Annotated in this window: 51 protein-coding genes (1 of these 51 running past the window's edge); 29 read left to right on the forward strand and 22 right to left on the reverse strand. The window is 41.7% G+C overall.

The genetic code is table 11. The annotated features are described in order from the left end of the window. Positions 1-20: 20 nt before the first annotated feature. Entirely contained in the window at positions 21-1,082 is a 1,062-nt protein-coding gene (locus B2746_RS02390; protein ID WP_290790637.1) for an A/G-specific adenine glycosylase, read from the reverse strand. Positions 1,083-1,249: 167 nt separating this feature from the next. Here B2746_RS02390 and B2746_RS02395 point away from each other — a divergent pair, with 167 nt between their 5' ends. The 3 genes from B2746_RS02395 (at position 1,250) to B2746_RS02405 (ending at position 4,301) form a co-directional block, all read left to right on the forward strand. Continuing rightward, the gene (locus tag B2746_RS02395; RefSeq protein WP_039136824.1) at positions 1,250-1,570 is read left to right on the forward strand and encodes an HU family DNA-binding protein; all 321 of its coding nucleotides are present in this window, start codon (positions 1,250-1,252) and stop codon (positions 1,568-1,570) included. 23 nt (positions 1,571-1,593) lie between these two features. Further along, positions 1,594-2,442, forward strand: coding sequence for a tetratricopeptide repeat protein (locus B2746_RS02400; protein WP_290790639.1), 849 nt, complete (start codon positions 1,594-1,596; stop codon positions 2,440-2,442). Between the two features lie 311 nt (positions 2,443-2,753). Next, positions 2,754-4,301 (forward strand): Rne/Rng family ribonuclease, encoded by a 1,548-nt coding sequence (locus tag B2746_RS02405; RefSeq protein WP_290790641.1) that lies wholly within the window; start codon positions 2,754-2,756, stop codon positions 4,299-4,301. A gap of 81 nt (positions 4,302-4,382) precedes the next feature. Here the strand turns inward: B2746_RS02405 and B2746_RS02410 are convergent, their stop codons facing one another. From B2746_RS02410 to B2746_RS02420, 3 genes are all read right to left on the reverse strand, one after another. Further along, positions 4,383-5,738 carry a RagB/SusD family nutrient uptake outer membrane protein gene (locus B2746_RS02410; RefSeq protein WP_290790643.1) on the reverse strand — a complete coding sequence of 452 codons (1,356 nt, stop codon included), beginning with the start codon at positions 5,736-5,738 and terminating at the stop codon, positions 4,383-4,385. An 18-nt stretch (positions 5,739-5,756) separates the two neighbouring features. Next, complete coding sequence (locus tag B2746_RS02415; protein ID WP_290790645.1) at positions 5,757-8,810, reverse strand: SusC/RagA family TonB-linked outer membrane protein; 3,054 nt, start codon at positions 8,808-8,810, stop codon at positions 5,757-5,759. Between the two features lie 372 nt (positions 8,811-9,182). Further along, positions 9,183-9,866, reverse strand: a complete 684-nt coding sequence (locus B2746_RS02420; protein WP_290790647.1) for a zinc metallopeptidase — start codon at positions 9,864-9,866, stop codon at positions 9,183-9,185. A 503-nt stretch (positions 9,867-10,369) separates the two neighbouring features. Here B2746_RS02420 and radA point away from each other — a divergent pair. The 8 genes from radA to B2746_RS02460 all read left to right on the forward strand — a co-directional run bounded on the left by radA (position 10,370) and on the right by B2746_RS02460 (position 19,730). Then, complete coding sequence (radA, locus tag B2746_RS02425) at positions 10,370-11,743, forward strand: DNA repair protein RadA (protein WP_290790648.1); 1,374 nt, start codon at positions 10,370-10,372, stop codon at positions 11,741-11,743. A 58-nt stretch (positions 11,744-11,801) separates the two neighbouring features. Next, a complete protein-coding gene (locus B2746_RS02430) occupies positions 11,802-12,500 on the forward strand; it encodes a ComF family protein (RefSeq protein ID WP_290790650.1) in 699 nt (232 codons plus the stop codon). Between the two features lie 39 nt (positions 12,501-12,539). Continuing rightward, positions 12,540-13,934 (forward strand): choice-of-anchor Q domain-containing protein, encoded by a 1,395-nt coding sequence (locus tag B2746_RS02435; protein ID WP_290790652.1) that lies wholly within the window; start codon positions 12,540-12,542, stop codon positions 13,932-13,934. 39 nt (positions 13,935-13,973) lie between these two features. Next, positions 13,974-14,486, forward strand: a complete 513-nt coding sequence (locus B2746_RS02440; protein WP_290790654.1) for a glutathione peroxidase — start codon at positions 13,974-13,976, stop codon at positions 14,484-14,486. Between the two features lie 12 nt (positions 14,487-14,498). Further along, positions 14,499-15,716, forward strand: a complete 1,218-nt coding sequence (locus B2746_RS02445; protein ID WP_290790656.1) for an ATP-binding protein — start codon at positions 14,499-14,501, stop codon at positions 15,714-15,716. A gap of 136 nt (positions 15,717-15,852) precedes the next feature. After that, a complete protein-coding gene (locus tag B2746_RS02450; protein ID WP_290790658.1) occupies positions 15,853-17,205 on the forward strand; it encodes a PSP1 domain-containing protein in 1,353 nt (450 codons plus the stop codon). Positions 17,206-17,308: 103 nt separating this feature from the next. Continuing rightward, complete coding sequence (locus B2746_RS02455; RefSeq protein WP_290790660.1) at positions 17,309-19,219, forward strand: redoxin family protein; 1,911 nt, start codon at positions 17,309-17,311, stop codon at positions 19,217-19,219. A 124-nt stretch (positions 19,220-19,343) separates the two neighbouring features. Then, a complete protein-coding gene (locus B2746_RS02460) occupies positions 19,344-19,730 on the forward strand; it encodes a hypothetical protein (RefSeq protein ID WP_290790662.1) in 387 nt (128 codons plus the stop codon). A gap of 41 nt (positions 19,731-19,771) precedes the next feature. Here the strand turns inward: B2746_RS02460 and B2746_RS02465 are convergent, their stop codons facing one another. Continuing rightward, the gene (locus tag B2746_RS02465; protein ID WP_290790663.1) at positions 19,772-21,229 is read right to left on the reverse strand and encodes an amidohydrolase; all 1,458 of its coding nucleotides are present in this window, start codon (positions 21,227-21,229) and stop codon (positions 19,772-19,774) included. A 39-nt stretch (positions 21,230-21,268) separates the two neighbouring features. On the opposite strand from B2746_RS02465, the gene B2746_RS02470 reads away from it, so the two are divergent. Next, a complete protein-coding gene (locus B2746_RS02470; protein WP_290790665.1) occupies positions 21,269-22,111 on the forward strand; it encodes an alpha/beta fold hydrolase in 843 nt (280 codons plus the stop codon). Between the two features lie 49 nt (positions 22,112-22,160). Here B2746_RS02470 and B2746_RS02475 read toward each other — a convergent pair whose 3' ends face one another. The 5 genes from B2746_RS02475 to B2746_RS02495 all read right to left on the reverse strand — a co-directional run bounded on the left by B2746_RS02475 (position 22,161) and on the right by B2746_RS02495 (position 29,859). Next, positions 22,161-22,955: a TIGR00266 family protein gene (locus B2746_RS02475; RefSeq protein WP_290790667.1), complete on the reverse strand. Its 795-nt coding sequence runs from the start codon at positions 22,953-22,955 to the stop codon at positions 22,161-22,163. Positions 22,956-22,974: 19 nt separating this feature from the next. Beyond that, positions 22,975-26,598 carry an efflux RND transporter permease subunit gene (locus B2746_RS02480; RefSeq protein WP_290790669.1) on the reverse strand — a complete coding sequence of 1,208 codons (3,624 nt, stop codon included), beginning with the start codon at positions 26,596-26,598 and terminating at the stop codon, positions 22,975-22,977. A gap of 42 nt (positions 26,599-26,640) precedes the next feature. Next, on the reverse strand, positions 26,641-27,786 hold the full coding sequence (locus tag B2746_RS02485; RefSeq protein ID WP_290790671.1) for an efflux RND transporter periplasmic adaptor subunit: 1,146 nt from the start codon (positions 27,784-27,786) through the stop codon (positions 26,641-26,643). Positions 27,787-27,814: 28 nt separating this feature from the next. After that, entirely contained in the window at positions 27,815-29,122 is a 1,308-nt protein-coding gene (locus B2746_RS02490) for a TolC family protein (RefSeq protein WP_290790673.1), read from the reverse strand. 65 nt (positions 29,123-29,187) lie between these two features. Continuing rightward, on the reverse strand, positions 29,188-29,859 hold the full coding sequence (locus tag B2746_RS02495) for a TetR/AcrR family transcriptional regulator (protein WP_290790675.1): 672 nt from the start codon (positions 29,857-29,859) through the stop codon (positions 29,188-29,190). 141 nt (positions 29,860-30,000) lie between these two features. Between B2746_RS02495 and B2746_RS02500 the strand changes: the two genes are divergently transcribed. From B2746_RS02500 to B2746_RS02535, 8 genes are all read left to right on the forward strand, one after another. After that, positions 30,001-30,642 carry a DUF502 domain-containing protein gene (locus B2746_RS02500; RefSeq protein WP_290790677.1) on the forward strand — a complete coding sequence of 214 codons (642 nt, stop codon included), beginning with the start codon at positions 30,001-30,003 and terminating at the stop codon, positions 30,640-30,642. A gap of 13 nt (positions 30,643-30,655) precedes the next feature. Next, positions 30,656-31,621: a zinc dependent phospholipase C family protein gene (locus B2746_RS02505; RefSeq protein ID WP_290790679.1), complete on the forward strand. Its 966-nt coding sequence runs from the start codon at positions 30,656-30,658 to the stop codon at positions 31,619-31,621. Positions 31,622-31,680: 59 nt separating this feature from the next. After that, positions 31,681-32,748, forward strand: coding sequence for a 3-phosphoserine/phosphohydroxythreonine transaminase (gene serC, locus B2746_RS02510; protein WP_290790681.1), 1,068 nt, complete (start codon positions 31,681-31,683; stop codon positions 32,746-32,748). Positions 32,749-32,766: 18 nt separating this feature from the next. After that, positions 32,767-33,996 carry a DUF1015 domain-containing protein gene (locus B2746_RS02515; RefSeq protein WP_290790683.1) on the forward strand — a complete coding sequence of 410 codons (1,230 nt, stop codon included), beginning with the start codon at positions 32,767-32,769 and terminating at the stop codon, positions 33,994-33,996. Further along, positions 33,996-35,027 (forward strand): tetratricopeptide repeat protein, encoded by a 1,032-nt coding sequence (locus B2746_RS02520; RefSeq protein ID WP_290790685.1) that lies wholly within the window; start codon positions 33,996-33,998, stop codon positions 35,025-35,027. The genes B2746_RS02515 and B2746_RS02520 overlap by 1 nt, the downstream gene beginning before the upstream one ends. Positions 35,028-35,149: 122 nt before the next feature. Continuing rightward, positions 35,150-35,791, forward strand: a complete 642-nt coding sequence (locus B2746_RS02525; RefSeq protein WP_290790687.1) for a YceI family protein — start codon at positions 35,150-35,152, stop codon at positions 35,789-35,791. 119 nt (positions 35,792-35,910) lie between these two features. Beyond that, the gene (locus B2746_RS02530) at positions 35,911-37,704 is read left to right on the forward strand and encodes an AMP-dependent synthetase/ligase (RefSeq protein ID WP_290790689.1); all 1,794 of its coding nucleotides are present in this window, start codon (positions 35,911-35,913) and stop codon (positions 37,702-37,704) included. Positions 37,705-37,798: 94 nt separating this feature from the next. After that, entirely contained in the window at positions 37,799-38,008 is a 210-nt protein-coding gene (locus tag B2746_RS02535; protein WP_290790691.1) for a hypothetical protein, read from the forward strand. A gap of 44 nt (positions 38,009-38,052) precedes the next feature. Here B2746_RS02535 and B2746_RS02540 read toward each other — a convergent pair whose 3' ends face one another. Continuing rightward, positions 38,053-38,880, reverse strand: coding sequence for a CvfB family protein (locus tag B2746_RS02540; protein WP_290790693.1), 828 nt, complete (start codon positions 38,878-38,880; stop codon positions 38,053-38,055). A gap of 105 nt (positions 38,881-38,985) precedes the next feature. On the opposite strand from B2746_RS02540, the gene purU reads away from it, so the two are divergent. Then, a complete protein-coding gene (purU, locus tag B2746_RS02545) occupies positions 38,986-39,825 on the forward strand; it encodes a formyltetrahydrofolate deformylase (RefSeq protein ID WP_290790695.1) in 840 nt (279 codons plus the stop codon). After that, on the forward strand, positions 39,825-40,322 hold the full coding sequence (locus tag B2746_RS02550) for a GNAT family N-acetyltransferase (RefSeq protein ID WP_290790697.1): 498 nt from the start codon (positions 39,825-39,827) through the stop codon (positions 40,320-40,322). The genes purU and B2746_RS02550 overlap by 1 nt, the downstream gene beginning before the upstream one ends. Here the strand turns inward: B2746_RS02550 and B2746_RS02555 are convergent. Continuing rightward, positions 40,295-40,738, reverse strand: coding sequence for a DoxX family protein (locus B2746_RS02555; protein ID WP_290790699.1), 444 nt, complete (start codon positions 40,736-40,738; stop codon positions 40,295-40,297). The two genes, B2746_RS02550 and B2746_RS02555, sit on opposite strands and share 28 nt — an antisense overlap. 99 nt (positions 40,739-40,837) lie before the next feature. Here B2746_RS02555 and B2746_RS02560 point away from each other — a divergent pair, with 99 nt between their 5' ends. Then, positions 40,838-41,473 carry a hypothetical protein gene (locus B2746_RS02560; protein ID WP_290790701.1) on the forward strand — a complete coding sequence of 212 codons (636 nt, stop codon included), beginning with the start codon at positions 40,838-40,840 and terminating at the stop codon, positions 41,471-41,473. Here the strand turns inward: B2746_RS02560 and B2746_RS02565 are convergent. From B2746_RS02565 to B2746_RS02575, 3 genes are read right to left on the reverse strand one after another with little or no spacing between them, the layout of a single operon-like run. After that, entirely contained in the window at positions 41,468-42,073 is a 606-nt protein-coding gene (locus tag B2746_RS02565; protein ID WP_290790703.1) for a Crp/Fnr family transcriptional regulator, read from the reverse strand. The two genes, B2746_RS02560 and B2746_RS02565, sit on opposite strands and share 6 nt — an antisense overlap. 22 nt (positions 42,074-42,095) lie before the next feature. Beyond that, the gene (locus B2746_RS02570) at positions 42,096-43,172 is read right to left on the reverse strand and encodes a Tat pathway signal protein (RefSeq protein WP_290790705.1); all 1,077 of its coding nucleotides are present in this window, start codon (positions 43,170-43,172) and stop codon (positions 42,096-42,098) included. A gap of 10 nt (positions 43,173-43,182) precedes the next feature. Next, positions 43,183-44,073, reverse strand: a complete 891-nt coding sequence (locus tag B2746_RS02575) for a carbohydrate-binding family 9-like protein (RefSeq protein WP_290790707.1) — start codon at positions 44,071-44,073, stop codon at positions 43,183-43,185. 28 nt (positions 44,074-44,101) lie between these two features. On the opposite strand from B2746_RS02575, the gene B2746_RS02580 reads away from it, so the two are divergent. After that, positions 44,102-44,572 (forward strand): PAS domain-containing protein, encoded by a 471-nt coding sequence (locus B2746_RS02580; protein WP_290790709.1) that lies wholly within the window; start codon positions 44,102-44,104, stop codon positions 44,570-44,572. Here B2746_RS02580 and B2746_RS02585 read toward each other — a convergent pair whose 3' ends face one another. Next, complete coding sequence (locus tag B2746_RS02585; protein ID WP_290790711.1) at positions 44,573-44,746, reverse strand: hypothetical protein; 174 nt, start codon at positions 44,744-44,746, stop codon at positions 44,573-44,575. It abuts the gene before it with no gap. A gap of 82 nt (positions 44,747-44,828) precedes the next feature. Between B2746_RS02585 and B2746_RS02590 the strand changes: the two genes are divergently transcribed. Both B2746_RS02590 and B2746_RS02595 read left to right on the forward strand, forming a co-directional pair. Continuing rightward, positions 44,829-45,752: a sugar phosphate isomerase/epimerase family protein gene (locus tag B2746_RS02590; RefSeq protein ID WP_290790713.1), complete on the forward strand. Its 924-nt coding sequence runs from the start codon at positions 44,829-44,831 to the stop codon at positions 45,750-45,752. Positions 45,753-45,772: 20 nt separating this feature from the next. Continuing rightward, the gene (locus B2746_RS02595) at positions 45,773-47,470 is read left to right on the forward strand and encodes a GMC oxidoreductase (protein WP_290790715.1); all 1,698 of its coding nucleotides are present in this window, start codon (positions 45,773-45,775) and stop codon (positions 47,468-47,470) included. Here B2746_RS02595 and B2746_RS02600 read toward each other — a convergent pair. The 3 genes from B2746_RS02600 to B2746_RS02610 all read right to left on the reverse strand — a co-directional run bounded on the left by B2746_RS02600 (position 47,467) and on the right by B2746_RS02610 (position 50,774). Next, positions 47,467-48,600, reverse strand: coding sequence for a glycoside hydrolase family 26 protein (locus B2746_RS02600; RefSeq protein ID WP_290790717.1), 1,134 nt, complete (start codon positions 48,598-48,600; stop codon positions 47,467-47,469). The two genes, B2746_RS02595 and B2746_RS02600, sit on opposite strands and share 4 nt — an antisense overlap. 20 nt (positions 48,601-48,620) lie before the next feature. Next, entirely contained in the window at positions 48,621-49,607 is a 987-nt protein-coding gene (locus tag B2746_RS02605) for a sterol desaturase family protein (protein WP_290790719.1), read from the reverse strand. Positions 49,608-50,009: 402 nt separating this feature from the next. Next, complete coding sequence (locus B2746_RS02610) at positions 50,010-50,774, reverse strand: glycerophosphodiester phosphodiesterase (RefSeq protein WP_290790721.1); 765 nt, start codon at positions 50,772-50,774, stop codon at positions 50,010-50,012. Between the two features lie 63 nt (positions 50,775-50,837). Between B2746_RS02610 and B2746_RS02615 the strand changes: the two genes are divergently transcribed. Then, positions 50,838-51,557, forward strand: coding sequence for a leucine-rich repeat domain-containing protein (locus B2746_RS02615; RefSeq protein WP_414655270.1), 720 nt, complete (start codon positions 50,838-50,840; stop codon positions 51,555-51,557). Here B2746_RS02615 and B2746_RS02620 read toward each other — a convergent pair. From B2746_RS02620 to B2746_RS02630, 3 genes are read right to left on the reverse strand one after another with little or no spacing between them, the layout of a single operon-like run. Continuing rightward, positions 51,544-53,688 carry a cation:proton antiporter gene (locus B2746_RS02620; RefSeq protein ID WP_290790723.1) on the reverse strand — a complete coding sequence of 715 codons (2,145 nt, stop codon included), beginning with the start codon at positions 53,686-53,688 and terminating at the stop codon, positions 51,544-51,546. The genes B2746_RS02615 and B2746_RS02620 overlap by 14 nt on opposite strands. Positions 53,689-53,704: 16 nt before the next feature. After that, positions 53,705-54,394: a response regulator gene (locus B2746_RS02625; RefSeq protein WP_290790725.1), complete on the reverse strand. Its 690-nt coding sequence runs from the start codon at positions 54,392-54,394 to the stop codon at positions 53,705-53,707. Further along, the gene (locus B2746_RS02630; protein ID WP_290790727.1) at positions 54,387-55,469 is read right to left on the reverse strand and encodes a sensor histidine kinase; all 1,083 of its coding nucleotides are present in this window, start codon (positions 55,467-55,469) and stop codon (positions 54,387-54,389) included. The genes B2746_RS02625 and B2746_RS02630 overlap by 8 nt, the downstream gene beginning before the upstream one ends. 111 nt (positions 55,470-55,580) lie before the next feature. On the opposite strand from B2746_RS02630, the gene B2746_RS02635 reads away from it, so the two are divergent. Together B2746_RS02635 and B2746_RS02640 are read left to right on the forward strand one after the other, a co-directional pair. Continuing rightward, complete coding sequence (locus B2746_RS02635) at positions 55,581-57,545, forward strand: KUP/HAK/KT family potassium transporter (RefSeq protein ID WP_290790729.1); 1,965 nt, start codon at positions 55,581-55,583, stop codon at positions 57,543-57,545. Continuing rightward, a protein-coding gene (locus B2746_RS02640) for a sigma-54 dependent transcriptional regulator (protein WP_349680598.1) crosses the window boundary here: on the forward strand, positions 57,545-57,671 show its 5' portion. Its footprint extends 1,187 nt past the window's final position; the window shows 127 of its 1,314 coding nt (coding positions 1-127); the start codon lies at positions 57,545-57,547; the stop codon falls past the right edge of the window. The genes B2746_RS02635 and B2746_RS02640 overlap by 1 nt, the downstream gene beginning before the upstream one ends.

Consider the following 57,671-nt stretch of genomic DNA (forward strand, 5'->3'; position numbering starts at 1 on the left):
GTGGCACCCGACCGGTGGAGTTAAGGGAGTTTGGGTGAGAAGGCGGTTATGAAGCGGGGGAAGGCGAGTTGGGAAAGTTGTTCTTTGGAAAGAAGCTGATAACCGGATGCAAGTGTGAGAGGCGCTGTTAGTTCGGCCGTGATGAATCGCCCTATAATGGTCTGGTGCGAAAGCTGTTGTTTTACTTCGGCAGAAACGCTTATTTGTCTGACTTTAACGTTACCCAATTCTTTCTTCAATAGTATCAGAAAGGTTCTGGCCTCATCGTTCTGTGGTTCAGTAGTTTCAACCAGGACCCATTCATGCAGATCCTGCCAGATATCATTGCCCTGTCGCTGGCGCACATAATACGCTCCTTTCCAGGTAAGCCTGAAATAGTAGAAATAGCGTGTACGCCGTTTAATGGATTTCTCTTTTACCGGAAGATCTGCCACCATACCAAGTTTAAATGCCTCACAATCCGCTTTTTGAATGCAGGAATCACAAAGCGGAAGCTGCGGCTTGCAAATCACTGCACCAAAATCCATAATAGCCTGATTGTATGTGCCCGGAGCAGTATCAGGCAGCAGGGCATCAGCAAGTAATGCATACAATTTTTTCCCGGAAAGACTGTCGATTGGGGTATTAATCCCAAAATAGCGGGATAATACTCTGAACACATTGCCATCCAATACGGCCTTCGGTTCCTGAAAGGCAAAAGAAGCGATGGCTGCAGCGGTATATGGACCAACTCCCTTAAGCTGTAACAGATCGCTGTAATTGTCCGGAAAATGACCATTATTCTCAAAAGCAACCCATCGGGCAGTAGCCAGGAGGTTCCTGCATCGGCTATAATAGCCTAATCCTTCCCAGAACTTGAAAACTTCGCTGTCTTCAGCCAGAGCGAGATCTCGAACCCCGGGAAAGCGCTGGATAAATCGCTCATAATAGGCGAGTCCTTGCTCCACGCGGGTTTGCTGCAAAATAATTTCGCTCAGCCAAATCCTATAGGGGTCTGATTCACCTTTCCAGGGCATCTGGCGGGTATTGCTTTGCTGGTTCCAGTCCAGCAGGTTTTTGGTAAACTCGGGCAGGTTCTTCACAATGTTGGAAAAATATTTCAATTTAATTCAAAATCAATAAATTGCATAAGAGTTGCACGGATTAGAAGTTTATTTTATATTAACAAAACAAAACCGCATTGTTGTGGAATCCGGGTTAACTGGCCAGCATTCCGCCACTTGACAAAAGATTCAAAACAGGTGTAATTATGAGAAAGGCCGACCTCATCAATCAAATTGCAGAAAAAACCGGCATCCCCAAGGTGGATGTGCTGGTAACCCTGGAAGCAATGTTCAAAGAGGTGAAGGATGTGTTGTCGCAGGGAGAGAACATTTACATTCGGGGGTTTGGCAGCTTTATTACCAAAAAAAGAGCTGCTAAAATCGGGCGTAACATCAAGAAAAATGTTGCGGTAGAAATTCCCGAGCATTTTATTCCCGCCTTCAAACCTGCCAAGGAATTTGTGCAGGAGGTTAAAAAACTTAAAACTGTTAAGGAAGGACAGCCAAACCCCGACGAAGAAATGTAATTTTGCTGCCTTAATCACACGAATTGAAAAAGCAGCAATTTATTGTAGTTGGTGGAGGGGTGGTGCTATTGGCAGCGCTTCTTCTGTTTGGCAATATGACTCCGCCGGTGAAAACCAAGGCCGGAGCTATTGCCTCTATTCCATCGGAAGCATTTGATATCCAAACTGTTATTAAAGGTGCTACGGCTAATCTAACAGAAAGTCAGCAAACTTATGTAAATGGCCTGTCTGAAGCGGTGGTCAGAGGGGATGTTAAAGAACAGAAAATTAGGAATTTCCGTCAGCTTGCCAGCTTCTGGAGTGATTCAGCCAGGGCCTTTATTCCCTTTGCATATTATACAGCTGAAGCAGCTAAGTTGGAAAATTCTGAAAAAAGTCTCACCTTTGCAGCCCGAATCTTGCTGGATAACCTCCGTGGGGTAGATCAACCGGGCTTAAAATCCTGGCTGGCCAGCGAGTCGAAAGAGTTATTTGAAAAGGCAATTGTGTTGAATCCAACGAGTGATTCGTTGCAGGTTGGACTGGGAAGTACCTATATTTTTGGAGCTTCAGCAGAGAATCCGCAGGCGGTGATGCAGGGAATTCAGAAAATTCTGGAAGTGAGCAGGAAAGATTCAACCAATTTGTATGCGCAGAAAATGTTGGGAATTGGCGGTATCGTATCCGGCCAGTACGACAAGGCGGTAGAACGTCTGGAAAAAGTTGTACAGGCTGAACCACATGATCTGGAAGTATTGCTGATGCTGGCGGAAGGTTATGAGCGGAAGGGTGATAAAGCAAAAGCGACAGAATGGTATCAGCATGCGGCTGAACATATTCAGAATCCTGCTTTAAAAGCAGAACTGGAGAAACGCATACAGCAATTGAAATAGTTTGAATTGTTAACATTGTAAATAGTACTGAAGATGCCTTGTGGTAAAAAAAGAAAGCGTCATAAGATTGCGACGCACAAACGGAAAAAAAGATTGAGAAAGAATCGTCATAAGAAGAAGAAATAATTTCCTTCTTTCAATGCCTCTATGTAAAGCCGGAATAAACTAATTTGTTCCGGCTTTATTCCCTTTCAGCTGTTCGTTTTACGTGGTTGTAGGTGATTATTGCAAATTCTTTACAACCATCGTTACTATCAACCTCAGCTGAGTTCCTTTTGGTGAGATTGGACTGACGTTAAAAGATTACTCGCTTGAACAAGGAATTAATTATCAACTCAGCACCACAGGGTGTTGAGATAGCTCTCCTGGAAGACAAAAAACTGGTAGAACTGCACAATGAAAAAGCAGATGCCAGTTTTGCTGTCGGGGATTTATATTTAGGAAAGGTACGTAAACTCATACCTGGTTTGAATGCTGCATTTGTAGATGTAGGATTCGAAAAGGATGCTTTTTTGCATTATACCGATCTAAGTCCCTATGCCAAATCCCTCCTCAAATTTACCCAGCAGTCAATTGGTGATACCAATGGCAGTTTCGATTTCGGCAAGTTCGAAGTGGAAGCTGAAATTGTAAAGACCGGTAAGATCAATGAAGTATTGGGTGGTAAACCTAATGTATTGGTTCAGATTCTGAAAGAACCGATTGCTGCCAAGGGCCCGAGGCTCAGTTGCGAAATTTCCCTGCCTGGAAGATTTGTCGTTATCACTCCATTCAATGATGTGGTAGCCGTTTCACGGAAAATCCATTCAGCGGATGAGCGTAAACGCCTTCAGAAAATCATTGAAGCGATTAAACCTAAAAACTTTGGGGTTATCGTTCGTACAGCGGCAGAAGGCAAGAATACGGCTGAACTACATGAGGATTTACTGGCGTTGGTAGAAACATGGAAAGCTATCCAGCATAACCTGAAGAGTGCCGTTGCACCAGCAAAAATCCTGAGTGAGCAAACCAAAACAACCAGTATGTTGCGGGATTTGCTCAACGAGGATTTCAACCGGATCGTAGTAAATGATCGGAACCTATACAACGATACCAAAACCTATATTCAGCGGATTGCCCCGGATAAGGCGGATATTGTTTCTTTTTACCATAATGGTTCTCCGATTTTTGATCAGTATGGAGTAACCAAACAGGTTAAAGCTGCTTTTGGAAAAACGGTAAACCTTCCCAGTGGCGCCTACCTGATTATTGAACATACAGAAGCACTTCATGTCATTGACGTGAATAGTGGATATAAAAGTGTGAGCAATAACCAGGAACAGAATGCCCTGGAAACTAATATGGAAGCCGCAGAAGAAATTGCCCGTCAATTAAGGCTGCGCGACCTGGGTGGAATCATCGTAGTCGACTTCATCGATATGAAGTTGCCGGAGAACAAGAAGAAACTGATGGATGCCATGGAAAGCATGATGAAGCCAGACAGGGCCAAACATGCGGTACTTCCGATTTCCAAATTTGGATTGATGCAGATTACCCGGCAGAGAATGAAGCCGGAGCTGAACATCAATACAATGGAAGTTTGTCCAAGTTGCAATGGAACCGGCAAAATTTCATCCTCACTGGTACTGGAAGACGAAATAGAAAAGAACCTGAATTACCTGATTACCCACAAACACAGCAACCTTACGCTGGCGGTTCATCCGATAATGTATGCCTATTTGACCAAGGGGTGGATTTTCAGCAAGTTCTGGAAATGGAAGCGCCATTTCAAACAAAATATTAAATTACAGTCCAATACCAATTATCACCTCACGGAGTTTCACTTTTATGATGACCATGAGGAAGAAATAAAATTGTAAACTGCCAATCTCCCTACTACATAATTTAAAAGGGTCACCCATTACTAAGTGACCCTTTTACCATTTCAATTTAAGGTATGCTTAATACCCTGCATTCTGTACTAGAATTCCTTTAGCGGCATCCACCTCCCTTTGTGGAATCGGCAATACCATTTTAGGATCATTGAATGTAAAACCGTCAGCTGAACGCTTCAGACGTTTTAAATCATGTAAACCATGACCTTCATGCGCCAATTCCAGTTTTCTTTCCGCCAGGATAATATCAAGAGTAAGAGTACCTAGAGTGGTTAATCCTGCACGTGCCCGAATGGGAGTAATATCCTGAACTGGAGTTGCACCAACACTTGTACCCAATCTGAAATTAGTCTCTGCTCTTGTCAGATAAAGCTCAGACAGACGGATTATTGGCAGGTTCCGATACTGGAATTTCCATTTCCCGCTTCTGATTGTTTCCGCATCATCTTCATAGAACAAACTGACACGGTTATCATCTTCGTCGTACAGATTCAGGTGTTTTGAAAGAATGGCAACATCACCATCCCTTCCGCCGAATTCAGGAATTGACCAGAAAAGATGCATATCGTTTGCGCCATCATTCGCACTTACCTGGATAGCGAAAATATCTTCAGAAGAATTTGAAGAATTGTTAAACAGCGTGGCATAGTTTCCAGCCAATTGAAATCCCATTTCTTCTGCAAGATTAATTGCAGTATTCGCCTGGTCACGTGCACCCTGATAATTTTCCATCTGCAGGTATACTCTTGATAGTTGTGCAGCTGCGGCGGCAGCGTTGGCATATTCGTCGTTATAGCCAACAGGAGTGAGGAGCGACTGGCTTTCAGTAAGATCAGCAATCACCTGGGTATAAACTTCCTCTATAGTATTCCTCGGGCGGGCTGCACTTACGTTATCAGTTCTGGTTGGATCAAGGACCAGAGGAACTCCGGGAGTTGAACCCGCATTTCCCGCAGCGTATGGCTGGGCAAAGAACTTGACCAGTTCAAAGAACATGGAGCCCCGTATAAACAAAGCCTCGCCTTTTACCCGGTCACGATCATCTTCATTAACAACATCCAAGGCACTTAAGATATTATTCGCGGCGTTAATTGCCTGGTAAGCATCCAGCCAGCTGTCCCGAACATACGCATTGGTGGTCAGGATATCTTTTCTCCAGATTTCCCGTGGCTGATTGAAAGTACCTTCCCAGCGCAGCTCGCCATCAGAAGCCATTAATTCAGAATAAAGGAAAAGATCTCCGCCATATACGGAACTGCTACTAACCATATCATACGCACCATTCAACAGGTTTTTTACTCCCTGGTCCGTACTCAGTACCACGTCCTCTTCGATGCTTTGAGTGGGCAGTAAATCCAGTTTTTTTCCGCAGGATCCTGCCATAAGAATGGCTGCAGAAATTATAATTATATTTTTTTTCATGTTTCTCTGTGTTTTCAGTTAAAAGCCAACGTTCAGGCCAAATGTTAGAGATTTGATTTGAGGCGCAGCATAAAAATCTGAACCCTGGTTCCTGTTTCCTGCACGGTAATCTGTGTTTACTTCCGGATCCCATCCGGAGTAGTTGGTGAAGGTGAACAGGTTCACACCAGTAATATAGAATCTGGCTGAACGCATTTTCAATTTACCGGTAACTTTTGCCGGAATATTGTAAGCAAGGGTTACGTTTTTAACACGAACATAGGATGCGTCTTCAACATAACGACTGGATGCTCCGATACCATTACCATATCCCAGGCGCAATTGTGGTATATTGGTGATATCACCAGGCTTCTGCCAACGTTTAAGCTGGTCGCTGGTTTGGTTATCAAACCAGTCGAAACTTGCCGACATAAATCCACCAGCACCATTCATTACCTGGTTTCCAAAAACACCCTGCAACAATACACTCAGTTCAAAGCCCTTGAATGATACTGTATTGTTCAAACCTGCAATGATATCCGGATTGGGGTTTCCAACCACAAAGCTATGCGCATCGTTAATATCATTGGTAGTTGATTTGCCATCCTCCAGATAATATAATGCATCACCATTCTGAGGATCTGCTCCTGCGAATTTGGGGCCATAGAACACACCTATTGATTCTCCTACTATTAGAGAGTTCATGTAACGCCCATCGTTACCGGGAATTATAGTCTGATCACCATCCAGCTTAGTCACTTTGTTTTTATTGAATGACATATTCAAACTGGTATTCCATGTAAAATTCTTACGTGCAACATTGGTTGAATTCAAAACGAACTCAAACCCTTTGTTCTGCATAGAACCAACGTTTACAGTCTGACTGGTGAAACCTGTGGTACCCTGAACAGGTACTAAATATATCAAATCACGCGTGCTGCGAACGTAGTAATCAACTTCACCAGAAATACGGTTATTAAATAATCCGAAATCAAATCCGATATCGGTTTGATCAGACTTTTCCCATTTCAAGTTCTCATTAGACAATTGTTGGGAAATAAGTGCGGCAGAATTATTGTATTTAGCACCGCCATACAAGCTAAGATGTGAGAAGTTACCAAACCCATCTGCATTTCCGGTAAGTCCCCAGGAAGCACGAAGCTTAAGGAAACTTAATACATCAGAATTGGAAAGAAATGATTCTTCCGATAAGATCCATCCTGCAGAAACTGCCGGAAAGAAACCATACCTGTTCTCAGTACCAAAACGGGATGATCCGTCCACACGGCCGCTCAGTGAAACCAGGTACCTGTCGTTCAGTTTATAGTTTACACGTGCGAAGTACGAAAGAATGGAAGAAGCATCAAAAGAGGAAGTTCCTCCCGTAATCCGACCCGCACTAGCCAAACGGCTTAAGTCACTTGAAGGAAAATCTTCACCATAAACCTGGGAGAAGTCGGCTTTATACTTCTGATAAGACATACCAAGAGTTGCATCCAAATCATGTTTGTCTTTGATCAGTTTGCGATAGTTAAAGTAATTATTGGTATTATAGTTCAACATTCTGTACCAGTCCACCTGACCATAACCGTTAGTACCTTCTCCCACGATGGTTCTGCTTCCATTGTAGCGGTCTTCATTCTGCGTCTGGACATCTAATCCGAATTCAGACCGGAAGATTAATCCGTTCATTAGTTTATAAGCAAGATAAGCACTACCCAGGTTACGATAGGTCGTAGCAATGAGGCGGGAGTCTTCCAGTTCTATGAGTGGGTTATAATAAGTTGTAACCGGCCGATCGTAAAGATTACCATCCAAATCTCTTACGGGAGTTACAGGAGAAAGTGCGACCATCTGCATGGGTGTATAAAACTCGTTGTCATCTGCCACCCTTTTGGCTACTGTCCTGGACAAGCCAAAGTTCACTCCAACTTTCAATCTTTCAGTAGCATCGTGCTCCAGGTTTAAACGGCTTGAAATCCGCTGAAAATTATTACCTACCAAGATACCATCCTGATCGCTCAATCCACCACTCAGGAAGAAGCGTGTTTTGTCGGTACCACCAGAAAAATTTACATCAACCAGGCGGGTTCTTGCATCATTCTGGTAAGCCTGTTTTTCCCAATCAGTGTTTGTTTCAAGCTCTCTCCAGTTGGAATGACCGGAATAACGGGTTAGTCTTCCTTCTGCAAATTGCAGCCAGGAACCTGAATACTGGGACGGATCCAGCGGATCAATGCCTTCAATATTATCACTATTGATAGCAGCTTCCCTTAACAGGTCAATGTATTGGCGGGCATTCAGGAAACTACGATGGCCAGTTGGTTTATTACTACCGTACTGTACGTTAACATTTACAGTTGATTTACCGGATTTGCCCCGTTTGGTGGTAATGAGCACAACACCATTTGCTGCACGGGATCCATAGATGGCTGCAGCAGAAGCGTCTTTAAGAATATCAAAGGATTCTACATCGTTGAAATTCAGGTCAGCCAGTGCATTTCCTGCAATCGAAGAAGAGTTGATGGGAACACCATCTACAACATACAACGGTTCATTTGAAGCGCTGATAGAACCGGCACCACGGATTCTAACTTTAACTCCTTCACCAACCTTACCACTCTGGGATTCTACGAATACACCAGAAGCGCGGCCCTGCAGAGCCTGGTTAAAGTTTACAACAGGTGTGTTAGCAACTTCATCACCTTTAATACGGGCGATTGAACCTGTAAGGTCTTTTTTAATTTTCGTTCCATACCCCACAACTACAACTTCCGAAAGAGAGGCATCAGAAGTTGATAACTGAACAACTACATTGTCTGTAATCGCTACTTCCCTGTTTCCATATCCAACAGAAGAAATAACCAGCGTAGTTCCATTAGCCGGAACTCTCAAACTAAACTGTCCATTTTCATTTGTTAATGCATTAATGGAAGTTCCTTTAACAGTTACTGTGGCCCCGATTAATGGAGAACCATCTTTCTGATCTGTAATTTTTCCGGTGATTTGTCGGTCCTGCGCCTGCACTGTAAGCGCAGTAAAGAGGAGCAGGATACCCCAGATCCAACCGGATAGGTTTTTTGTTGCAGCCATATTCACGTGTGTTAGTTTTGCCAAATATATTGGCGGTTAAGAGAATGTTAAACTAAAATAACGGAGTTTTTTAAAGTTTTTATTGGAATTTTAAAAGAACAACCCTGCAAAATTCAGATTTTTTGTTAATAAAAAATCAAATTCTCCATATCTAGACAGTTTCGATTACCATTCCGCTGTTTGATTTTCTTTTTTCATCTTATATATCTTTAATATGCAATTTATTAACATATTAATTACTTAACACAATATTGCATTGTTTAAACTAAAAAATTTGTATTTTTTTCGTATATTTTTTATTACTATTCAATCTCCGCATAAAAAAAGCTGATCCAGTTGCCCGAATCAGCTTTTAATTTTAGCGTGATGAGATTAGTCTCTCCTACTCATATATATTAGAATATACTGTATCAAAGTAACCAACGAAGCAATGGCTGCAACAACATAAGTCATAGCCGCCCATTTCAAGGCATCTTTAGCCTGTGGTTGCTCTTCAGCAGTTGTAATATTGGTCCGTTCCAGCCAGGCCAGCGCCCGATTACTGGCATCAAACTCAACCGGCAGCGTAATGAGCGAAAACAGGGTAGTTACCCCAAAAAGAATAATTCCTCCCAGTAACAGGCTTGGAAAGGTATTAATCAGAAGTATTCCTGCCAGCAATACCCACTGAACCAGCGTTGAACTGACCTGAACAGCCGGAACCAGCTTCGATCGCAGGGTCAGCCAGGGATATGCCGTTGCATGTTGCACCGCATGTCCACATTCATGCGCTGCCACTGCAGCCGCAGCCACATTCCGCCCTTCAAATATATCCGGACTCAATGCAATTGTTTTTGTTACCGGGTTATAATGGTCAGAAAGAAAGCCTTGCGACATGGTTACCTGCACATCATATATGCCATTTTCCTTTAACATACGAACGGCAACCTCCTGCCCGGACAATCCAGACCTTAACTGCGTCTGAGAATACTTCTTTATTTTGCTCTTCAACATATAAGAAACCAACATACTGATTACCACAAAAAAAATTGAAACAAACATGATTGACGGTGTCATAAAATTCCCATTTAGTCGGTTTATTAGTCTATCAAATCAATGTCCAATTTACCCAAATAAAGTGAAATCGGTTGTTTTTTAACGATTGAGCAGACGTTTTGTCATCCCCATAAAAACACCCGTTTTTAACCTGACAATTTTACCTGTTCATTTTTTCTGAAGGTTTTATGGTAAATATACAAAACAATGAATATCAATTAATTAACTATGCCATTAAGCGCAAAAATGCTTGTATTTCGGGGGGCTAAAAGTTATTCACAGGGCCAAAAATTTATTTTGAAATGTGCCCCTTATTCGTAATTTAGTGCAAGAATTTAATGGGTTAGTAAGTAAAGGGTCAGCAGAAATGCTGGCCTTTTTACTTTTAAGAAACGCACAATTTTATCAACTCCTGTTAAATCAGATTTGCAAAATATTCTACACCACATTTCAACTTCACTTTATCATAGTTTGCATCCATATCCTTCTTTCACTTTTCACCATTCACCATTCACTTCTTTATCATGGCTAAATCCAAATCAGCTTTTTTTTGTCAACAATGTGGATATGAAAGTACCAAGTGGTTAGGAAAATGTCCGGCTTGCCAACAATGGAACACATTCGTTGAAGAAATAAAACAAAAAGAAACCGTAACATCTTCAGCAGCCTGGCAAGTTGGTTCAACTGCAATCAAAGCAACTGCAACCCGTTTGCAGGACGTACCAATCACAAAAGAAGTTAGAATGACAACCCCTGATCCGGAATTAAACCGTGTATTAGGTGGAGGCATTGTAAGTGGCAGTATTGTTTTGGTTGCCGGAGAACCCGGAATTGGAAAGTCAACTTTGTTTCTTCAAATTGGCTTGCAATTAAACACAGTGAAAGTTTTATATGTCAGCGGAGAAGAAAGCGAACAACAGATCCGAATGCGCGCTGCGCGACTTCCTTTCACGAATGATAACTTTTATTTGCTAACAGCAACCAATACCCAACAGATCTTTCAGGAAATTAAACAACTGCAACCGGAACTCGTAATTATTGATTCCATTCAAACACTCTATACACCAAGTATTGAATCTTCGCCAGGCAGCGTATCCCAGATAAGAGAAACCGCAGCTGAATGGCAACGCTTCGCTAAAGAATCCAATACGCCGGTTTTCTTAATCGGTCATATAACAAAAGATGGCGCCATAGCCGGACCCAAGATCCTCGAACATATGGTGGATACCGTGCTGCAGTTTGAAGGTGACCGTCATTATGCTTACCGGATTTTAAGAACACTTAAAAACCGATTCGGCAGTACATCCGAACTTGGTATCTATGAAATGAGCTCAAGCGGAATGAAAGGTGTACTCAATCCAAGTGATATCCTACTCTCCCATTCAGGTGAACAACTGAGTGGGATCGCCATTGCTGCTGCCATAGAAGGTATGCGTCCCTTTTTGATTGAAGTACAGGCACTCGTTACACCATCAGTTTATGGTACACCCCAACGTACCGTAAGTGGTTTTGATTTAAGACGTCTTCAATTATTACTGGCCGTGCTCGAAAAACGGGGAGGCTTTCAATTCGGAAGCAAAGATGTATTTCTGAATATTGCAGGTGGATTAAAAGTAGAAGACCCTGCTATCGACCTGGCTGTACTATGTGCCTTATTAAGCTCTTTCACCGATATCCCAATTCCTTCCCATACCTGTTTTGCAGGAGAAGTTGGATTAAGTGGTGAAATCAGATCAGTCAATCGGGTTGAACAACGAATTTCGGAAGCCGAAAAACTGGGATTGGAAAAAATTCTTGTCTCCCGTTTCGGCCAGAAAGGAACCAGTTTCCCTACCGCAAATATTGAAATTCTTCCTCTTGCAAGAGTGGAAGACGTTTATCAACTGTTGTTTTCCTGATGAAAGAAACCGTTAATTCGCGCTTGACAAGGACGATCAACGGATCTAATTTTGGCTTATGCCTGATTCAATTATTGAGATCCTTTCATCTCTCCTGTTTCCGCATACATGTGCAGCATGCGGCACCAATCAGCTGCTTGCTGAAAATGGAATCTGTACAGCCTGCCTATGGACAATTCCATCTACCGGATTTTTAGAGGTTCCTGAAAATGAAGTCGATGCCATTTTCCGTGGCAGATTACAGGTTGAACATGCAGCTGCAGCCACTTATTTTACCCGTCAGAGTATTGTGCAATCTATCCTGCATCAATTGAAATATTCGTATAGAAAAGAACTGGGGCTTCAATTGGGTCAGTGGATGGGGCATCAACTAAGTACCTGCAACTGGATAAAGGAAATTGATAGCATACTTCCAATGCCACTTCATCCGGAAAGAAAAGCAAAGAGAGGTTATAATCAGGCAGAATTATTATGCGATGGGATTCATCAACAGACAGGCATCGCAATAGAAAGCAACCTTCTTGAACGCACTACAGCTACCCTTTCTCAAACGACTCAACACCGGGCAGAACGCTGGCACAATATGAAAGATGTATTTCAGATTAAACAGCCATCGCTATTGGAAAACAAACATACTTTACTGGTAGATGATGTCGTAACTACCGGCGCAACACTGGAAGCAGTGGGGGAAAAAATTCTGGCAATTCCGGGTACCAAACTCAGTATTTTTTGTTTTGCCTATACCCTGCCTCATTAATATTTCAGGTTTCCTGCATACTGCATTATTTTTGGGACTATGTGGCGTTCCTTATTTGTCCTTATTTCCTGCCTGCTGCTTTTCTCCTGTAAAAAGGACAATTTGCTGACGAGTAAGGATGCACCTATATATATAGGTATTGATACTATTCATTTCGATACCATTTTCACAACTGCGGGCTCTGTTACAAAATCTTTCCGGATTATAAATGAAAACGACCAACGGATCCGTATCTCTTCCATCCGGCTGGCAGGAGCTGATGCAGGAGTTTTCAGGATCAATGTAAATGGCGAACCCGGACCATTGGTACAATCAGTAGATATTGCTGCGGGTGACAGTGCCCATGTTTTTGTAAACCTTCGAATTCCTGAAAATACCGAAGCCCTTCCCTTTTTGGTTCGCGATAGTATTTCCATTCAATGGAATGGGCAGGAAAAATGGATTCAACTGGCTGCTTATGGACAAAATGCTCATTATATCCGGAATGGCTCAATCAGCAACAACACCACCTGGAATAATTCATTGCCTTATGTTATTCTTGGACCGATGGTAGTTGAAGAAAATACGCTACTTCAAATTACTAAAGGAACACGAGTTTATGTACATGCTGACGCTCCCATTATTGTAAATGGCAGTCTCCATATTACTGGTGATACCGCAGCGGCTGATCGGGTGGAATTTTCCGGAGATCGGTTAGATGTCCCTTATTCAGAATTTCCGGCATCCTGGCCCGGGATCTTTTTTACTGCAGTAAGCACATCTAACCATATTCAATATGCGAATTTTAAAAATGCCTACCAGGCAATTGTGGTGGAAGGAAGAGAAACAAGTGGTAATTATAAATTGGAACTCGAACAGGTTCATATAACGAATGCATTTGATGCAGGTTTGCTGGCAATTAACAGTTCTGTTCATGCCAATAACCTGCTGATCAGTAATTGCGGAAAAAATATGCAGATAGCAGGTGGCGGAAAATATGCTTTCAATCATAGTACCCTCGTTGCTGTCTCCAACAACCTGATTCCACATAAAGATCCGGTTGTTCTGATGAGTAATGCAGTTATGGTAAATGGGATTCCCGTGCAGGCATCCCTGCAGGCAGTTTTCCGTAATTGTATTATCTGGGGCGAGGGAGGCACCGTCGAAAATGAAGTACTCGCATTGAAAGAAGGCTCATTTCCGTATGAAATACGTTTTGAATCCGGGATCTGGAAAATGAATGAACCCTATCAACATATGGAGGCCATAAACATGTTAACCAATGAAACCCCCTTGTTTGAACAGGCAGAACCAGGTTCAATAATTTTTAATTTCCGGCTGAAAGAAGGCTCACCTGCTTTGGATAAAGGAATCAATCTGGACTTAGCTATTGATCTGGATGGGAAAAAAAGACCCAAAGGACTACCTGATTTTGGTGCCTATGAAAAACAATAAAACCGGATCTTTGTTAGACTTACAGATAAATAAATTACTATGCTTAAAACATTGCTTCTCTCCATGATAGTTTTTGCAGTAACGGGTATTCATGATTTTAAACTGAAAACCCTGGATGGTAAACCCATGGATATGGCCCAGTTTAAAGGAAAAAAACTCCTGATTGTAAATACTGCATCCAAATGTGGTTATACAAAACAATATGCCGACCTGCAGGAATTGCATGAGAAATATGGATCCAAAATTACCGTAGTGGGCTTTCCGGCCAATAATTTCGGGGGACAGGAACCCGGTTCCAATGATGAAATTGCCAGCTTCTGTAAAAAGAATTTTGGAGTTAGTTTCCCCATGGCAGAAAAAGTGAGTGTTAAAGGTGGCGATATCCACCCGCTTTTCAAATACCTAACGGAAGAAGCCGGAAAAATGGGCATAAAAGACCCGATCAAATGGAATTTCACCAAATTTCTGGTGGATGAAAATGGTAAACTTCTTGAGGTTTTCCCAAGTGGTGTTAAACCAACCGATGAAGCAATTACCAAGTACCTGAATTAGTATATTCGCCGAATGGTATTCGACGAAATAGTAGGACAGGAAGAAACGAAGGAACAATTGCGCGAGATGGTTCAATCCAACCGATTGAGCCATGCGCTACTGGTACTGGGTAAGGATGGTTCAGGGGGATTGCCCCTTGCCCTTGCTTTTGCTCAATATATAGTATGTGAAAAAGTTCAGGCGGCCCTGAACCCAGTTCCGGCTGGTCCGTCTTTGTTTGGTGAAGAAGAGCCGGCAGTAGCGGGCTCCGTACCTCTTTCCTCCTGTGGTGCATGTGCAGCCTGTTCAAAAGCTTCGGCATTTGTACATCCCGATATTCATTTTTCCTATCCGGTTATTCCTAAAAAAAGTGGGGATAAACCGGTTAGTACCGATTATAGCACCCAATGGCGGGAATTCCTTAAGGATCAGCCCTATGGAAGTTTATACGATTGGCTGCAGTTTATACAGGCAGAAAATAAACAAGGAAATATCACTTCAGAAGAATGTAATGAGATAATCAGGAAACTTAGCCTGAAAACTTTTGAAAGCAAGTACAAGGTGCTGGTGATGTGGATGCCGGAAATGCTGGGCAAAGAGGGTAACAAATTGCTTAAACTGATCGAAGAGCCGCCCCCCAATACGCTGTTTTTGCTGGTAGCTGAAAATGAGGCACTTATCTTACCTACCATATTATCCCGATGCCAGCTGGTTCGGATTCCACCACTTACTGACCAGGAAGTGGCGATGGCATTAATTGCGAAAAAAGGGGTAGAAGAAAAACAAGCCCGCCAGATTGCTGCCATTACTGAAGGAAATTTTCGGGAAGCATTGGCAGAACTGAATCATGCGGGAGAAGACTGGCAATTACTGGTAAGAGAATGGTTAAACGCCATCCTGAAGAACGGTCCGGTTTCTCTTGTTAAGTGGATTGAGGAAATCAGTAAACAGGGTCGGGAAAAACAGAAACAGTTTCTGCGTTTCTTTAATCACCTGTTGCAACAGAGTATTCGGATCAATGTACTGGGCGAAAACAGCGAATGGGCCTCCAATTTACCTACGGTTGAGAAAGATTTTATACTGCGTATTAATAAAATGGCAAATTTATCGCAGCAGGAAGCAATAGTAGAAGAGCTCGATAAAGCCGCCTATTATATTGAAAGAAATGCTAATGCGAAAATGCTCTTTCATGCACTTAGTTTGCAATTATTCCATATTTTACGCGATAAGGTGAAGGTACAGCCGTGGTAGTTTTCGCCTATATTTGTAAAAGATAATTAATTCACATTCATTTTATTACATATATATGGGATGCAGTAGTTGTGGAACGGGGAAACCCAATGGTTGCAAAAGTAACGGAGGATGTTCTTCCGGCGGATGCAACAGAATGAATGCGTACGATTGGTTACAGAACCTTCCTTTTGCAGATCCGGAAGCGGCCTGCAAAGTGGTGGAGGTTTCGTTTAATAATGGAAGCCGAAAGGATTTTTTCAGGAACAATACGCTTACTGTTTTCGAAAAAGGAGAACAGGTTACTGTGGAAGGGGTAAGTGGTGTTGATGTTGGAGAAATAAACCTGCATGGCGAAATCGTACGGATTCAAATGAAAAAAAGGGGCGCAAACGAGTTTGACCCCGAAATGAAAAAAGTATTGCGCAGGGCCAATGAACGCGATCTTGAATTGTTGAAAGTCAACAAGGCAAGAGAGGCTGAAGCACTGATCCGCGCGCGTGCAATTGCCCGGCAATTAAAGCTGGAAATGAAAGTAAGTGAGGTGGAAATTCAGGCAGATGGCCGGAAAGCGACCTTCTTTTATATAGCAGATGATCGGGTTGATTTCCGGGAACTAATCAAGATATATGCCGGTGAGTTTAAGGTAAAGGTTGAAATGCGGCAGATCGGGGCCCGGCAGGAAGCCGCAAAAGTAGGCGGAATTGGCAGTTGCGGTCGGGAGCTATGCTGCAGTACCTGGTTAACTGATTTCAAAAGTGTGAACACAACGGCAGCCCGTTACCAGAACCTCAGTATTAATCAGACAAAACTTAGTGGCCAGTGTGGTCGATTAAAATGTTGTCTGAATTATGAACTGGATACCTATCTGGATGCCTTACAGGGTTTTCCGGACCGCGCCGATACCATTCGGGTTGCCAGAGGAACAGCCACACTTATCAAAAAAGATATTTTCAAGAACCTGATGTGGTATGTATTGCCTGACAGCAATAAACAGTATCCGCTGACCATTGAGCGGGTGCGTAAAATCATGTCGCAGAATGCACAGGGTATTGTTCCGGACGAACTGGAAGCCGTAGATGTTACCAGCACCAAACCCAAAGAAGTGGAACCGGAATTTGTGGATGTAGTTGGACAAATCAGTCTGCGTAGTCTGGAGAAAAATGATCGACGCCGGAAACAGCAACAACAGCAGCAGAAGCAAAAAGGGGGTGGACAGCCACCAAGAGGACCGCAGCAGGGTCAGCAGGGTCAGGGTCAGCAAGGGCAAAATCGCCCGGCTCAGCCACAGCCCCAGCAACGCCAACAGGGGCCAAGGCCTCCGCGTCCACAGGGAGATCGTCCTCCTCGTCCGCAAGGTGATCGACCTCAGGGTGATCGACCTCAGGGTGATCGGCCATCTCGTCCGCAAAGACCTCAGGGTGGCGGTCCGAGGAACCAGGGCGGAGGAAACACGGGCGGCAATAATCCAAAAGGTCCAAAACCGGGTCCAACACCAGGTGAAGCTTAATTTAAAAACAAATTAAATACTGTTAAAATCCGTTTAGCGCATGTTATGGCTTAACGGATTTTTCTTTTTTACCTTATTTTTAATTACACACAACCTTATTGATATGAGAAAAATATGCATGGCTATTTTTTTTCTGTCCTATAGTATTTCACTTATAGCTCAGCAAGCCAGTTATTCGAGGTTGCAGGTACAACCTGAAGCACCACAGGCAGAGCAATCTGTTGAGTTGATTTATCAACCGGAATTAACTGAATGGAAAAAAGCCGGCAACATTCCGGCGTCAGTTTATATTGCTATTGGTAATCGAATTGAAGCAAAAGACCTTTCTTTCAAAAAAAATAAAACAAACTGGTCAGCAAATTTTACAATTCCGGATAGTGCTGCCCTTTTTGTGGTTAAAATCGGAAGCGGTAAACAGGTTGATAATAATGATAAGAAAGGTTATAGTTTTTTTGTAATGGATAAATCAGGAGAACCGATAAAATACTCCTACCGATTAATGAGTCAGTTGTATCGGGGACAAGGATGGGCGATGGGCATTTCCGAAGATGAGAAAAAAGCTGATTTCTATTTCAATAAATATTATGAAAACGGCCTGCCTTCCGATGCAGGGTATGAAGAAACACTCACCTATTATCAGATCAAAAAGGATACAACGGGTTTGATAAATTATTTTGCTGATTTACCTAACAAAAAAGGAATAACAGACCAGGATTTTGCCAGTGCTACATTTTATGCAAATCAGTACCAGCATAAACCCGTTGGAAGTCTATTATCAGCTTATCATAAATTAAAGTTTCCGGATGGTGTCTGGAAACCACGCGAACTGTACCCCCGTTTCAACAGTGCAAAAACTGCAGCTGAAAAACAGGCTGTACTGGATAGCTTCAAAGCAACAATTAAAGGAGCGCCGCAGGAATGGCAGTCCCGGGTTATCAATAACATTTATTCAAATATTGCAAATCTTCATGCGATGGAAGGAAACCTTTCCATGGCTGAAAAAATTTCTGAAGAAAATAAAAAAGGAACAGATCTGGCAAGCAGTTTTAATAGCATTGCCTGGCAGTCTGCAGAAAAAGGAAAACATCTGGCCGAAGCTGCAGGAATTTCTAAAAAATCATTGGATATTCTTGAAAAAGAAAAAAAAGAGCTTGCTCAAAAACCATTGGAATTGTCCACTGCTGATTATCTGAAACAAATTGAACAAATGGAAGGTATGTTCGCAGATACCTATGCATATATATTATATCAGTTGGGGAAGTATAAGGAAGGATTTCCTTATATGCAAAGGTCATTAGATATAGTTGGCACAGGGTCTTCTGACTACAATGAACACTATTCACAGTTACTGGAAAAAGTTAAGGGGCCAAAGAAAACGATTGAGTTCCTTGAAAAAACAGTAGTGGAAAGTGCTTATTCCGGTGCAATGAAAGAACAATTGGAAAAGCTGTATAAAGCGACTGGAAAAAAACAGGATTTCAATTCTTATTTTGAGGGTCTGACAAAACAAATGAAAGAGCGTAGGTTAAAAGAATTGAAGGAGAAAATGTTAAATGAGGCAGCTCCGGAATTTGCTTTAAAAGATTTGAATGGCAATGAAGTAAGTCTGGCTACTTTGAAAGGGAAAGTGGTAGTCATTGATTTCTGGGCAACATGGTGCGGACCCTGCATTGCATCTTTCCCTGCCATGTATGCAGCACAACAGAATTATAAGGATCAAACCGATGTTGTTTTTCTTTTTGTAAATACCTGGGAGCAGGCTGCGGACAAAAAGAAAAATGTGGAGGAATTTTTTATAGGTAAACCATATTCCTTTCCAATACAGGCCCTGGATACCCAGGATAAAATGGTTGGCAGTTTTAAAGTAGATGGCATTCCAACAAAATTTGTACTTGATAAAAACGGAAAAATCAGATTCAAATCAGTTGGATATAGTGGTAATGAATCTAAGGCAGTGGATGAAATTTCAGCAATGGTTAGTCTGGCTTCTGAAGCTTCCAATAGCACAAACTGAGGTTTAACATTTTATTTCGGGGAATATCATTCCCACAACTCTAAAGCGGGGGCATTATTTTATAAGGTTTTAGTGATAAAACGCTGCATTGTCTAAACGGAATGGTTGTTGGCTTAGGAGAGGCATGCGTAAACTATACTTACACACCTTTTTAGGGGCTTTAATGCTGGGTTTTACAGCCTGTTCACCCAGACTTACCGGAACATGGAATGTACAACGATTCGAAGTTATTAAACAGGGTGAATCCGGACTTTCCATAAATAATGTAGGAACTATGGTGTTTCGACGAAACGGACGAGGTGAAAAGAATATTCAATATTCTATCCTTGGAATTTCGAAGTTTGATAATCTCCCCTTCAACTGGGAACAACATGGAAATGCTGTCACCATTTCCGGCAACAACACAGACTTTGCAAAAACTTGGATTATTGTGCGGGATAAACGCCGCTACCAGGAATGGAAATCTACCGATGGCGGAAACACCATCCAGGTCATCGAACTCTCCCGCTAATCTACTCATCACCCGACCGGTGGCACCGGTCGGGTGAGATTTTAGTCGCGATAGTTGAGGGCGGGGGAGCGATCTCCTAACAATGGCGTATAGGTGAAACCGGTACCGCGTGCGGAATCAAATTCGATCCTGGCTTTCTGTAATGCAGTCGGATCATGTAATAAATCAATCAGGGTCAGTGCTATTGTTTTGGAAGCGACCATCATTCCCTTGATTCCAATTTCAGTTCCCCCACAGGCCACAGCCTGCCAGCTGTGTGCTGGTGTTCCGGGAATCCAGGTCGCCGCACGCAAACCAACAGTTGGAACAGTATAGCTCACATCACCAACATCAGTAGAACCAGTTGTTTTGCCCGAGTTGATTTTAATTGGTTTTACAGACCTGGCAGACTCAAGTGGGTCTGTTGCATATCCAAATGAAGATTGAATTTTTTGGGCAAATTCCTCTTCCTCCCGGGAATAGTTCACCCCTCCTATCCGCAACAGATTCGCCTGCATAATTTCCGCCAGATGCTTATTCAGCAATAAATCATAGGTACCTCCAATAATTTCAAAATCGCTCCGGGTTTCTGTACCAATGGCAGCACCTTCAGCTGCTTTGCGAATGCGCTCAAATAATTGCATTACAAGTTCCCGGTTTGGATGCCGTACATAGTAATAAACCTCTGCAAAATCAGGCACCACATTTGGAGCTTTTCCTCCCTGTGTTATTACATAATGGATTTTTGCATCAGCAGGGATATGTTCCCGCATCATATTAACCATATGGTTCATAGCCTCCACCGCATCAAGCGAAGAACGTCCTTTTTCAGGTGCAGCAGCAGCATGTGCTGCCGTTCCATAGAACCTGAATTTGGCTGATTTGTTGGCAAGCGCACCATCCGCCCAGGTGGTATTTTCATCTGACGGATGCCAATGCAGCACTGCATCCACTCCATTGAATACTCCTGCCCTAACCATATACACTTTACCTGACCCACCTTCTTCAGCCGGAGTTCCAAATACTTTAATGGTTCCTTTCCAATTATGTTGAAGCATTAATTCTTTTACCTGAATTGCCGCCGCAACAGAGGCAGTACCAAATAAATGATGGCCACATCCATGTCCTGATATGCGACCCTCTATTGGCTTTTTTTCGGGGAGGGCATATTGTGATAATCCGGGTAACGCATCAAACTCCGCCAGAATCCCGAGTACAGGTCCGCCAGAACCATAGCTGGCTACAAATGCGGTTGGAATACCAGCGATACCGGATTCAATTTCGAACCCATTTTCTTTTAATGTTTGCTGCAAGAGCGAGGAACTTTTTTCTTCTTTATAACCCAGCTCTGCATAATCCCAGATCGCAAATGCAATATCTTTATATTGATTATAACGAGTCTGTATACCCGAATCCGCAGTTGATTTCCATTGTTCCATTAGAGAGGACCGGTTCTTTTTCTGACCAAGAGCTAAAACTGGTACCAAAATGAAAAACAGTAAAACTCGCATCACCATCATAAACAATTTTTTTTCCTGATTGTACAAGTTAGGGTATTTATGAAAAAATCATTTCTTATTGGAATTATTGTATTGGGAGCCTGGCTGATCATGGCACAAAGCTGTTTCACTTTCAGAACTGCCGATGCAAAAGCGATTGCTTCCTTTAATCGGAATGGCATCGCACTAAAGGCAATTACCGCTAAACAGGATGGAAATCCCATTCATTATGTACAAACCGGAAATGATACCCAGCCTACGCTGGTTTTTATTCATGGTACTCCGGGTAGTTGGAATGCATTTGAAACTTATCTGAAGGATAGTTTACTTCGATCCAAATACCGTATGATCAGCATTGATCGGCCAGGTTTCGGGTATAGTAATTTTGGGAAAGCATGGAACCTGGCCGACCAGTCCAAGTTAATGGGACCGGTATTAAAGGAATTTAGAAACGGTCAACCCATCTGGCTGGTTGGGCATAGTTTAGGTGGACCGATGATTCTTCAATTAGAACTGGATTATCCTGAGCTGGCATCGGGCCTGGTTATCATCTCCGGAAGTATTGACCCGGCTGCTGAAAAGCCGGAGCACTGGAGAAAAATAATGGATAAAACGCCGCTTAATTTCTTTCTCCCCGGGGCTTTTCGTCCCTCCAATACGGAATTGATTTATTTAAAAACGGATCTCAAAATCCAGGCTGAACAATTGCAGAAAATAAAAAAGCCCGTCTACTTTATACATGGTAAAACAGATAGCTGGGTTCCACCCGTTAATGTAGATTTCGGTTTGAGGCAGCTGGTGAATGCGCCAAAAATTGATACACTCTGGTTGAATGGCGGACATTTTATTCCCTGGACAGAGTTTAAAGCCATTCGAACAAAACTGCTGGAACTAAAACCATAAAAAACCGGATAAACTGAATTATCCGGTTTCTCACTATTTAAAATACAATTTACCATCCGTCTCCATCCAGCACATTTCCCAATCCGCCGAGGATGCCCCCTTCTTCTTTTCTTCTTGGACCGCCGTATTGCATAATGCGGCTAGCCAGACGACTGATGGGTAGGGTTTGAATCCAGACTTTACCCGGACCGCGAAGGGTTGCAAAAAACAATCCTTCTCCGCCGAAAATGGTATTCCGGATACCGCCAACAAACTGGATATCAAAATCGATGGTTTGAGTATAGGCAACAACGCAACCAGTATCCAGTTTCAGGATTTCGCCGGGCTGCAATTCGCGTTCAAATACATGTCCACCTGCATGAACAAAGGCCATCCCGTCACCTTCGAGTTTTTGCATGATGAAACCTTCACCACCAAAAATCCCGGTTCCAAGTTTACGTTGCAATGCTATACCCACGCTCACTCCTTTTGCCGCACATAGGAAGGCATCTTTCTGACAGATCACTCTTCCTCCCAATTGCATCAAATCGAGCGGGATAATTTTTCCCGGATAAGGAGAGGCAAAACTCACCCGTTTTTTACCATGGGCTGCATTGGTGAAAGTAGTCATAAACAGACTTTCTCCTGTTAATACCCGTTTACCGGCACTTACCAGTTTACCAAGAAAACCTCCGGTTTGTTGTTTGGATCCATCTCCAAAAATTGTAGCCATCTGGACGCCATCGTCCATCATCATAAAACTTCCGCTTTCCGCAACGGCTGTTTCATTGGGGTCCAGTTCAACCTCCACATACTGCATTTCTTCCCCAAAAATTTTGTAGTCTATTTCGTGATTACTTCTCATGGAATAAAATTACTAAGATTTAAAACCAACTTCCAACAAAGGCTTTATAGGCAGGATCCGATTCATTGCCTTTTATTTTCCGTTTCCTTCTGGCAACAGCTACCCTGTGTCTGAACATGGTGTATAAAGCCATTGGAATAAACAAAAATGTCAACGGCGGAATTCCCATCATAGAGACCCATTTTCCTCCAAATTGGTTGCGCATGGGACGCCTTAATCTTTCTGACATCAGGTACATGGCCGGAACCACTACCAGAGTCATAAAGAAGGCAAAGGTTAAACCAAAGATGATGGTCCAGCTAAGCGGTTTCCAGAATACTGCATTATCACCTCCGAAGAAAATTTTGGGATCCAGCTCAGAGAAGAGACTAATAAAATTGATATTGAAACCAACAGCCAGCGGAATCAGAGCCAGAATGGCTGCAAGGGCAGTCAGCAATACCGGAATGATCCGGGTTTTACCGGCTTCAATAACGGCTTCTCTTGTTTTCATTCCGCGAGCCCGCAGCTCATCTGCAAATTCTATTACGAGGATTCCGTTTTTCACAACGATCCCAGCCAGGCCTATAATACCAATACCTGTCATAACCACACTCACTTCCATTTTGGTGATGGCAAACCCAAGAAGCACACCAATTACACTGAATAGAATTTCAGTCAGGATGATAACCGGTTTACTGATTGAGTTAAACTGCAATACAAGGATAAATAGGATCAGCATCAGCGCAATAATCAATGCTTTTCCGAGGAATGCACCCGTTTCAGCCTGTTGTTCTCCTTCACCGGTCTGACGAATCGTTACGCCTTCCGTAGTCAGCTTGAAATTATCAATATGATCTTTAATCCGCTGGTTTACTTCTGTTGGTGTAAAGCTGGAAAGAACATTCGATCGCAGTGTGATTAAACGCTTTTGGTTCTTTCTTTTTACACTACCAAGCGTACTGGTGTAATCAACATCCACCAGTGAGCTGATCGGAATTCTTTTGATGGCTCCACCACTTGCAAAATCGCGGAATACAATATTCATATTCAGCAGGTCAACCAGGTTTTTCCGCTGCACCTCACTGTTTCTTAATTGAATTTTATATTCATCTTCTCCATCTTTTATTTTGGATACTTCGCGGCCGAAGAGGGCTGTTCTAATCTGCATCCCAATCTGGGCAGAGGATACACCTTCTCTTAAAGCACGTTCCCGATTAATATTCAGCGAAATCTCCGGATTATTAAGATCAATATCCATTTTCAATTCTTCTACTCCTGCCACCTGGATGGAGTCGAGGTAATTTTTCAGGGATACGGCCGATTTGATCAGGTCATCAAAATCTTCACTGGCGATTTCAATATTTACCGGAGGATCTGTTGGCGGTCCGCCCTGCTCCTGAGCCACACTTAGTTCTGCACCCGGAATTCCTTTAACCACTGCTCTGATTGAATCCATAATTGGCTTTGTGGATTGACCATGCCTTTTTTCAAACTCAACAAAGGATACCTGTATACGTCCCAATTCCGGGCGTGTACTGCGGTCTCCACTGGTAGGATCACTTGCTCCCACGGCTACGTTGGAAATAACAGATTCCACAATTGGATTTGGTTTTTTTCCGCCATCCATTCCCAATACATCATATACCCTGCTTTCCAACACCCGGGTTACGGAATCGGTATATTCAACTGAAGTACCAACCGGAAGTTTAAGGTATACATAAACGAAATTGGGATCACCGGTTGGGAAGAAAACTACCGGAACATTTCTTGCTCCAAACAAAATGAATGAAAATATAAACAAACCGACGGTACCCAAAAGAATCTTAACGGGTCTCCAGCCATGGAGCGACCAGCGCAGCAAACTTTCATAGTGCGACATGATCCAGGGGAGTACCCTGTTTTGGAAACTGTGGATAGTATCACTTAAAACGTACGTGTTTAAAATGGCAAGAAACACAAAGAATAAGAGCAAATTACCCCAGAAATAATACCAGTTGGTAACGCCTGGTAATGATTGACCAATGGTTGCACCACCAACGATAAGCAAAATAGCAAGGATAACTGCCATCCAGAATCCTTTCTTTCTAAAGATCGCTGATTTGGACTCCTGTTTTTCATCATGGTTCATGAAATCTACCGCAAAAACAGGGTTCATGATAAAGGCTACTACAAGTGATGCCGCCAAAGTAAATATAAGCATGGTTGGCAGGTAAATCATAAACTTACCAATAATGCCAGGCCAAAATAGCAGAGGAACAAATGGAGCCAGAGTGGTAAGCGTACCAGCAAGAACCGGAATAAATACTTCTCCTGCAGCCATCATAGCAGATCGTTCTGAACTCAGTTTTCCACGGCCTTCCACAAAAATCCGGTGTGTATTTTCAATTACCACAATAGCATCATCCACTATAATTCCCAATCCAAACAATAGGGCAAAAAGTACAATAAAGTTGAGGGTAACATGTCCGCCTACAATCAGATCAGCCGCAGGTAAAAACAGGAAGGCAACAAACATACTGAGCGGTACACTTAGAGCCACAAAGAAGGCATTGACCACTCCCATGAAAAACATGAGGATAATTAAAACCAATACGAAACCAATAACAATGGAGTTCACCAGATCATTAAAAGAAACCCGGGTAGCTTTACTTTGATCACCTGTAATTACCAGATTAAGATCTTTAGGAAACTCGGTTGCCTTCAGTTCTTCCACTACTTTTTTTACACCATCGGAGGTCTCAATCAGATTTTCACCTGAACGTTTGATAATGTTCAGGGTGATTACTTTCTTACCATCCAGACGCGCATAACTTTCAGTTTCTTTAATGGTGTCTTTTATATTGGCAATATCCTTTAAATAAATAGGAGCGCCGCTTGTGTTGCGGAGAATTACTTTTTCAATATCATAGGAAGTTTTGAACTGTCCTTTTAATTGAAGATTCCGTTTCATATTTCCCACTTCAAGTAATCCACCGGAGATATCGAGGTTCTCCCTTGCCACTGCATTCGCGATATCATCAAAGGTGATATTGGCCGCTTCCATCCTGGCATTATCTACATTAATCTGAAATTCTCTTTCCGGAGCCCCAACTAAATCAACCCGGTTGATTTGCGGTAATTCTTCCAGTCGGTCCTGTAATTCATCTGCATAACTTTTCAAACGTTGCAAATCAAAATCACCGCTCACGTTTACATACATGATAGGTTGTTCCGAAAAGCTTACTTCCAGAACGGATGGCTCTTCCGTTAAGTCGGTAGGCAGATCTTTCTTTGCCTTATCAACGGCATCCTTTACTTTCTGAAGCGCTATATCCGTTTTAACATCTGTATCAAATTCAACAATAATAGCACTGAAGTCCTGCTGCGAGGTACTGGTGGTTTTTTTGATCTTGGCACCGGTAATCCCTTTGATTTCCTTTTCAATTGGTCGGGAAACCAGATTTTCAATATCCTTGGGAGAATTTCCTACATAAATGGTTTGAACATAAATGGTAGGAATTACTATATCAGGGAACTGTTCTTTTGGAAGAGTAACAAACTGGAATATACCAATAACACTCACAAAGATCATCAGCAGATAAATCGATGTTTTGTTTTTTATACTCCAGGTAGTAGGTCCAAATTGTTTGAACTTACCTTTTATATTTTCGAGCGCACTCATTGTAAATATTTACTCGTTTGCAATTAAAGTTTCTCATTTTGGTTATAAGGTTGTTGTGATCAACTGTCCGTCATACAAGCCCTGAAAACCTTCGGTAATGAGTTGGTCACCTGCCTGCAGACCTTTATGAATTTCCAGTTCATTTCCGTATAATTCACCGGTCTCAACTGGTCTTTTCTTTGCGCGAAGTTTTCCTCCTTCATTTATTGCTACCAGTACAAATTTTCCCTTCTCATCATTCTGTAAGGTATTTACAGGGATGGTGATGGCATCTTTTACAGTATAATCTTCGATACGAATATTTGCAATCTGATTAGGGCGAACCTGCTTATCCGATGGCATTTTTGATTCGATATAAAAGGAGCGGCTGTTGGGGTCAATCAATTTACCGGAAACACTCACTTTTGTATTGAAGGTTTTGTTGATATCAGGTAGAATAACTTTAACCCGACTACCAACTTTTACCCGGTCAAGGTAGTTTTCAGGAACCTGAGCAACGGCTTTCAGATCACTTGTATTTACAATCCGTATTCCATTTAATGGGGAGCCGGTAAAGGTTTCACCCACTTTGATATTTACTTCATCTGCTATTCCACTAACCTGCGAATAAACATTGGTCATGGCAAGCTGTTCTTCAAGAATTGCAATCTGACGTTCTGCCTGATCCACATTATTCTTTGCAGTAATCAGCTGCACTTCTGTTCCAATATTCTGATCCCATAGATTCTTTTGTCTGTTATAAAGATTTTTTGCATACTCAAGCTGTGTCTTTGCAGTTTGCAATTGCTGATGAATTACGGCATCATCCAGTTTCAACAATAATTTTCCCTTGCTAACCTGATCACCCTGACGAACATAGATTGCTCTAACCTGGCCACCCATTCCTCGTGGGGTAATATAAGAGATATTAACTGCTTCTATTTTGCCCTGCAAATCTATATAGTGCGTAAATGGAGCAGAATTGAGTGGTGCAGTAACAACTAATTTTGGCTTCTCAGGCGGAATGGCACTTGAATCAAGTTGTAAAATTTCCTTTTCCAGGATGGCAATTTGTTCGGTTGCCGAAAGCTGTACTTCTTTTAATTTAGCCAGTTCAGCTTTCTTTTTATCTACCAGACTATTGCTTCCACATGCTATTAAAAGCAGTAAGGATGAAGAAATCAATAGTTGTTGTATACTCGTTTGCATATAGTTCGATTTATATAGTATTCGGTTTTTAATAAATTTTTCCAATGGCTTTCAGGAAATCAACCCTTGCAACAGCTGCATCGTACAAAGCGGAAAACATATTGGTTTGTGCCGTACGCAATTCCGTTTGCGCCGTATTAATTTCCGTGTTGGATCCAAGTCCCTGTTCGTATTTCTTTTTGGTCTGATCAAAAACCCGCTCCGCCAACTCCATGTTTTTTCGCTGTGCATCCACTGCCAGTACTGCATCACGAAACCGGTTTCTTGAACTGGCTACATCATTGTCAATCGATAGCTTAAGCAGTTCCATATCAAACTCAGACTTTCTAACTGCTGATTTTGCCTGCTCCATTAATGCTCTGCGACGGAATCCATCAAAAATGGGAACATTCAAACGTAACCCGATCGTACTTTGCTGAAACCAACGCCCCCCGGATTTTAAAAAATCAAATTCGTTTCGCTGGGCATTTGTAAAATAATTGCCAAAAACACTGACAGTTGGCAATGCCATCAGCCGATATCGTTTAACGTTATAATCGTTCAGTTCCTTGCCGATTTCCAGCAACTGAAAATCCCGGCGATCTGTATACGCATATGCGGTGTCCAGTAAATTTTCTTTGATCAGATCATCAGAAAGTTTATCGGTCAGAATAAGGCTGTCTGTTAATGGCATGCCAATCAGCATTTTCAATCCGAGATAGCCATTATTTATTTGCGTTTTCAGCTTTAAACTATCCGTACGAAGGTTCGTGAGTGTAACACTAACCTTATCTACATCCAGTTGCTCTGCAAATCCGTTTTTATAAATTTCCCGGGTATCGTGCAGTAGTTTTTCAAAGCGTTCAATATTATCATGATACAATTCAAGTTGCCGACTTCCAATAAGAAGCTGGTAATACACTTTATGTACATTCACAGCTATACCTTCTTCTGTGAGTTCAGCATTTTTTCTGGAAAATTCCATTGCTGCATTCCTTGCCTGCAGACCAACGAATACCTGTCCGTCGAATAGTATCTGATTTAATTCAGCACCCAGGGTTGCACTGTATTGCACACCAAACTGGACCGGAATAAAACTGCCAGGAGCTCCACCAAAAAATTCACCTGGAACAAGGCTAACCGGTAATTTAATATTATCGGTCAGATTGAAGGAGCTGCTAACCTGTGGTAATGCACTGGCTGTTACCTCGCGGTTCACCTGCTGCTGGATCCGGATATCCTCCAATACTTTTTTTACCTGATAACTATTCTGTTTGGCAAATGCAACAGCTTCCTGAATGCTTAACTGCTGAATCTTTTTTTCTTCCTGGGAGAAGGTACTCAATGGCCTACTCATCAATCCTAAAAATAGCAGGACTGATAAGCACCTCCACATCGTTTTCATGTTCATTGTTAACTGATTTAGATCTTTTTCTTTTTTTGCTGATACTTCAGAACCAACCTGTAACCTTTCATGCTGACGATACCAAACAGATAATGTTCAATGATCTGTTGTTCAACATCAGCAAGAGTTAATTTATTCCCGCTATAAAACACGGGATCGAGTGGCATAAGCATACTTTCAATACGGAATCGGGCAATGATGTCGATATTCAATTCAGGTCGGTATAATTCTTCCTGAATACCTCTGATCAGGTTATCGCGAATGGTATTGTAGATGTAATCGTTTTTGTGTTGCAGAAATTTTTCATAGGCCTTGGGATGGTATTTTTTTAAATCGAGTAATACGGATGGGTTCATGCTCCTAAACATCTGTTCAACCATTTCCATGGCTTTGAACATTTCATCAATAGCATTCTCTGCGCTTTCCTTATCCTTATCACACTGACCCTGAGATTCACCAATCTTACAATCAATCACTTCCAGCACCAGTTCTTCCTTATCTGCGAAATATTGGTAAATGGTTTTTTTACTGATCCCCATTTCACTGGCTATATCATCCATACTTACGCTTCGGATGCCGTATTTCATGAATAAATCACGACTCTTGATAAGTATTCTGTCTCTGTTTTCCTGTTCACTCATAATCGGGGACAAAACTATGGAAACTTTTAATGTAACAAAAGTTTCCATCAAACTATTTTGCCATTCGTCCCAGAAAATGATGTTGGTCCATCCACCCGGCGGGTGCCACCGGTCGGGTGGATGGAATTGGGTGAAAATACCGGTACATGCCTGCAATGCTTTTAGTAGGTTTGCAGGACGAACACGTATATGGACAATCAACCGATAAAAAGCGATGGCTGGAGATGGAAAAAAATTTTCCAGTACTTCCTACAGGGGCTACTGGTAACCGCACCTGTGGTAATTACCGGATATCTGCTTTATTGGTTTGTTTCCTCCATTGATAACCTGTTGCCGATATTTCAACAAAAGGGACCGGATGGAAGTTTTGCAACCCGCAATTATGGACTGGGTTTCGTCATTATAATAGTAGCCCTGATTGTTGTAGGCTACCTAAGCTCTAATTTTATAACAAGCCGCCTCTTCAGTTTATTTGATCAGTTTTTAGAAAAGGCACCCGGGGTTAAATTCATCTATTCGTCCATCAAGGATTTTTTCGAAGCTTTTGCCGGAAACAAGCGCAAATTCAATAAGCCAGTAGCAGTTGCTTTGCACCAGCCGGATGTCTATCAGATCGGATTTGTTACGGATGATGATGCAAGTGAATTCGGTTTTGAAGACTATATAACGGTTTATATTCCATTTTCCTACTCCTTCGCCGGACAGACCTTCCTGGTTCCACGCCAACGGGTACGTCCATTGGATCACATCAAGCCAGCTGATGCCATGAAATATGTGGTTTCAGGTGGGATAGCCGAGCCTGATCAGGAAGTTGCAGGCCCGAAAGGATAGGAAATTTTGTTTTATGCGATACATAATCAGTTTACTGGTGGCACTGTTGCTATCAGGCAAGGTATTTTGCTGGGGGTTTTTCGCACATGAAAAAATCAATGGATATGCGATTTATCTCCTTCCTCCTGAAATGCTTGTTTTATATAAGCCATCTGCTCCTTATCTGAAAACCCATGCCACAGATCCGGATAAAAGAAGATATATTCTGAAAGCTGAAGGTCCCAGGCATTTTATTGATCTGGACCAGTATGGCCGTTATCCTTTTGTGGGATTGCCGAGAAACTGGCAGGCCGCCGTAAAAATATTCGGAGAAGACAGCCTGATTCAGCATGGCATCCTTCCCTGGCGCATCCAACAAGTATTGGCAATGCTTACTGGGGCATTTCGGGAGAAAAATAAAGCAAACATCTTAAAATTATCAGCAGATCTGGGGCATTATATCGGAGACGGACATGTGCCATTACATACCAGCTCCAATCATAACGGGCAAAAAACAAATCAACACGGAATACATGGTTTCTGGGAAAGCCGTGTACCTGAATTACTTGCCGATCAGGAATGGGATTTCTTTCTTGAAAAAGCAAGTTATATCAGTCAGCCGGCAGAAACCACCTGGAAATTTATCCTGGAAAGTGCGTTGGCTGTTGATTCTGTCCTGGCCATGGAAGCTGAGCTTAGTAAATCTTATGCTGCCGATCAGAAATTTGCATTTGAATGGCGAAATCAGGCACTAATCAGGCAATATTCTTCGAATTTCAGTAAAGAATACAACAAACTTTTACGAGGAATGGTGGAGCGCCGAATGAGGCAATCGGTACAGGCAGTGGCGAATTTCTGGTATACGGCATGGGTAAATGCAGGACAGCCCAATTTGAGCGGAATGGCTGGAGAAGCTTGGATTGATTCCAGCCAAAATGAATTGGACAGCCTCAGTTTCTTTTGGCGATCCCAACCTGTCAAGGGTAAATCCTGCGACTAAAGGCAAGGAGATTTGATATTTTTTAAGGAACTTGCGGACTCACCAAACCAGCCAACGAAGTGGTACATAATTTTAATGCAGGTCCGTCTGTATTACCTCCGGAAGTCTTCAAAACCGCCAGTGAAGCCATTCTGAACTTCAATAATATGGGATTATCGATCCTGGAAATCGGTCATCGCACCGATGCTTTTCAGGCAGTGATGGATGAAGCCCGCTCGCTTGTAAAAGAATTGATGCATTTGAATGATCAAAAAGAGGTGTTGTTTTTACATGGAGGCGCATCTACCCAGTTCTTTCAGGTACCAATGAACCTGTTGGCTGCTGATCAAACGGGGGCCTATCTGGATGGAGGCACCTGGGGTGTAAAAGCAATCAAGGATGCCAGACTTTATGGAAATGTAGAAGTGGTTGCCAGTTCAAAAGACAGGAATTATTCGTATATCCCGGACAGTTATTCCATTCCGGAAACGGCTGCTTATTTTCACTATACCACCAATAATACGGTAGAGGGTACACAGATGCACAGTATACCGGCAACCAGCATTCCACTTGTGGCGGATATGAGCAGTGATATTCTCAGTCAGGAAATGGATTTTAATCGATTCTCCCTTATTTATGCCGGTGCACAGAAAAATATTGGAGCTGCCGGAGTTAATCTGGTGATTGTAGATCCAGCCATTCTTGGCAAAGCGAACCGTACATTACCTACTATGATGGATTACCGTGAGCATATCAAAAATGGCTCCATGTTAAATACCCCACCCGTATTTGCAGTATATGTTTGTATGTTAACGCTTCGATGGTTAAAACAATTGGGAGGTGTGGCCGCCATTCAGAAAGTCAATGAAAAGAAGGCGCAACTCTTGTATGATAGCATCGATCAGTATCCAATCTTTACGGCACCAGTTGCAAAAAAAGACAGGAGCCGGATGAATGCTGTCTTTACCATTCAGGAGCCGGCTTTGGAAAAAGAATTCCAGGCAGCCTGTAAAGAACATAATTTTTATGGCGTAAAAGGACATCGGTCAGTAGGAGGATTCAGGATCAGCATGTACAATGCACTCCCCTACGAATCTGTTGTTACACTGGCCGAGTTCATGAAAGATTTCGCAACCAAAAAAGGATAATCCTTACATTTAAGCAACATGGCAAAGATTCAACCATTTAAAGCGCTGCGTCCGCATACTGATAAAGCTGCACAGGTAGCTGCACCTCCATATGATGTGTTAAATTCTGCAGAAGCTGCGGAAACAGCAAAATCAAATCCTTATAGTTTTTTACATGTAACCAAATCTGAAATTGATTTACCGGGTATCACCGATATTCATACACCGGAAGTTTATGAAAAGGCCAAAACCAATCTGAAAGAACTTCAACAGAACGGGGTGTTATTACGGGAGGAAAAACCCTGCTATTATATTTATGAGCTCGTTATGAATGGGCGTCATCAAACCGGACTGGTGGCAGTTTCTTCAGTTGATGATTATGAAGCAGATATCATCAAAAAACATGAGTTTACCCGACCGGAAAAAGAGCAGGACCGGATCAATCATATCCGTACCAGTGGAGCTCAGACGGGAAATGTATTTCTTGCTTACCGCGATGTTGCTGCCATTAATGAACTGGTTGATACATGGAAACAAAAAACAGCGCTTTATGATTTTATAGCGGATGATGGAATTGAACATAAAATCTGGGTCGTAAATGATGAAGTGACGGTGCAGCAGATCAGTGAATTTTTTGCCAGCCAGGTTCCCTACACCTATATAGCAGATGGGCATCACCGGGCGGCTTCTGCAGCGAAAGTGCGGAAATCACTGGAGCCGGGTTATCACGATCACGCGAATTATTTTCTGACCACGCTCTTTCCGGCGGGTCAGTTGCATATCATGGATTATAACCGGGTGGTTAAAGATTTAAATGGACATACAGAAGCTGATTTTCTTCGTGCTCTCTATGATCATTTTGAAGTGGAACGCATGCCTGCGGCCTTCTCTCCTACTCATTTACATGAGTTTGGAATGTACCTGGGCGACCAATGGTTTAAACTGACTGCAAAAGAAGGCAGCTATAGTACGGATCCGATTGGTGTATTGGACGTAACCATTCTGTCTGAAAAAATTCTTGATCCGTTATTGGGTATTAAAGACCAGCGTACGGATAAACGAATCGATTTTGTTGGTGGTATCCGTGGGTTGGGCGAATTGGAAAAAAGAGTAAACAGCGGTGAGATGAAAATCGCATTCAGCCTTCACCCCGTTAGTATCCAGCAATTGTTTGATATTGCAGACAGCGGTAATGTAATGCCTCCGAAAAGTACCTGGTTTGAACCCAAACTGAGAGATGGCTTATTGACTCACTTAATTTACGAATAATGAGAAGAACCGTATTCATATGTATCTGGCTGGCGGGTTTGTTAACCGGATTAGAGCTCAAAGCTCAGGAAGATGTAAAATCATTGCATGCATCTGCCAGAAAATACATGCAGGAAACGGATTACTCCAATGCTGCACTTGTTTTGAATAAAGCATTATCGCTTGAACCGTCCAACGCGGATCTTCAAAACGATTTGCTTTTCACATATTATCTTTCACGTAATTATGGAAAGGCGATTGAGCTGGGTAAACAACTGACCGGTGCAGACAAACCGGATATTCGGAGTTTTCAATTACTGGGACTCAGTTACCGGGCAATAGAAGAGCCAAAAGAAGCAGAAAAATTATACAAAACCGGATTGAAGGTTTTTCCCAACAGTGGTGTACTGTACAATGAATATGGTGAATTCCTCTGGGCTAAAGAAAAGTTTGAACCAGCGGTGGAGCAATGGGAAAAAGGAATTTCAGCAGATCCGAATTACTCTGGCAACTATTATAATGCGGCCAAACATTATTACCTGACCAAAGACAAAATCTGGGCACTTATCTACGGAGAAATTTTTGTCAACCTGGAAAGTTACAGTCGCCGTACACCGGAAATCAAGGAACTGCTCCTGAATGGTTATAAAAAATACTTCACCAATATGGGCAGCCTGAATGCTCCCAATCCCAAAAATGGATTTGAAAAAGCATTCAGTGCGGGATTGGATAAACATGCTGGCTCAGTAAGTGCAGGTATCAGTGCGGCTTCCCTAACCAAACTCAGAAGTAAATTCATTCTCGACTGGTATGAAAAAGAGCCTGTTTCCTATCCTTTCCGTTTATTTGAATACCATCGCCAGCTCTTGAAAGAGGGGTATTTTGAAGCCTATAACCAATGGCTATTCGGAGCAGCCCAAAACCTACCGGCATTTCAGCAATGGAGCCAGGCGAATGCCACCAATTATGATGCATTTATTCAGTTCCAACGTGGTAGAGTTTTCAAATTACCTACCAGTCAGGATTATCGCTGGCTAAATTCAAAATTGTAATTTGCTGTAAGACAACAACTTGTAAATAATTTTGAATTTTTAAGCTTTTTATATCAATGTTTAAACATTGTTGTTGTAATTCTTATTATCTTTGTATAACAAAAGAAAAATTACAACGCACGATGAAAAAAGCAATCTTCTTATTCGCTGCGGTAGCTGCAATCGCTACTGCATGTAACAATGCCCCCGAGGGCGATGCCGCAACAACTGCCGACGCACAGGCTGCAGCAACCGGAGCCGGAGCCAGTTTTGCAATTGACACAAGTTCCAGTATAGTAGAGTGGCTGGGATCCAAGCCTGTTGGTCAGCACAATGGTACTTTGAAAATTGCCAATGGTGAATTCAGCATTGCTGAGGGAAATATCACTGCCGGTAAGTTTACGATTGACATCAATTCACTTACCGACCTGGATATGGACGGTGAAATGAAAGGAAAGCTGGAAGGTCACCTGAAAAGTGCAGACTTTTTTGATGCTGCCAAATATCCAACCGCCAACTTTGTAATTACCGCTGTAGAGCCAGTAACCGGCGACAGTACTGCTACCCATAAAATCAGTGGTAACCTGACGCTGAAAGACAGCACAAAAAATGTCAGTTTCCCTGCACAGGTAACGGTTGCAGAAAATTCAGTGAAAGCGATCGCCAACTTCAATATCGACCGTACACAATGGGGTATGTATTACGGAAATGACCAGAGTCTGGGTGATAAATTCATCCGTCCGGAAGTGAATATCAAATTGAATATCAACGCCAACAAATTATAACTCGCTTTTTTCTAGTGATGTTTTGAGTTGGATGAACCGGCAGCTTCGGCTGCCGGTTTTTTATTGGGAGTGGTTCCCTATATTTGAAAAGGATTATTCACCCCTAACGATTGAAGCATATGAATCAGCCACAACGCCTATTTGATTGCCTGAGCCTGCAATTGGAAAAGAACCCGTCCTTTCCCCTGCTTGCCGGCAAAGAAAATGGCCAATGGAAGGAATACAGTGTGCGGGAGGTTAAGGAAACTGTTGATCAACTAAGTGCCGGACTCCTGAATCTTGGCATCAGTTGTAATGATATGAGTCCGGAGGGCCGTGATAAAATTGCAGTTTTATCCAAAAACAGGCCTGAATGGGTAATGGTTGATCTGGCGGTACAACAGATTGGAGCTATTCTTACCCCTTTTTATCCCACTATTAATGTTAAAGAATTGGAATTTGTTCTCAATGACGCCGGCGTAAAAATGGCTATTGTGAATGATGAGGATTTATACCACAAAATTATAAGCGTGCAGCCAAGGGTTCCATCGCTCCAATATATTTTCACCTTTGAACATGTAGCCAATGCTGCTCATTGGAAGGATATAATGCGAAATAGCAGCCAGGAGGCACTTACAAGAATTCCGGCACTTGCTGATCGGATTAAATATGAAGATCTCTTTACGATAATTTATACATCCGGAACAACCGGAACTCCCAAAGGAGTAATGTTATCGCACAAAAATGTACTGAGTAATGTGCTGAGCAGTATTGAATCGGCCTTTAATGAAATTGGAGTTGCCGGTAATAAAGCACTTAGTTTTCTCCCACTCAACCATATTTTTGAACGGATGGTGACCTATATCTACCTGTTCGGAGGCACCAGTATATATTATGCGGAGAGTCTGGAAACCATTGGTGATAACCTCAAGGAAGTTCGGCCCACCTTATTTTCAACAGTACCTCGTTTGCTGGAGAAAGTGTATGAAAAAATCATGATGAAGGGTATGGAACTGACAGGTGTGAAACGTAAGTTGTTCTTTTGGGCACACGATTTGGCAGACCGGTATGAGCTCCATAAAAACCAGGGATTCTGGTACAATACACAACTCTCTCTGGCTAATAAGCTGGTTTTCAGTAAATGGCGGGAAGGGTTGGGTGGAAATCTCAAAGCCATTGTAAGCGGAGGTGCCGCCTGCCAGGTAAAATTGATCCGGATTTTTACGGCGGCGCAGATTCCGATTCTGGAAGGTTATGGCCTCACAGAAACATCACCTGTAATTTCTGTAAACAGATACGGCAAACATGGTCGGAAATTTGGAACTGTCGGGACATTGATAAATGGTGTGGAAGTTAAGATAGCCGAAGATGGAGAAATCCTTTCCCGTGGTCCGCATATAATGATGGGATACTATAAACGCCCGGATCTTACAGCTGAGGTGATGAAAGATGGTGACTGGTTTTGTACGGGTGATATTGGATTGTTTGAAGATGGTAAATACTTGAAAATCACGGATCGAAAAAAAGAAATGTTCAAAACAAGCGGTGGCAAATATGTGGCACCCTTACCAATAGAGAATAAGCTGAAGGAATCCCTCTTTGTAGAGCAGGTGCTGGTGGTTGGTTCAGAACGAAAATTTGTAGGAGCACTGATTGTTCCTTCCTTTGCCAATCTTCGGGATTGGTGCCGCCAGCAAAATATTGAGTATTCAACTAATGAAGAAATGGTTCGCCATCCAAAAGTGGTGGCACAGTATATTGATTTGGTGGAAAGCTTCAATAAGTTCTTTAATCATGTGGAGCAGATCAAAAAATTTGAACTACTACCCATGGATTGGTCTATCGAAACAGGCGAATTGACGCCCAAACTCAGTTTGAAACGCAAAGTAATTCAGGAAAAATACCGCGACGAAATCGAACGGATCTACGCCTAATCATCCACCGGTCGGGTGGCACCGGTCGGGTGGAATTTTGGGAATTACCCAGTTACCCGAAATGTTTATATATTAGAGGCAAATTCAATACCCCATGAAATTCAGAATCTGTCTTGTGGCGCTTATTGGCGTATTATTTACTGTGAGTTCCTGTACCCGACGGGTAGTTGTTGTTCATCATCCTCCACAACCCCGCGGCAAACATCATAAAGCACATCGGCTTCCTCCCGGTCAGGCAAAAAAAGTGTATGGTACTAAATCTGCCCGCCCCCATGCACCCGGTCAGCGGAAAAAACACCATTAAATATTTTTACCACCCGTCGGGTCTACCCGACGGGTGGTAAAACGCTAAACTTTTTCAATACCGTTATCCTTAATGCGGATGAGTTTCTGCTTGAAAAGATTACCGATGGCCATTTTGAAGGCTTTTTTGCTCATGCCAAGGTTATCATAAATGTCTTCGGGATCAGATTTGTCATGGTAAGGGAGAAAGCCACCATTAGAATCGAGCAGCTCCATAATTTTACCGGCTTCACCACCAATCCGCTGGTATCCGCGTTCACCCAATGCCAGATCAATTTTGTTCTCCTCCCTGATTTTCCGGATATAACCATTCAGCTGATCACCCACCTGGATATTCTGATAAATATCACTGAAATGTAAAACCCCCGTATGCTTTCCATTAATAATACACAGATATCCAATATCTGTACGGCGATAAACCAACAATTTAACCGCGTCCTTTTCTTTCAATTCCAACACATCATTTGAAAGCATGGACTCTACTTTTTCCGTAGCAGTGACCCGACCTGTTTGTTCATCGATATAGATATGAACGACATAAATACCGCCCACCCGCATTGTTCCGAGTTGCTTGGATTTCGGAACAAAAATATCCTTCATTAAACCCCAATCAAGAAATGCACCCTGATTGGTTGTACTCACTGCTTTTAGGGCAATTATATCTCCCACAACACCCAAAGGGTCCTGCGTTGTTGCAATAATTCGATCCTCAGAATCGTGATAAACAAAAACCCGCAATTCATCGCCGACTTTTACACCTGCCGGAACAAATCTTTTAGGCAGCAGAATTCCCTCTTTGCCATCATCCAGAAACAAACCGAAATCTACCATGCGGATAACCGACAAGGTATTGTATTCACCAACTTTAACCATAATTGAAATTTTTAGCAATGGACCTTGGCAAATGTAGCCGAATTTATGTACCCGAAACGGCGCACATGGCTCAAACCCGGTAAATTTGCAACTCAAATCAGGCGAATGGAAAAAAACCATGTAATCAGAATCAAGTGCACGGATCAAAAAGGATTGATTGCCGGAATCGCCAGCATTTTGTACCGGCATGAATATAATATCATGGTCATGAAAGAATTTGTCGAAACTGAAACCGGACAATTTTTTGCCCGACTGGAAATTGCCGGTGAACTTCATCCATCTGAACTTGAAAAGGAACTAACACAGTTTCTACCTGCTTCTGCATCGGTCCAGATTATCCCCAAACAAAAGAAGAAAATAGTACTGCTTGTAACGAAAGAATATCATTGCCTTGGTGATTTGTTGGTTCGGCATTATTTCAATGAATTACATGCAGATATACTGGCTGTAATAGGAAACTATCAGGTACTTGAACCTTTCACACAGAAATTCAATATCCCATTTCATGTGGTGAGTCATGAAGGAATCAGTAAAGAAGCATTCGAATCCCGCATTTTGGATACACTTGACTTTTATCAGCCAGACTACCTTGTACTGGCAAAATTCATGCGCATTCTCTCGCCGGAATTTGTTCAACGGTATCAGGATCGCATTATCAATATCCATCACTCCTTTCTCCCGGCATTCATTGGTGCCAACCCCTATAAGAAAGCATTCGAACGGGGCGTTAAACTAATCGGCGCCACAGCACATATTGTGAATAACGATCTTGATGAAGGCCCCATAATCACACAACAAATTATACCCGTTAAACACGACGATGGCTTAACTGACATGATAGAAGCCGGACATGAAATTGAAAAATCTGTGCTTGCTGAAGCACTTAAGCTGGTATTGGAAGATCGTGTATTTGTATCAGGCAATAAAACCATCGTATTCAGTTAATGAAAACATTTACAATTCAACCATATAGCCATGAACACCAGCAGGGTGTAATCGACCTTATTTTACCCATACAACAAAATGAATTTGGTGTACCGGTAACCATTGAGGATCAGCCCGATCTTTTAACCATTCCTTATTTCTATCAAAAGAACAAAGGTAATTTCTGGGTAGCCATTAGCAATAACGAGCTGGTTGGCAGTATTGGCCTGATTGATATTGGTCATCATTCAGCTGCCATCCGGAAAATGTTCGTTCGTGCTGATTTCAGAGGGAAGGAAATCGGACTTGGACAGGCCTTGCTTGAAAAGGCAACAAATTGGTGCATTGCAAATGGAATAACAGCTATTTATCTGGGTACAGTTGAACAATTAAAGGCAGCGCAGCGCTTCTATGAAAAAAACAAGTTCCACAAAATCGCTGCTGAAGAATTGCCGCCTTATTTTCCAAGAATGAAAGTGGACACCCATTTTTATGAAAGACGTCTGTCAATTGAATAACGACCCCCACCTAGTATAAACAAGGATACACCCATACCAATTGCCAGCAGATGGTATTCAAATCCTTCGCCTTTTTGAGTTCCCAACCAATTCATAAAAAACCCAAAATCAAGATGGCTTGTAAGAACCATGCCAATAAACAAGCCAATCAGCCCAATTGCTACCAGCCTTGTAGCCAACCCAATTACCAGCATTACCGGAAATAAAACCTGCATCAAAATTACCAGAAGGCTAACCAACCAGGGAAGATTTTCCGTTTGCGTCAGGTAATTCATGGCGGCAGAAAACCCGAATCCACCAAACCATCCAAAAGCCATTTGTGCTCCGTGCGGAAAAATTACAATGGCCAGAGTCAAACGAAGGATAAAACCAGTCAGTTGATTTTCCGTTTGCATCAAATTCCAAAATTGTTTCATAAAATCTATTTAGACGACAAATCTGAGAAGATCCAACTCTGAAAAAAATGAACCAGTTCAAGTTTTATTGCTACCGCTTTTATCAGGTTTACAGTAAAAATGAAACGAACTATTTTGCTCGCAACCATTTTGCTACTCAACTCTTTCAATGTTATTTCCCAAATCAATCCTATTGAAATTTTAGCCGGACATGATAATTTGTTTTATCAACACAATGTATCTCTTCCTATCCGGCCCAATTCAAAATTCAGTCTGGTACACGTAATGAATGCCATGATCCCTAATGAAAAAACTGAAGGAAAAAAAACAAAATCTGGGGAATTAATGAATCAGTTGTATGCAGGATATGCATTGCATCCATCAATCAAATTTTTAACCGGTGTTTTCTATTCAAATGCAACAGATTATCGAAGCTCAATAGCGATAAGTTTCAGTAAAAAAAACAGGAAGACATTTTATCTGATTAGTCCGCGTATTGATTATTCCAAAACCTTTAGTTATGAATTATTTGCACTGATTGAATACCGGTTTAAATTCAACAAAAATTTGACTGGATATTCAAGATTTCAAACTATGTACAATCGAAGTAAAGACCACAACCGGAGTTATCAAAGGATGCGCTTTGGTCTGGACTTCAATACCGTTCAAATTGGAATTGGAACAAATCTGGAAGCTTATGGCAGTGAACATCGGATTGTCACTAACCACGGAATGTTTCTAAGAAAACTATTATAAAGAGTCTTTCCGTGTTTTCAACTTCAGATGGATCCTCTTTTTGATTTTACTAAGGAATTCAGCAGACATTCCCAGATAAGAAGCGATATGCTTTTGTGAGATGGCATTTTCGATAGCCGGATACTTTTCACGAAAATCAAGATAGCGCTGCTCTGCATCAAAACCCATGTTTAGTAAAATTCGCTTTTGGAAACTGGCGTAGGCCTGCTGCGTAATTAACCGAAAAAAACGTTCCAGTTTTGGAACATCCGAATACAGTTGCTGGAGGTGGTCAAAGGAAATAGAAATTGTTTCCACCTCTTCCAATGCTTCCGTATATAATTGTCCCGGTTGCTGGGTAATAAAACTGGGGAAGTCGCCGATCCACCAATCCCGAATAGCCAGTTGAATAACATGCTCCTGGCCATTCTCATCAATATAGTAAGTACGACAACTTCCTTTGGTTATAAAATTTGTATATCGGTTTACTTCACCTTCTGCAGTAATATATTCACCTCGTTTAAAGGAGCGGGCGATCGATTTCGAAAGAATCAATTGCCACTCATTTTCAGTGAGTGCTACATAGCGTGAAAAATTAGCAAACAGCAGGGCATCCTCCATATCCGAATTTACTGAATCCCGCTCAAGCCAGTTGCGCTGATTTAAGGGTTGCCAGAACTTCCGGCGTTACATTTCCAAAAAGTGATACGCCGGCTGCGCCTTTTTGCATGGATAATTCAATTCCCTGTTTAAGTTCCTCCATATTTTCAAAGTCTGGCAAATACAAACCGGCATACAGCGGGAATTTACCAGCAAGAAAATGTACACCCTCGGTTACCGCATCGCCAATCCATTTAACATCTTCCTGATAAAATTTATGATAAATCATTGGGAATACTGCGTCCAGGTTCCAATTGGTCCAATCCTGGCGAACAATTCGTCTTGCTACCTCAGGTGTTGGAAACACAGCAGCAGTAATCCATTTTTTATGTTTATTTGCTACTTCAGCCAATTGATTTACAACATTATTGATGGCATTATAACGAAACAGGCGCCAGGATAAAACACCATCGGGATATGGAAGATCAAGTGGATCTTTTCCAGCTTGTTTTTTATATTCAGCCCTGCAGGTTTCGCAGTAACAGAAATCATAGGGAGGTAATTCCTGTTGTTGAACCAGATTATAATTTTTCCATAGATTTAATGGTAAAATCACATCACAAAAACGAATATAATCCAGATGTAATCCATCTATATAATCCTTCGACAAAATCTGGTCCGCTTCTTCTTTAAGGAAAGCCTGTACTTCCGGTTTAGAGGGACAAAGCCAGCGATAATAACCCACATATGGCGGATGATCAATCACTGATTTTCCTTCCCGGGAAACAGCATACCATTCCGGATGTTGCTCCATCAGGGTTTTTACACCTTTGTTCATGGTCCAGTTCCAGCGATGTGCTTCGAGTTTCATTTTTTTTGCGACCCGGAAATGCAATTCCGAATCATCCTCAAACAAAACGCCCCGCACACCTGAAGCTGCATAAGATCCATATCGTTCCACCAATTCAGCTTCCGAATCTTTTTTATTGGGTCGTGTCCAGATCCAGTGTTTTGCTTTGTTTTTTTTAAACCCTTGTTCAGCGGTTGCCAGGCTGGTACCTAAAGATAAACTGGCAGTAGTCAGTAAACTGTTTTTGATAAAATTTCTACGGTTACTCATAGCAATTAGTTCATTTATCTTTAAATGTAATATAGCCCCAATATTGCGGAACATGCATGTCGATCAGTCCCTGTGGCGACCAGACCCAGTTATCTTCCGGCAATTGTTTTCCATTTGCTCCTATTCTGCGTTTATAGGATTGTCCATCCATATCCATGGTCCATTGAACTCTGGAAAAATTAATTCTCCAGGTAGCTCCGGGGATGGGATTGGAAATTCTTCCGGGTCTTTCCAGGTCCTTATAAGGAATCGCCATTTCAACCATCCATCCTTTGTCGATATCTCTGTTATCGTTCAGGGTACCATTTAACTCAACAGCACTTATCAATCCATCTGAGTTCCAGCCCATTACCATTGGTCCGCCTTTTTTATACGGTCTGGTCATAAACAGGTCCATAATAGTACCCAGCGCATTTATTTCATATTCAAAATATTGTTCCTGGTCATTATTGGGATCCAGAAACACTTCAAAATCATGGTCGTTGAAAATGATAGCATCCCGTTTTGTAAGTGTAGCCCAAAGATGAGGTTCCTCCAATTCTGCCAAAACATATAAATAATTTTCATCCCAGAGCATTTTTGCTCTTGTCTTTAAACGGGGAACCGGCTTTTTACTTCCTTCAATATCCTGAAAATAGCTGGTCCAGGCCGCTTTTTTCCAGGCTTTCTCCATTTTGCCATCAATTTGTATTGGCCTGGAAGTTTTGTAAACATCGTATTTAAGCGGAAGGGAATCCGTAGCATTTCCTGCCTGGACAATATTAGTAAGAGCCAGACCCATAGTTTTCAGAAATAACAGCATATCAGGTAGTGTCAGATAAAGAATTTGTGTAACAAAGCTAATCGCCAACAGGGAAATCAACTTGTTATAATTCAACAAATGATGAGTTCGAATGAACAAAATACTAGCTTGATAAAAAATTTTACATATGTCGCATCCATTACTTTGTTGGGATATTTTTCTGGAAGGAAGAGGCCGTAGGGAGGAATTCGAGCAGGATTTATGGTTCCTTAATAAACTACAGCGGGCAGGTTATTGGAAATTTTTACCGGGCCGCTCGCTTGACAATGCTTTGGTATGGGAAAATAAAACCATATTGGTTACCAGTGCAGATTTGGAAATAATTTTTGCATCAAAAAACATGTTTCATATGAATGGATACCTGCCGAAAGAAGTGGTAGGGAAAACTCCGAAATTGTTTCAGGGACCTGCAACAGAATCTGCCAGCAGAAAACTGATCAGTACGGCGGTACAAGAACAGGCAGCCTTCACCTGTTCAATTCTTAATTATCGAAAAGATGGCAGTCTGTATAATTGTTGTATTGAAGGTTATCCTGTAGTAAATGAAATGGGAAAGCTGTTAAATTATGTAGCCATTGAAGAAGAAATCCCCTGTTGATCAATCCTGCTTAAGATCTTCAGGGTCACTGCTTTCCTTATGTGTTTCTCTATGCGGGAAATCCCGATTGAGCCGGTTTTTCAACTTTTTCTGTTCCTTTCGGTTTACCCTCGAGGTCCACAGTAAAAAAACAAGTATACCGATCGCCAACAGCGTATAAACCAGCAGATCCATACAAATTTATTTTAAGTAATATACGACCTGAATATTACCTGGAGGTTAAGGCTATTTGAGCGATGTTTCCTATCTTTTCAAAATGCAAGCCAATTCAAACAACTCTCGTCGTAGATTTTTACGAACCGGGGCAATATTAATAGGTGGAATTTACGCTCTCCCATCTTTTGCGGCAGCAGGTTATAAACCCAAACTGAGTTTTTCGACGCTCGGTTGTCCTGATTGGAATTTTGACCAGATAACCGGATTCGCTGCGGATCATGGCTACCAGGGATTGGAGATCAGGGGCATTCAAAGAGAAATCGATCTTGTAAAATCACCTGTATTCAATTCAGCAGGCAGTCGCGCTTTAGCGCTTGCCAGGATGAAAGAAAAAAAGCTTCAATTTGTGGGACTGGGTTCGTCTTCCACACTTCATTTTAAAGATCCGGGCAAAAGAAAATTGCAGTTGGATGATGGCAAACGCTTTATTGATTTAGCAGAACAATTGAACTGTCCCTATGTGCGGGTATTCCCCAATAATTTTCCCAAAGAACAAAGTCGGGAAGAAACGATGGAACTAATAAAAGGCGGGCTTCTTGAATTGGCAACGCATGCAAAAGGTTCGAAAGTTGAAGTATTGATGGAAACCCATGGCGATCTGGTTAAAACTGCTGATCTGGAAGAAATCATGAAAGAGGTGAAAAATCCGAAAGTCGGACTAATCTGGGATATTTCAAATATGTGGACCATCACAGGTGAACCACCTTCAGAAGTTTATCCAAGATTGAAGAAATACATCCGGCACTTACATGTTAAAGATGCAGTGAAAGAAAATGGAAAACTTCGTTATACATTACTTGGAAAAGGAGAGGTACCAATTTTTGAAGGGTTGGATCTTCTTGCTAAAGATAATTTCAAAGGTTACCTGAGTTTTGAGTGGGAAAAACTCTGGCATCCAGAAATTGCTGAACCCGAAATAGCCATTGCTGATTATCCAAAAGCCATTAAAGCACATTTCCCTTAACTATCTGATGACTTCAAAATATGCCAGGTGATTCACTTAATCTGAATAATAAATCGATCCGTCAAAACTCCTATGATGCAATTGTGGTTGGTTCAGGAGTGAGCGGCGGATGGGCTGCAAAGGAACTTTGCGAAAAAGGTCTCAAGGTATTGCTGCTCGAACGAGGTGGCCCGATGCAACATCCTTCTTATCCAACTGCGCTTATGCATCCATGGGAGTTTGACCACCGGGATAATTTATCTGTAGAAGATTGTAAAATCTATCCAATTCAAACAAGGCATTATTCCATAGGGGAAGACAACAAACACTTTTATATTAAGGACCTTGAGAATCCGTATGAAGAAGTTCAACGCTATGATTGGATTAGGGCGGATGTTGTTGGAGGAAGATCGCTTTTATGGGCAAGAGCCTGTTATCGATGGAGTGATCTGGATTTTGAAGCCAATATCAAAGATGGATATGGGGTAGACTGGCCTATTCGATATAAGGATCTTGCGCCCTGGTATGATTACGTGGAAACATTTGCAGGCATCAGCGGCAACAGAGATGGAATCCCACATCTTCCTGATGGAATTTTTCAGCCCCCCTTTCAAATGAATTGTGTTGAAAAAGATTTTACTGCGAAGATCAATGCCGCCTATACCAGCAGACATGTAATTATTGGAAGATCGGCGAATCTGACGGCTCCTTTAAAAGGCCGGGGTACTTGTCAGGCCCGAAACCTTTGCCATCGGGGCTGCCCTTTTGGAGCTTATTTCAGCTCCAATTCAAGCACGCTTCCAGCTGCCCTGGCAACAGGAAATTTAACCATCCGCCCGCATTCCCTCGTTAATAAAGTACTATTTGATGAAAAAAACCAAAAAGCATACGGCGTAGAAATTATTGATACAGAAACAAAAAAGACGGAAGAGTTTTATTCGAAAATTTTATTTATTAATGCCTCAACGGTAGGAACAACTGCCATTCTTTTAAACTCTGTTTCCAATAGATTTCCCAATGGACTTGGTAATGACAGCGGGCAATTGGGATTGAATCTGATGGACCACCATAAAGGGCTGGTTATAAGTGCCGATGTAGAAGGATTTGAAGACAGCTATTACAATGGAAGAAGGCCAACCAATATTTATGTACCAAGGTTTCGAAATGCAACCGAGAAAACTCCGGATTTTCTGAGAGGTTATCATTTTGGCGGAGGTGCTTATCGTGCGCGTGGAAAGGCAGATGGAATAGGGGCCGAATTCAAAGAATCAATAACCGAAGCAGGACCCTGGAAAATCAGTATTTATCATTTTGGTGAATGTCTCCCCTATTCAGACAATAAAATGAGCCTGCATAAGGAGAAAAAAGATCCTTATGGAAGGCCGATCGTGTCATTTGATGTACACTTCAGGGAGAATGAAATCCGAATGTTTGAAGATGCGGCAAAAACCGGAGTTGAGTTAATGGAAAAGGCCGGATATAAAAATATTCAGGTGAGTGGCAAAATTTCGTTTCCAGGGAATGCCAATCATGAAATGGGAACAGCAAGGATGGGACATGATCCAAAAACCTCTGTGCTTAACTCCTTCAATCAGGTACATGCAGTGAAAAATGTTTTTGTAACGGATGGATCCTGTATGACATCGGGATCTTGTGTAAATCCATCCGTTACCTATATGGCATTAACTGCAAGGGCATGTGATTATGCCGTGCAGGAATTAAAGAAAGGAAATCTCTAGTGAGTATAAATATTATTAAGCTCTTTTTCAAACAGCGTCTGCGGGGAGTGATAAAATTTCAAAAAATCCGGCACACTCGCATGTCCGGGAAATGGCGCATAATAATGTGTGGCACTTTTAACATCATTCCGCCATACCAGCACATAAGCTAGTTTTAAACCGGGCGCCGTAATCGTTTTCAGGAGCACTTCTGTCCACCAGTCGGCTTTTGGAATAGATTCTAACCCTGTTTCGGTTAAGGCAGCCAATTTACCTGCTTTATTTGCATAGTTCTGGACAATTTGTAATTTTTTTAAAGCGGCAGGTAAATTGTATTTTCCATCCCGACCAAAATCGGCATAATTATCCATACCAACGAGATCAGCATACTCATCACCGGGATAGCGTTCCAAAAACTCAGCTTCTGTATTGAATGTACAATCGGGAGAAAATGCATAAAGAAGCTGGTGCACCTTCATTGAATCGCGCATATAGTTTACCGTGAATTTCCAGAGGGTTTTTATTTCATCCGGACTGCAATGATTTTTACCCCACCAAAACCAGCTTCCATCCAATTCATGAAAGGGTCTGAATATCATTGGGATAGATTCTCCTTTTTTGCCTCTAACGGAATGAATGAATTTGGAAATCCGGGTTACTATCGATTTGTATTTTTCATGATCAGATGCTTCTGGAATCAACTTCGGCACGGCTGCTATAGAGATACCATCTTTCCAATTAAATCCACCACCTGATAAAGGGTTATAAAAATGCCAGGAGATAGTAATTATCCCGCCTCTTTCGTAAGTATCCTGAATAATTTTTCTCAGCCTGTTTTCTTCTATTTTAATTAATGAATCAGGTTGTCCGGATAAACCACTGAAATCGATACCTATTACTGCAGGATGGCTACCTGTGACAGATTTTATATCAGAGCGATTTGAATCTCCCCACCATCCATGCCCATATTCAGTCGCATGCTGATGACCGAAAAGAATGGAGCGGCCTGATATGCGATGAAGATATCTGTAAAGAGCTATCGTTTCTTTTGTTGCATTCTTATCAATCGGAAGCAGATCGTTTCCCAGTGCATCCGGAACACTTACAATAATTAGAGAATAAAAAAGCAGGTATTTGAATTGAAAACGCATCAGGTATCCTTGCTAGTTTATTAGTCTTCTTTTTGATGAAGCTTTTTCATAACGGCAGCTGTTTTGTGTTCACCGGTATGACTCCAGCCGGGTGGCATAAACAGATAAAGAACTTTGTTTTTTATTCCGGGTGCTTTATAAACATCTCTAGCCAATGCCGTTATTTCACCAAAATAGGCATCCATAAAATTATTGGGCTTCATCTCTCTGGTAATTCCGTATTGAATGGGGAGCTCGCGGTTTTCAGGCTGATATGTTTTAAATACCTTATCCCAGATATTGAGCAGGTTACAGAAATTGGTATCCATATACTCAATATTTTTTGCGTGATGTACCCGATGATGTGATGGTGTAAGTATCCATTTACCGAACCAGCCCAGATCACCTTTTTTCATAACGGTTTCTCCAACATGTATAAATGACCCCCAGGTACCGTCAATAAACATTATAACAAATAACATGGGAGGCGGAACACCCAGCAAAATGCAAATTGATGTACGAATCAGATCTGCATACGGTGCTTCCAGAAAAAAATGTGCGTAAGTAACACCCAGATGCATGGTTTCCGGTGCATGATGCGTAGAATGAAAACACCAGAGCAACCGGACTTTATGTGCAAGAAAATGATATACGAAATGAGCCAGTTCCCAAATGATATATCCGTATATAAACCAATACCAGGTAAATGGGACGGTAAACAACGCTTTATCTTCAAGCCATCCAATGACCAGCAAAACCATCGCAATGGCAATAAACCGCCCCAGAACTGCATTTAAAACGTAGGAAAAGAAGGGGATTTTGTAGGAAATGATACTGAACTTTTTATACATGAGTCCGCGTATCAGTTCCAAAATCAAAATAAGTGGAATTACCGGAGCAAAAATTGCAGTAATTCCCTCAAAGGTTTGAAAACTGCTGTAGTCTCCTTGCTTTATAATTCTAATAAGCGCATCAAAACCAAAAAAAGAACGAAACTGTTCCCAAACGGCAAGAAAAAAATCCATCATGGCAAATCAAGTTAGCCCTCAATTTAAACCAAGTTTTTTAACCTGCCTAGGACCGTTCTATTTGAATAATCGGGGATCGAAAAGGCAATGTGGTCCTGCAAAATAATTTCCCACAAAAGCTTTGCGTTGAAATTCATGAAGAGACAGAGGTTCTTCTTTTTTCTCTTGTGTTTCTGTGGTTACATTAGTGGTTGTAGCCTGGGTTGGGGTTGCTGCAGGGTATGCAACATACATTTTTCTCCAACTGGGCATAGGTAATGACTGGTTTTTCATCCTGTTTCTTTTTCGTGACTATATGGCACCAGCGGGCAAATAAAATGCCTGCTGACGCAGGCAATCGTAGATTTTTAGTAAGCTGATGCAAAGATACGCCAACTAATCCAATCTTACCAATAGATACCATTAATTTAACAAGTCTGAAAACGCACTATCAATTTGGAAATTCCTAACACCGGCCTGTTTTAGTTTGATTGCCAATGCTTTAGCTTTCAGTTTAGCTGCAGGATCAGTTGGTGTGCGATGGTTTAGAACACCAACCACCAGAATACCTTCTTTTGTTGCCCAGTCCACATCATCTTTACTGATATCTCCGGAGAAAAGATAATAATGAGCTGGACTATAACCCGGACGAAGTTTATTTTCCTCTAATTGTTTTCTGGTACAGCTGAGTTTTATTTTGCCTCTGAAAAATTCGGTGGATTCATCCGTCCCAATCATTAATGCATCCTCCTTTAGACCATATTGATCCATTAATTTCAGCACTTTGGAGAACAAAGCTTCATCCATACCCTGAATTTTATTATCTATCATCACCCGCATACGACCTTTGCATGCTTTAAGCACTTCCTCAAAGCTAAGAACCCGGGTATCAACAGAAGAACGCAATTGTTGAATTCTTGACCAGGGGAGCGCAGTTACGGCACTATCAAAACCGAAATATCTTTTGAAAGTCCGATCGTGTTGAGTAATCAGGACACTATCGGCGGTGATTCTTAAATCAATCTCAACCATCCAGTAATTTTGCTCGATTGCTTTCTGCAAAGCAGGCATGCTATTTTCAGGAGTAAGACTATCCACCACACCACCCCGGTGAGCAATCAGCCGATAGGGTTGCGCCAGAGAAATGAGTCCAAACTGAAGAAGTACAACTAAAAATCCTATTTTCATATTAGCTGAATTCTCAACAAGTTACTGCGTATCTTAGGATTAGAACTATCATTCACGGCAAATATGGGTCAAAATACGCAGGATATACACCTCAATTGGTACAATAAACAACTCACGGAAATCCCCGAAACTATTTGGAATCAGTTTCAACTTGAAACACTTAATGTATCGGAAAACTATATTGAAAGTATAGCTGATCAGATATCCCAACTGGCAAACCTACGGATGCTGGATCTTGGGCATAATAAATTAAAAAAAATTCCATCTTCTATCGGGGACCTAAAAAAACTGGACTCCTATTTATACCTGCACAACAATAAGATTGAAGATTTGCCCGGGGAAATTGGAAAGCTGGAATTGCTCCGTTATCTCAATTGCAGTAATAATTTATTAACGAACCTGCCTTCCTCAATTGGAAATTTGAAAAATTTGATTGAATTCAAACTTGCCAATAATCAATTATCCGATTTACCCAAAGAAATAAGGACTTTAACATCACTTCGTTACCTTGATCTGTCTGGTAATGAATTTAAAAAAATCCCTGTTTTACCACCAACAATTTGGGAATTGAATTTGAGAAATAATAAAATCAGTCAGCTTCCACTTCAAAACTATCCTGAATTAAAAAAACTGGATCTTAGGAATAATCAATTAAACAGTGTGCCGGAATCAATTTTAACCTTGAAAAAGTTAGAGAAACTTGACTTACGCTGGAATCAATTGGAAACTTATCCATATTGTTTAGACACACTAGAGAAAAGAGGGTGCATTATTTATCTTTGAAAATATTACCAATTTCACGGCCAATTTTCTGAATTTTTTCAATGCCTTTATTCAACGTTTCTGCGTTGATATCCTCGTATTCATCAAACTTGCTATCTGTGTCAAATTGGCTAGGATAAACCATAAGTTTGGATGTAGAAGAAAAATACTTATCGAGTTTAATCAACACATTATCAAATATAGGGTCATGGGAAATAGAGCCTTTTCTTCCGGAGAAAAAGATCATCATATCATCCTGCTGAATATTTTTTGATAATACCAGAAAATCTGCCCAATCCTCAAATTGAAAGAAACTGATTGCACCTGTTTTGGATGAAGATAGATAGGCACTTATATCTCTTTGCGATTTTGGATTGCAATAACAGAAAACCGGCATGGATAATTCTTTAGACAAACGCAGAATAGTATCCAGACAGGTGGAAAACCCCTTTTCCATTTCAACCAAAGGTGGACAAAAAATCAAAATTCTTTTATGCGTAATCAATACCTTATTGGTATTAACAACCATAATATTCCGATCCAGTGAAGCAAGCATATTCTCTGTGGTTTCACCAAAGAATTTTTCCATCATCGTATTCTTCTCCGGCCAGTTAAGAATAACCAAACTGGCCATTATTTCTTTAGATGTTCGGACAATTCCGCTGTTGATATTATGGTCAATTGATGCAATCACATTCAAATTGGTATCAGTGGCTGCTGCAATCTGGTAGGATTTATCCAGTTTTTTTCGGGCAATCAGCAGGTTATTCTCGGCCTCTTCATTATTGGGCACTACAGATAATACGGTAATAGGATGGGGTGATTTTTTATCCTTGAAAAGGATGGCCAATTCAAGCATTGGCTCAACTTTTTCATAATCTTCAATTGGCAGCAAAATATGTTCTTTATCAAGGACCTCTGATTTGTCCATTTGCATACCGGCATCTGAATCCAGTACCAGCTTTTTTGCGGCATGTTCGGTAGCAAAAGAAGCAACCAGGCAGGTAATCAGTATCAGGATAATGGTTCCATTCAGAATATTTTCATCCAGTATGCCTTCGCGGTAGCCCACCAGTATTATGGCCAATGTTGCAGCAGCATGTGCTGAACTCAACCCGAAAATTAATTGCCTTTCTGATGTTTTATACTTAAATAATTTTTGTGTCGTGAAAGCAGCCAGCCATTTTCCAATCAGGGCTGTCGCTGTTAGCACACCGGCAACTAACAATGCTGTATAACCATTAAATATAACTCTCACATCAACCAGCATACCTACACTGATCAAAAAGAAAGGAATAAAAATAGAATTCCCAATAAACTCGATCCGGTTCATCAGGGCCGAAGAATGCGGAATCAATTTGTTCAGTGCCAATCCGGCAACGAAAGCACCAATTATGGATTCTACTCCGGCAACTTCAGCAAGAAAAGCCGCAAAAAATACGACGGACAAAACAAAAATATAATGGGAGGTTTTTTCACTTTCGAGTTTCCTGAAAAACCAGCGGGCAATCCTGGGTATCAGGAAAAACATGATAGCGGAAAAAATTGCCAGCGAAGTTCCAAGCTTAATCCAGAATTCCTGATTCAGACTTCCTTTGGAAGCTCCCATGATTACTGCCAATATAATCAGCACAGCAGTATCTGTGAGAATAGTACCCCCTACTGCAATAGCAACCACAGCATGTTTGGAAATCCCAAAACGGGTAACGATTGGATAAGCAACCAGCGTATGGGTAGCAAACATACTGGCTGTCAGAAAACTCGCATTGGCATCATAGCCGAGCAGGTAGTGACAAACCGGGTAACCGATGGAAAGCGGGATAAAAAAAGTGAGTGCCCCAAATACAAAACTCCGGTTTTTATGTTTTTTGAATTCATTCAGATCGAGCTCCAGTCCGGCTATAAACATGATATATAACAAACCGATGGTCGAAAACAGATCAATGGCGGAATTTTTTGCCAGGATATTTAAGCCATGCGGACCGATCACCACACCTGAAATAATCAGGCCGATGATACCCGGGATATTCAGTTTACGCAAAAGAATAGGAGAAAGGAGGATAATTAACAGAATAAGCGAAAAAATCAAAACCGGATTACTTAATGGCCGGTGAAATTGTTCCAGTAATTCTCTCCAGAAACTCTCTTGCATAGCTATTGGTAAATTATCATCCAAACATACCTAAAAAACGGTAGCCAACTCCAGACTCAGTAATAATATAAGTGGGGTCGTTGGGATTGGGTTCAATTTTTTTTCTAAGCTGCGCAATAAAAACCCGCAGGTACTGCGCCTGGTTGATGAATCCGGGTCCCCAGATGGTTCTAAGCAAAAAAGCATGGGTTAATACCTTTCCCTCATTTTTTGCCAATAACAAAAGCAGGTTGTATTCGGTGGTAGTCAGCTTAACCAATTCCTCCTCTCTTTTAACCGTCCTTTCTTCCAGATTAATCGACAAGCCTGAAAACTGTAAAACAGGCTGATAATCTTCGGATATTACAGAACGAAGTGCTGCCCGGATTCTGGCAAGAAGCTCACCCGTACGAAATGGCTTTGATAAGTAATCATTCGCACCGTTGTCCAGTGCTCTTATAATTTCCTCTTCTTCTTTTTGAACACTGATAATAATAATCGGATTGGTGAACCAGGTTCTCAATTCAGCCAGTACCTGCTGGCCTCCTATATCCGGAAGGCCAAGGTCAAGCAGAATCAGATCAGGCGGATGATTTTCAGCCATTATCAAACCATCCTTCCCCTTTTTTGCCTGATGAACGGAATAATTATTCGATTGCAGGGTTATTTCGAGCATTGTTCGAAGGGCCGGCTCATCCTCAATTATAAGAACTTGTGTTTTATTCATAAATTGGAAGATTAACTGCAGCTGCTGCCGGTATCCTGATAGTAAAAAGGGCACCTCCGCTGCTGCTATTACTTAATAATACTTCTCCACCCAATGCTTCCGTAAATCCTTTAACAATGGACAAGCCCAGGCCTGTTCCGGAGCCTGCTGTATTTTTCAACCGATAAAACCGATCAAACACCAACTCCCGTTCATCCATCGGGAAGCCGGTTCCATTGTCTTCAATAGTTAGTTCAAGTTGACCATTTTTATAGTGACAGGTCAGCTCAATCTTCGTATCATCGGGTGTATGAGCCTGGGCATTTGTCAACAGATTAAAAAGAATCTGTTCCAGCATAATTTTATCAAGCTTTACCATAGGAAGTTCATCCTGTAAAACCAATCGCAGCGCATGTTTTGTATCAGCCTCTTTGGCCTTCTTATCCAATCCATAGAGGAGTTCCGGCAAATCAACCCACACTGCTTTTGGCTGCAATTGTCCGGCTTCAAGTCTCGACATATTGAGGAGATTTTCAACCTGGTGATTTAATCGTACTGCAGCTTCACTGATCTGACTCAAAAGGATCGATTTGTTTGCTTCACTGAGATTTTCTTTATTCTCCTGCAGGTTATCAGAGGCACCAATTATAGTTGAAATAGGAGTTCTTAATTCATGTGAAAGAGAATTCAGAATCGTATTATAGAGTTGAATCTCCCTTGCTTTTTCCGATCGTTGCCGGGCAAGTTTTTCAACCTGTCGGATCCGGTAGGTAAGAACCGCATTAATCAACACAATAATGAAATACATCAACAACAAAACAAGATCTTCCGGATTGGTAACTGCATAGCTGAATTTTGGCGGAATAAAAAACAGATCCCAGAGAAGTGCAGATAATAAGGCCGCCACCAAAACGGGTTTAATATCAAAACTGACGGCTGCCAAAGAAACAGTAACCAGCAATAAAAAGGCAACAATATGATAATCGATCAGGCTTGAGAAAACAAAACATGTTCCGGCCACCAATAACACAGCACCAATACTATAGAGGTACTGATACTTGCGTTCAATCCGGTAAAGTTGAAAAATCGAAACCATTCGCAAAATTACAGGCAGGGCATAAAGATTTTATAAAGATTTTCAGGAAGCCGGTGCTGAAGCGGCTTTATCCCCCTTTACGATTCTACATTTACACCCTATTTCAACCATATGGGATCACATCAAAAGCTCAGTTTCGCAGGCGTTCTTATAGCATTGGGAATTATTTACGGCGATATCGGTACCTCTCCCCTATACGTTTTAAATGCCATCACCAATGGAAAAGAAATTACGGAGGATCTGGTAATTGGAGCACTTTCACTGATCATCTGGACCCTTACCCTTCAAACCACCATCAAATATGTAATCCTCACCCTACAAGCCGATAACAGAGGAGAAGGAGGCGTATTTTCCCTGTTTGCACTGGTACGCAGAAGGAGAAAATGGCTGGTAATACCGGCCATGATCGGCGGGGCAGCACTTTTGGCTGACGGAATGATTACCCCTCCTATCTCTGTAACCTCGGCTATTGAGGGATTAAAACAGGTTCCTGCCTTTTCTTCCATCGAACAAAGCAGCATCATCTATATTGTAATCGGGATATTGACGGTGCTTTTTTTTATTCAGCAATTCGGTACAGAGTTTATTGGGAAGTTTTTTGGGCCGGTTATGTCGGTCTGGTTTTTTATGCTGGCAGCATTGGGGATTATCCATTTTATGGATGAATGGACGGTTATCAAAGCGTTTAATCCCTATTATGGAATCAACCTGCTGGCAACTTACCCAAAGGGCTTTTATATACTTGGTGGCGTTTTCCTTTGTACCACCGGGGCAGAAGCGTTGTATTCTGATCTCGGACATTGTGGCAAATGGAATATCCGTTATTCCTGGATACTGGTAAAATCCTGCCTGATCCTGAATTACCTGGGACAGGGAGCCTGGTTATTAAGTACACAAAAAGGCAACATTATAACAGCTGCCATGCTGGAAAAAGGATTTAATCCATTTTATGGAGTTATGCCGGGATGGTTTCTCTATTTCGGAATCGCCATCGCAACGGCGGCGGCAATTATTGCCAGTCAGGCATTGATATCCGGATCATTTACCCTGATCAGCGAATCCATGCGATTGAATTTATGGCCGAAATTTAGAATTGTTTATCCAACGGAAGCAAGGGGACAATTGTTTATTCCTGCTATCAATCTGTTATTATTTGCCGGATGTATTGGGATTGTTTTATACTTTAAAAAAGCTGCCAATATGGAAGCTGCTTATGGTTTGGCGATTACCTTGTGTATGATTGCCACCTCCATTTTATTTGCCAATTACCTGGTGATAAAACGAGTGAAGCCAATTTTGATTTATTTATATCTGGCAGTTTATTTATCTATCGAACTGTCCTTTCTATGGGCGAATATGGAAAAATTCTCGCATGGAGGATATGTTACGCTGATCATTGGCGGGGGACTTTTTTTTGTTATGTATGACTGGTACCGGGCGCGTAAAATCAAAAACCGTTATGTTGAATTTGTTCGGCTGGAACAGTATGTACCACAATTGCAGGAACTCAGCAATGACAAATCTGTTCCCCGATATGCGACACATCTGGTATATCTTACCAGTGCAGATAATCCAAAAGAAATTGAACACAAAATCCTGTATTCAATTCTATTCAAAAAACCAAAGCGGGCAGATATTTATTGGTTTGTGCATGTAGATACGATGGATGATCCTTATACAGCCGAATATTCAGTGAATCATATCATACCGAATGATATTATCCGGATTGATTTTCGGTTAGGCTTCCGCGTTCAACCCAGAATTGATTTACTGTTTAGAAAAGTTGTAGAGGATTTAGTAGCCAATCACGAAGTGAATGTTACCAGCAGATATGAAAGTTTAGGCCGAAATAATATCGTCGGCGATTTTCAGTTTGTTGTAATGGAAAAATACCTGAGCCAGGATAATGAATTAAGTATGTGGGAAAAGATCGTGATGAAATTCCATTTTCTACTGAAGGAAATAAGCCTGTCTGAAGAGAAAGGATTTGGACTTGACCCTGGCAAGGTAGTAATTGAAAAATTCCCGCTAATTGTTGCTCCGGTGGATGTTCAGATTAAACGAATTCAGGACTGATGCAATCCGTATTAATCATAGATGACGAAGTTAAGTTAAGGGGATTACTGGCAAGGATTCTCTCGCTGGAAGGTTATCTGGTGAAAGAAGCAGTTAATCTTAAAACGGCAAAAGAATGGCTGGAAA

This window comes from Flavihumibacter sp. UBA7668 (genome assembly GCF_002483205.1).
Lineage (GTDB): Bacteria > Bacteroidota > Bacteroidia > Chitinophagales > Chitinophagaceae > Flavihumibacter.

Excerpts from the sequence above, each read along its gene's own strand:
- B2746_RS02505 (WP_290790679.1), top strand. The coding sequence starts at position 30,656 with ATGCGATACATAATCAGTTTACTGGTGGCACTGTTGCTATCAGGCAAG.
- B2746_RS02470 (WP_290790665.1), top strand. The coding sequence starts at position 21,269 with ATGAAAAAATCATTTCTTATTGGAATTATTGTATTGGGAGCCTGGCTG.
- B2746_RS02450 (WP_290790658.1), top strand. The coding sequence starts at position 15,853 with ATGAATGCGTACGATTGGTTACAGAACCTTCCTTTTGCAGATCCGGAA.
- B2746_RS02435 (WP_290790652.1), top strand. The coding sequence starts at position 12,540 with ATGTGGCGTTCCTTATTTGTCCTTATTTCCTGCCTGCTGCTTTTCTCC.
- B2746_RS02480 (WP_290790669.1), bottom strand. The coding sequence starts at position 26,598 with ATGAGTGCGCTCGAAAATATAAAAGGTAAGTTCAAACAATTTGGACCT.
- B2746_RS02535 (WP_290790691.1), top strand. The coding sequence starts at position 37,799 with ATGAAATTCAGAATCTGTCTTGTGGCGCTTATTGGCGTATTATTTACT.
- B2746_RS02595 (WP_290790715.1), top strand. The coding sequence starts at position 45,773 with ATGCCAGGTGATTCACTTAATCTGAATAATAAATCGATCCGTCAAAAC.
- B2746_RS02465 (WP_290790663.1), bottom strand. The coding sequence starts at position 21,229 with ATGATGGTGATGCGAGTTTTACTGTTTTTCATTTTGGTACCAGTTTTA.
- B2746_RS02420 (WP_290790647.1), bottom strand. The coding sequence starts at position 9,866 with ATGACACCGTCAATCATGTTTGTTTCAATTTTTTTTGTGGTAATCAGT.
- purU (WP_290790695.1), top strand. The coding sequence starts at position 38,986 with ATGGAAAAAAACCATGTAATCAGAATCAAGTGCACGGATCAAAAAGGA.
- B2746_RS02550 (WP_290790697.1), top strand. The coding sequence starts at position 39,825 with ATGAAAACATTTACAATTCAACCATATAGCCATGAACACCAGCAGGGT.
- B2746_RS02445 (WP_290790656.1), top strand. The coding sequence starts at position 14,499 with ATGGTATTCGACGAAATAGTAGGACAGGAAGAAACGAAGGAACAATTG.
- B2746_RS02615 (WP_414655270.1), top strand. The coding sequence starts at position 50,838 with ATGGGTCAAAATACGCAGGATATACACCTCAATTGGTACAATAAACAA.
- B2746_RS02475 (WP_290790667.1), bottom strand. The coding sequence starts at position 22,955 with ATGAGAAGTAATCACGAAATAGACTACAAAATTTTTGGGGAAGAAATG.
- B2746_RS02410 (WP_290790643.1), bottom strand. The coding sequence starts at position 5,738 with ATGAAAAAAAATATAATTATAATTTCTGCAGCCATTCTTATGGCAGGA.
- B2746_RS02520 (WP_290790685.1), top strand. The coding sequence starts at position 33,996 with ATGAGAAGAACCGTATTCATATGTATCTGGCTGGCGGGTTTGTTAACC.
- B2746_RS02455 (WP_290790660.1), top strand. The coding sequence starts at position 17,309 with ATGAGAAAAATATGCATGGCTATTTTTTTTCTGTCCTATAGTATTTCA.
- B2746_RS02610 (WP_290790721.1), bottom strand. The coding sequence starts at position 50,774 with ATGAAAATAGGATTTTTAGTTGTACTTCTTCAGTTTGGACTCATTTCT.
- B2746_RS02525 (WP_290790687.1), top strand. The coding sequence starts at position 35,150 with ATGAAAAAAGCAATCTTCTTATTCGCTGCGGTAGCTGCAATCGCTACT.
- B2746_RS02600 (WP_290790717.1), bottom strand. The coding sequence starts at position 48,600 with ATGCGTTTTCAATTCAAATACCTGCTTTTTTATTCTCTAATTATTGTA.
- B2746_RS02490 (WP_290790673.1), bottom strand. The coding sequence starts at position 29,122 with ATGAGTAGGCCATTGAGTACCTTCTCCCAGGAAGAAAAAAAGATTCAG.
- B2746_RS02530 (WP_290790689.1), top strand. The coding sequence starts at position 35,911 with ATGAATCAGCCACAACGCCTATTTGATTGCCTGAGCCTGCAATTGGAA.
- B2746_RS02620 (WP_290790723.1), bottom strand. The coding sequence starts at position 53,688 with ATGCAAGAGAGTTTCTGGAGAGAATTACTGGAACAATTTCACCGGCCA.
- B2746_RS02460 (WP_290790662.1), top strand. The coding sequence starts at position 19,344 with ATGCGTAAACTATACTTACACACCTTTTTAGGGGCTTTAATGCTGGGT.
- B2746_RS02540 (WP_290790693.1), bottom strand. The coding sequence starts at position 38,880 with ATGGTTAAAGTTGGTGAATACAATACCTTGTCGGTTATCCGCATGGTA.
- B2746_RS02590 (WP_290790713.1), top strand. The coding sequence starts at position 44,829 with ATGCAAGCCAATTCAAACAACTCTCGTCGTAGATTTTTACGAACCGGG.
- B2746_RS02495 (WP_290790675.1), bottom strand. The coding sequence starts at position 29,859 with ATGGAAACTTTTGTTACATTAAAAGTTTCCATAGTTTTGTCCCCGATT.
- B2746_RS02430 (WP_290790650.1), top strand. The coding sequence starts at position 11,802 with ATGCCTGATTCAATTATTGAGATCCTTTCATCTCTCCTGTTTCCGCAT.
- B2746_RS02500 (WP_290790677.1), top strand. The coding sequence starts at position 30,001 with ATGGACAATCAACCGATAAAAAGCGATGGCTGGAGATGGAAAAAAATT.
- radA (WP_290790648.1), top strand. The coding sequence starts at position 10,370 with ATGGCTAAATCCAAATCAGCTTTTTTTTGTCAACAATGTGGATATGAA.
- B2746_RS02635 (WP_290790729.1), top strand. The coding sequence starts at position 55,581 with ATGGGATCACATCAAAAGCTCAGTTTCGCAGGCGTTCTTATAGCATTG.
- B2746_RS02630 (WP_290790727.1), bottom strand. The coding sequence starts at position 55,469 with ATGGTTTCGATTTTTCAACTTTACCGGATTGAACGCAAGTATCAGTAC.
- B2746_RS02580 (WP_290790709.1), top strand. The coding sequence starts at position 44,102 with ATGTCGCATCCATTACTTTGTTGGGATATTTTTCTGGAAGGAAGAGGC.
- B2746_RS02585 (WP_290790711.1), bottom strand. The coding sequence starts at position 44,746 with ATGGATCTGCTGGTTTATACGCTGTTGGCGATCGGTATACTTGTTTTT.
- B2746_RS02415 (WP_290790645.1), bottom strand. The coding sequence starts at position 8,810 with ATGGCTGCAACAAAAAACCTATCCGGTTGGATCTGGGGTATCCTGCTC.
- B2746_RS02485 (WP_290790671.1), bottom strand. The coding sequence starts at position 27,786 with ATGCAAACGAGTATACAACAACTATTGATTTCTTCATCCTTACTGCTT.
- B2746_RS02560 (WP_290790701.1), top strand. The coding sequence starts at position 40,838 with ATGAAACGAACTATTTTGCTCGCAACCATTTTGCTACTCAACTCTTTC.
- B2746_RS02395 (WP_039136824.1), top strand. The coding sequence starts at position 1,250 with ATGAGAAAGGCCGACCTCATCAATCAAATTGCAGAAAAAACCGGCATC.
- B2746_RS02570 (WP_290790705.1), bottom strand. The coding sequence starts at position 43,172 with ATGAGTAACCGTAGAAATTTTATCAAAAACAGTTTACTGACTACTGCC.
- B2746_RS02440 (WP_290790654.1), top strand. The coding sequence starts at position 13,974 with ATGCTTAAAACATTGCTTCTCTCCATGATAGTTTTTGCAGTAACGGGT.
- B2746_RS02565 (WP_290790703.1), bottom strand. The coding sequence starts at position 42,073 with ATGGAGGATGCCCTGCTGTTTGCTAATTTTTCACGCTATGTAGCACTC.
- B2746_RS02555 (WP_290790699.1), bottom strand. The coding sequence starts at position 40,738 with ATGAAACAATTTTGGAATTTGATGCAAACGGAAAATCAACTGACTGGT.
- B2746_RS02625 (WP_290790725.1), bottom strand. The coding sequence starts at position 54,394 with ATGAATAAAACACAAGTTCTTATAATTGAGGATGAGCCGGCCCTTCGA.
- B2746_RS02605 (WP_290790719.1), bottom strand. The coding sequence starts at position 49,607 with ATGATGGATTTTTTTCTTGCCGTTTGGGAACAGTTTCGTTCTTTTTTT.
- B2746_RS02515 (WP_290790683.1), top strand. The coding sequence starts at position 32,767 with ATGGCAAAGATTCAACCATTTAAAGCGCTGCGTCCGCATACTGATAAA.